This is a genomic window from Pseudoalteromonas sp. UBA6610, assembly GCF_002433295.1.
Classification (GTDB): Bacteria; Pseudomonadota; Gammaproteobacteria; order Enterobacterales; family Alteromonadaceae; genus Pseudoalteromonas; species Pseudoalteromonas atlantica.
The window spans coordinates 1-52,154 of record NZ_DJHW01000070.1 but is presented as its reverse complement, the minus strand read 5'-3'; the positions used below and the strand labels follow the sequence as shown (position 1 = coordinate 52,154).

Here is a 52,154-nt window from a genome sequence, read left to right as displayed (position 1 = left end):
GTAAATAGCCCCTAGGAAGAACCCTTTGGGCAGAGCCTGTTTGGCATTAATGCTACGTTATCGCCTATTTGTGGGGAACAACCACACTATATAGGCTCTGCCTTGCCTAAATACCAAACAGACAGCTGCAAATTTAACCTTAAAAGATCAACAGACCCTAGCATTAAGTAAGAAAGTGCTAATGAGTATAAAATTTCAGTCAAAGTAAAAGCCATTTTATTTTAAATATAAAATGGCTTTGTTAGGTTGGATTTAACGCAGGGTGAGCTGCTGGTTTATTTCTTCAAAAATACCGGCGTCGTCTATGGTTGAAGGAATTTGTAGTTCGTCGCCATCGACCAGTTGACGTAAGTTTTTGCGTAGTATTTTACCTGAACGAGTTTTTGGTAATCGCTCTACGCTTATTATTGTTTTAAGGCACGCTATAGCGCCTATTTGGTTGCGTACTGTTTGCACAAGCTCTTGCTCTACATCGGTAGGGGAGCCGGTAAAGTCGTTTTTAAGTACGATCATGGCCATCGGTAATTGACCTTTTAGTGTATCGGTAACCCCAAACACCGCGCACTCTGCAACGGCTGGGTGGGATGCGACTATTTCTTCCATTTCGCCGGTTGAAAGCCTATGGCCTGCTACGTTTATAACATCGTCTGTGCGGCCCATTATAAATAGGTAACCATCGTCATCTATGTAACCACCATCGCCGGAAAGATAATACCCCGGGTACTGAGTTAAATAACCGGTTTTAAAGCGCGCTGTGTTTTGCCAAATGGTGGGTAAGCAACCTGGCGGCAGCGGCAATTTTATAGCCACCACGCCTTGCTCGTTTGGTGCGCATTGCTCGCCTTGCATATTTAATATTTGCACATCAAACCCAGGAGTTGGCACGGTGGAGCTACCTGGTTTTGTTACTAATTCTTCTATGCCTACGGGGTTACAGGCAATGGCCCAGCCGGTTTCTGTTTGCCACCAGTGATCGAGTATTGGCAGGTTGGTTTTTTCTTTTAGCCAGTTATACGTTGGCGGGTCGAGCCGCTCTCCCGCTAAAAATAAGCGTTTTAAACTACTGGTGTTGTATTGCTTAAAGCCCTCTGCGTTAGGGTCTTCTTTTTTGATGGCTCTAAACGCAGTGGGCGCTGTAAATAATGCATTTACTTGGTATTGCTCTACTACTCGCCAAAATGCACTGGCATCAGGTGTGCGAACTGGTTTGCCTTCAAACAATACTGTTGTACAGCGATAAATTAGCGGGGCATACACTATGTAGGAGTGCCCAACGACCCAGCCTATATCTGAGGCAGCCCAAAACACCTCGCCGGGCTGCATGCCGTAAACGGTTTCCATGCTGTAGTGCATAGCAACACCATGGCCGCCGTTTTCACGCACTACGCCTTTAGGCGTACCTGTGGTGCCTGAGGTATATAAAATATAAAGAGGATCACGCCCACTTACAGGTACTGGCTCTACTGCAGTGGCTGTTTGCATTGCCTCATCCCAGTTAATATCTCTTGTGGGGATAAGCGTGGCAGCGACTTGTTCGCGCTGGTAAATAACGCAATGATCTATTTTATGATTGGCAAGATCTATGGCGTGATCAATCAGCGGTTTATATTCTATTACGCTATCTACCTCTACACCGCACGAAGCGCTCAGTATGAGTTTAGGTTTTGCATCGTCTATACGTACGGCGAGTTCATGCGCTGCAAAGCCACCAAATACCACAGAGTGTATAGCGCCTAATCGGGCGCAGGCCAGCATGCCTATTACAGCTTGGGGGATCATGGGCATATAAATAACAACGCGGTCGCCTTTACTAACGCCTAACGATTGCATTACACCGGTAAATTTAGCTACCTCTTGCTGTAACTGGTAGTAGCTATACTTCTGCTGCGTGTTGGTTACGGGGGAGTCGTAAATAAGCGCGGTTTGCTCGCCAAAACCGGCAATAACGTGTTGGTCGAGCGCTAAAAAACTGGTGTTTAGTTGGCCATCATCAAACCAATGGTAAAGGCCGTCAGTGTCTTGTGTGTAGGCGTGTTCAGGCTTTTTATACCAAGGTAAGCGCTTTGCTTGTTCAAGCCAAAATTGTGCTGGGTTTTGTTTAAAGCTTTCGTATTGTTGTTTATATGGGCCTAACATAGTGGGCTCCTAATACTAAATGTGTGTGAGAGACCTTACAAAAGGTAGGCTTTTTTTTAACCGATAGGTATTCGACTATGGTCGGCTAAAAGTTAATCAACACTTTGGGTTTTAAAATACAAAATTGACAATACAAAGCGTGTGGCTCAGCATGGCGCGCAATTAAAATAAGAGAAAATACAATATGAGTAACGTAGTAAGAGTAGGGGTTGCGGTTATTATAATGCGCCAAAACACTATTTTATTAGGTGAGCGAATAGGGTCGCATGGTGCAAATACATGGGCAACGCCTGGTGGACATTTAGAATTTGGTGAAAGTGTTGAGCAGTGCGCAATACGCGAGGTATTTGAGGAAACAGGGCTAAATGTGAGTAAAATTACCAAGCTTGATTTTACTAACGATATTTTTAGTGCTGAGAATAAACACTACATTACTTTATATGTAAAAGCCGATTACGAGGGCGGCGAGCCTGTGCTAAACGAGCCAAATAAATGTATGCAGTGGCGCTGGTGCGACATTAATAATTTACCATCGCCACTGTTTACATCACTTAAAAACTACTTAACTACAACAACGCTTACGGCTTAGTTGATGGGCTTAATACTAATTTTTTAAAGCTCACTTGGGCGTAATCACCATTTTGTTTGTCGGTGGCCCAATCGCCAGTGCCTAAACAACCTGGGTACCAAATGCCTTTAGCGCTTTTGGTGCTACATTGGTTATAAGCACCCGCTTTAAAGTAATGCCAATCGGCAGCATAGCCATTAGGGTGATCTTTTTCATCTACCTTGCCATAGGCATCTACGTTATTGCCTAAGTTAATTGCGTAGTTAACGTCTTTTTTGCCTTGGGCACTAAAGGTTAAGTACATCATGTTTTTATGCACGTTTACTGTGTAGCTAAAGTCTTCGCCAAGCGCTATGCCCGCCACACCGGGATCGTCCGAATTTTCCCAAGTGTTGCCCCACACAGGGTATGTAATGTCGGTACGGTTAGGATCTTTTTTTGGTAAGTTACGTTCGTAGTTCCAAAAAACAGATCCGGTTTTATGGCCAGGCCATTTTTTATAATAAATTTTAAGCGGCTCGTTACCCCAGCCAAAACCCAGTTTTGTATCTATTAAGGCCTGATCTTTACCTGCGTGAATTTGCCCTACCACCACAGAATAAGCGGCTTTTTTATTAGGATCGTTAGCGCGAAGTGCAACATGATCCACCTTTAGGGTGGCTTCCATTTTTCCGCCTACCGAGCCAAAGCGCTCCGATAGCGGGTGTACAGCTAGGGCAAAGTTATTCTTTGAATTTTTAGTTTTTATTTTGGTATTGGTGCCGCGGATCATTTGTCTTAGTTCACTGCGGGTATTGGTTGAATTGGCACTGGTAAGCGCTTTATTTGGCGAGGTAAATACCATATAACCTTGATCATCAAGGTAGAAAAAATCAGGGTGCGCGTAGGTTTGGATCTCTTCTACGTCTACGGTATCTATTTTTCCATCGTTATTGAGATCTACAGGTACGTTTATTTTCCATTGCGATAAATCAAATTTTGACGCAGGTACTGCGACATTACTATCAACAGGTGTACTTGTGCTGGCACAGCCCATAAATAGCAAAGGGGTAACAGCAGCCAGTGCTGTGAGTTTAAAAGTAGATGTTAGATTTTTCATTGTTGTCTCTGTGTGATGATATTAAAAATGAGCGATATTAACTTCGCTTAACTTTAATCTAACATACCAATTTAAAATATCAACATTACCAATTTTTTGTTTTCGTAGTTTTTGTAGTGCCTTTTTGGTTATACCAAAGTGGTTTTTTGTTGCTGTTGTTTTTTACGTTTTTTATTTAGGTGTTTGCGCTGCGCTTTTTTTACATGCTTAACTATCCACTTTGTCATAAGAGGCATAAGTTCTGGCGCAAAATTATGGCCCATCCCAGGGACTACTCTTAGCTTGGCTTTTTTTATAAGGCTTGCCGTTTTTTTGCCTGCACTTACGGGTATTACCACATCGTCGCTGCCGTGAATTACTAAAGTAGGCGTTTTAATTTTACGAATTAAATGTTGCCTGTCTTTACTCGCGGCCATAGCAATAAGTTGGCGTTTGTAGCCACTTGGATTATGCGCGCGCTCTACAATTTGCGTTGCATGATGGCGAAGTGCGTCTTCTGATTGAGGGTAAGCGGGGCTGCCAATAAGTTGGTTAAGTTTAATGTTGTAGTTTATTGCCTCATCACGGCTGGATGTTTTGGGCTTTAATTTGGCAAGCTTTATAAATACGCCAATGCTTTTGGCACTCAGCCTTGGCAGGCTAGAGCTTGACATTATAGTGGTTAAACTTAGCACCTTTTTTTTATGTTGAGCTGCAATTAGTTGAGCAATCATACCGCCCATAGAAGCACCTACAAAATGCGCTTTTTTTATTTTAAGCGCCGCCATAAGCGCCAATACATCGTTTGCCATATCATCAAGTAAATAGGGCGTTTGCGTGCGTATGGGCAGGCGTTTACTTAACCACGATTTAAATAAACTCGGGCTAGGGTGGTGCTCTAAATGAGTAGAAAGGCCAGTGTCGCGGTTATCAAAGCGTATAACCCTAAAGCCTTTTTTTACTAAGGTGTAGTAAAGCGAGTCCGGCCACACGGTCATTTGTGCGCCTAAACCCATAATAAGTATGATTGCGGGGGCTTTTTTATCGCCTTCGTCTTGGTAACTGAGTTTTATACCCTGAGGTGTTTTAATTGTTCGCATAGCCAACTAGCAGTGTTTGCGTTGCTAAAATTATAGACCCTGTTTATTACAACTTGTTGGCAGTAGCCGGAAACGGTAGCTGCCACTTGGTTAAAATAGCCTGATATTCACCGTTTTCTTTTAGCGTGTTAAGTGCATGGCTAATAGCGCTTGCGGTGTGTTTATCTAGGGTTTTGTTGGCACTAAAATATAATTTTGAAGGGTAGTCGGTTAAATGAATTCGCTTAGTTATTAAATTGGGATTTAGGCCTGAATGGTTTAGCTCGTTATTTAATGTAAGTGTATTGGTTAGTACAAAGTCGATGCGTTTTTTATAAAGCATTTGCCACAGTTGCTGATAGTAGCTTACAAGAACTAGGTTTTTGTCTTCGGTAAAACCGGCGTTTTTTAAATAGGTGGCACTTGAATAGCCACGTATTGTGGCCACTTGGTAAAATTTTGCGTGATTAAGGTGGGTAACTTCATCAGTACGGTTTTTTAAGCTAACTAAATAAGCATCGGCAAAGTATGACTCACCTAGCCAGGTGTATTGCCTTGCTCTAATGGGGGTTTTTAAAAGAGACAACGCAATTGCATTTGGGTTGTTTTTAAGCATTGTAAAAATACGCGCCATAGGAATTATTTCAAACTTGGCGGATAGCTTTGTGTGTTTAATGGTGGCTTTGGCTAAATCGACTAATGCGCCGTCGGGTTCGTTATTTTCATTTATAAAATGATAAGGTGGGAGATCTTCTGCTACAAAGGTAATGGTTTGTGCGTTGCACATGGCGCTATAAAGCATAAACACACAAATACTTAATACTACACGCACAAATATAACCCACATTTTTAATTATTATGCGCTCTAGTTTAAAGAGTGTTGATTAAAAGGTATACCATAAATGTTTATTTAATGTGAATAACACTGCGGTTCATTTACGTTTTAAAAATTGTGTGGGTGTGCAATGGTGCCATCGTAAAAAAGCACGATTAAACGAGCTCTGATCTTTAAAGCCTAACAGGTTAGCTAGTTCGCTAAGTGAGAGCGTACCAATTAACGTGTGGGATCGGTTTTTTCTTTCTTGTTCGAGCAATTGCGCAAAGGTTACATGTTGTTTTTTTAAATGTCGCTGTAGCGTGCGCGGTGTTACGTTTAGTGCGCTTGCAACAGCAATAAGCTGACAATTTTGTAATGTTGTTTTTGCAATAAGTAGCTGTTTAACTTTTTCTGTTAGGCACTGCTGACTTTTAAAACGCGATAGCTGCTGTTGTGAAAGCTGCTTAAATGTAGCATTTACAATGGCGTTGTCGGTTTTAAAGGCAAGGTTTAAATAACTGCTCGGAAAATTTATTTGGTTATGCGCTGCGCCGCTTATAACGGGGCATTTAAACCACGCCTCTAACTGTTGTGTGTGCCTTTTAGGCCAATTATGTATAAAGCTGATACTGCTTGGGCAAAGTGATGCGTTTATCAATTGGCGAATAACGCTTACCCACGCAGTCATGTTTCGTAATACAACCTGTTCATTACAATGAGGATGAGCATGCCAGCGCACCGTAGCGGTGTCTGCAGTTTGCAAAAACTGCGCTTTACCAATATCTGCCACTAAGCTGTCGTAATTTAACAGTGCCTTTATAGCGCTACTTAGGGTATCGCTCGATTCTATTAAATAGCCCAATATACCGTAATCTGCGGGACGAATGTGCATACCTAAAGTAAAACCAAACAGCGCATCGTTTAGCGCTTTTTGGCCATACACAAGCAGCGCATTGTAACTTTGTAAACTAATGCGGGGTGCTAATTGCTGACTATGCTGGCGACTAAATTCAGTAAACCCGATTGCCTTAAGAGCCGTACTAGAATCAATACCTTGGGTTTGCAAGTAATCTAAAATGCTTGAAAAGTAATGATCAGCCAGTGTATGCATTTGTCGTCTAAAGCTAAAAAATGGTCGTGTATGAGCAAGCTTGCCATGTTCAATTTTTATATGCTAGTTACATGAGTAATTATCTTCGCTGTAAACAATGATCTTTATATCAATAAAACAAACGCTTAATGCTGATCCTTTGCAAATAATAACCACCTTGTTGGATCATCAGCAGTTAGATCGTTTTTTTAATGCCAAGTTTGAGCTAATAAAAACAGCAAATAGCGGTGAGCTAAAAGGCGGTAAAGGTGCCATTAGGCAAGTGAAAATGGCAAATGCCACGTTTAATGAGCGTATAATAATGGCTAACCCCAGCCACATTTGCTACCAAATAGTAGGTAATCAGCCTGTGGCAAACCATCAAGGTGATATTTATTTAGTTGCTAATACAGGCGCTAAAAGTATCACTACCGAGCTTAACTATTGTATACGCTGCAAAGCGCCGTGGTGGCTGCCAAATGCTTTGCTAAAACACCTAATTAGTAAAGATATAACCCAGGCATTAAATAAACTGCAGTATTACTTTATGGCGGACAAAGTATGAACTCAGAAATTATTTTACTTGCCCTAAGCCCTGTGTTTTTAGTGTTTGTATGCTTTGAATTTGTAAAGTTTAAGCGTTATTACAATATAAAAGACAGCCTAGCAAACACCGTTTTAGCCTTGTTGCACCAAGGCGCAGATGCAATGGCACTGCTGCTACTTATGCCATTTTTTTACATGCTTTACGAGTACCGCTTATTTGATATTAAGCTAAGTGTATTAAGCATTGCTTTTGCATTTTTACTGCAAGATTTTTTGTACTATTGGTTTCATCGTGCGTCGCATCATATTCATTGGTTGTGGGCTGCGCATGTGGTGCACCACAGCTCCACTAAAATGAATTTTACCACTGCGTTTAGGCAAAGCATAATGTACCCAGTAGCCGGCATGTGGGTATTTTGGCTACCTATGATACTACTAGGCTTTGACCCTTTAACCGTATTTAGCGTAGTGGCACTTAATTTGGCATATCAATTTTTTGTGCACACGCAAATAGTGGCTAAATTAGGCTGGTTTGAAAGCGTATTTAATACGCCGTCGCACCACAGGGTTCATCATGCAATTAATAAACGCTACCTTGATAAAAACTTTGCCGGTGTGCTTATTATTTGGGATAAATTATTTGGCACCTTTGTAGAAGAAGACAAAAATCAGCCCTGTAAATACGGCATAGTAGGGCAGCTAAATAGTAATAACCCACTAATAATAACGTTTCATCAGTGGGCTCATTTATTAAAAAGTACCTATACGGCGAAAGGGTTAAAAGCTAAATGCAAAGTGCTATTTGGCTACCCAACCAGTAGCGTTAAAGTTAAATAACAGACTTAAAAGTAAAACTGCACCGCAAAACTAGCCGCAGTATTATGGCTGTGCCATTTTTCGTGCTTTATTTGGCTGCGAAGCGCTATATTACGCGACAGCGCGTAGCTCCAGGTTAGGGTAGCTTCGCTGTGGTTATTAGCATTACTATCGCTTAGCCAAAACATATTACCTGTAAGGGCTAGTTTGTGATTGTTATTTACTTGCCAAATAACGCCCGCCTCACTGCCTAATCCAACGCTGAGCTGGTTAGTAATATCTCCAGTATTTAGCTCAAACTGTCCCAAAATGTAGCCATGCACACTGTTTGGATTGCCATAAGATTTACCGTATCCACCCTTAGTAAAAAAACGGCCAGAGCGTTTGTTTGGGCTTGGTTGCCTATCAAAGCCCATTTTTATATTCCACGACCAGCTATCAAATACACGGTTATCGGGGGCAAGCGACATAGCATCAAGTAAGTAAAAGTGCTCAATATGGCTATTCCCGCTATCTGATAGGTTGGCTGATAAGTCAAAAAAGCTAATTTGTGCACCGGGTATAAAGCCTGCGGGTCTGTCTAGTAAATCATGATAAGCAAGGCGATAAGCTACATTGGTGGTGTTTTGCTGGTTATTATTTTGCACTCTTTTAGCCGTTAGCCTTGAAGAGCCATGGCCTTGCTCTGGTGACGCTTTAGGCTTTGCCGGCTTAGACAAAGGTGAAGGAACCGCATACTTACTGCGCATTAAAAGTAACTTAGTAAGACGAGGGGCTATTTCCTCACGGTTAAGTGCTTTGTCGTAAAATTCAAAATTTAACCATTCGTACGCCATTTCTAATATGGCCACAAGTTCTTGCTGCGAGTAATTACGTGTATTTAATGGCTTGCCTTGCATAAGAGCTCTGGCATCACTTAGTTGTTGATCACTTAATTGTGTTGAATAGTGGAATAACTTAGTGCCAAAGGCGGGACGATAATTTGGCGTTTGCAGTAAATTGTTATCCCTTAACACGGCAACAGTGTCTGAAGGAATAGCCTGCATATTAAATTGTGAGGTTAAGTTAAGCTCCTCATTTGCTAATTGCAGTAACGCGAGTAACTGATAGGAGCAATTTTCGTCTATAAAAAAGTAATCAAAAGTGGCGTGTTGTAGCTCCCACAAATGTAGTAACACCAGCTCAACTTGTTGCTCGGTTAAGTTGAGTTTGTATTCCCAAATATCGCGTGATTCTAAATCATTATATTCGCGTACTTTTTTATAATACGGCATAAGCGAAAACTTACCCGGATAGCTACCAATAAGGCCTTTTAATGCGTACATAGCAGCGTTATCTGAGCCATCAGGTTCTGCCGCAAAGTTTACAGCAAAGGCAATTAGCTCTTTACTACGGGTTTGATCTTTAGCATCGATGCGCAGCAAAGTGTGCCCAAACATAGAAGAAGGGCTGTTCATAAATGCAGTAGGGAATACAAGCGTAACCCCTTTAGGATTAATGACTTGTTGCCAGGCTTTAAGCTCAGCGCAATCAAGAGCAGGCCAATTGTTTTTAATTTTTGATTTTAGCCATGTGTAGCGAGCTGGAAATTGGCAGCTGTATTTTTGTTGACTGCTTTTATTGGCATTAAATGCGTTAATGGTGGCATTTAGCTCATCTACTGGGCTGGTTTTACCTGTAGGCGATAAAAAAAATTCGGCGCTATCTACTTCGCTTTTAAAGCTACCTAATGTGGTATTGCGGTAGTGGCCCAGTTTAAGCCAATAAGGGTGTGTGGCTAAGGTACTTTTTTCAATACTTTTAGCATGTGAATGCGTACTAAAAAGTATGGCTAGCAAAGTAAATAATATTTTTTTCATAATCACTAAATCATAAAAAAGCCGCTAGAGGATACTCTAGCGGCTTTATTTATACATATAAAACCGGCTAATTTAGCTGATTAAGAAAGAGTATAAGAAGCTAGTTGTGCATCGCTTGCTACAACAGCGTTTAGGTTTTCTAACACTGTTTGTGAAGTTACGTTCTCAGAAGTAAATACTGAAGAAAACTGTGCTTGAGCAAGCTTGTTGAATGCTGCTTTATCTTGTTCTGAAACGCCCCAAACCTCAGCAAGTGTTGCTAAAGTTTCGCCTTCACCTTGAGACATATCACGAGCAAGTTGCTCCATGTTGCCATCGATGAATAATGCGATTTTTTCAGAAGAAGTAACTGTACCAGTACCGTCACAACCTAAAGTACCAAATGTGATACCGAAAGTTTGGTTACCAGAAGTACCGTTAGTTGTAGCGCCTAAAATTTTAACGCCTTTACCTTGCTGACCAGCAAATAACATAGAGCCTAGGCCACAACCAATATCTTGGTCAGCCATTGCATTAGAGAAAGGAAGTAAAGAAAGTGCTGCTACTGCGATTATTTTTTTCATATTCATAAATCCATATACGATTAGTCTTTATTTAGGGTAAATAAAGATCGCGGAGGATTTTAACAGAGTTGTAGAAAAAAGGAACATAACTAGCTATGAATTTTTTCATGTTGCGTTTACTTTAAGCAATAAAATAAACAAGTTACTAACTGGTTTTAGCTTGCTTTTAAGAGCTTGGCTTTTTACTTCTTGGCGCTCCAAGTAAAATAAACATGTGGCAAATACAAATAGATAAAAACGCACTCACACCTAAGGCACCGCCATAACCATCAAGCTTTGGTACTAGGTATTCAAATAAAAACGAAAATAAAATAGATGAGCTGGCCACGGTATAAATACCAAAACGGTGTGGGGCGCTCATGCCTATAAACGTGCCGCCAAAAAACACGACTGAGTATAAGTCGGGGTTTAGGTTTAAAGCACTTAATAGTAAATAAGCAATAATAGAAAGCGAGGCCGATGCACGTATGCCATCAAAACGATTATGTTTGGCTAAGTAAAACGTTAAAAACGCACCTAATAAGGCTATAAATGGGTATTCTAAATTCATAAAACCATTCCTTTGGCCAACATAAATAAAGCCACGCTTGCAAAGGCAACACTGCCAAGCTTACCGCCAAATCCGGTAAACATATTTATGGTAAGCACATATAGACTGGCGCCAATAACAGAAATTATGGCTATTTCCCAATAACTTGTAATTAAGTGTGTAGAGCACATGCCGGCAAAACTACCTGCGTAAATAGCCGCATAGGGATGGTTTTTAAACCGAGCAGGAAAAGGAATAAACGAGCCAATTAGCCCTGTAAGCGCCGCCGAAATAACTAAAGGCAATGCAAAAGTTGTGTGCATGGCAAAGCAGGCTACAAAGCCTAAAAAGAAGGTTATAAACTTTAAAAATAAGAATTTAATCATAGCAGCGCATTTTAAACTAATCCTTTTACGCTTTCTAACTATCTCTAATAAATAAAATGTGGGTGTTAGCGTTAAATGTTATTAAGGCTACTTTTTAAGCTGGGTTGGTATTAACTATGCTTATTTGTGGCTGTTAATGTTTCATAAATTATATTTTATGTATAATAGAGGTTATTAACATACAAATTTAAAAGATTAAAGGTAATTTATGTCTAACTGTTTGCACTTGGCTATACCCGCTGGCGATTTAAAAGTAGCGAAAACGTTTTACTGTGATGTGCTTGGCTGTAAAACAGGGAACAGCGAAGAAGGGCGCTGGATAGACATAGATTTTTGGGGTAATGAGCTCACATTACACCAAAGTGAAGAGCGCTTACCCACTGTTCGCCACGATGTAGATATGGGCGCAGTGGCGGTACCGCATTTTGGTATTCATTTATCTGAAGATGAATTTAACGGTTTAAAAAAACGTATAGAAGATGCGGGGCTTGAATACCTAGATAAACCGTATCGCCGTTTTGTTGGTGATGAGTTTGAACAAGAAACCTTTTTTATTGAAGATCCAAACGGCAACGTGCTTGAAATGAAAACCATGGTAAACCCTGAGGTTTTATTTAAAAAAGCGTAAGCAATATTTATTAAAGAATAGGCCACTTTTGTAGTGGCCTTTTTTGTACCTATAGATGAAAATAATTACACCGTATGAGTGATATTTATTCACTCTACACTACGGAATTTTAAACGTAGACTAACGCGCAACTCTCATACTTTATAGTTATTTATGTTGCTGTTAAAACTCACCATTGCGCCATTACTTTTATTATTTATTCACTTTGCTCAAAAACGCTTTGGCAGTTTTGTGAGCGGTATTATTCCGGGCTTGCCTATTACATCGGGCCCTATTTCGTATTTTATTGCGCTTGAGCAAGGTAAGTTATTTGCGAGTAACTCGGCTGTGGCGTCGTTGTATGGCATGAGCGGTATAGGCTTATTTTGTTTTTGTTATGCTGCCATGCTTGCAAAATACGGGGTAGTTAAAGCGCTGTTTGCTGCATTAACACTATGGTGCGCTTTTAGTGCATTTACCTTGTTATTGCCGGTGAATATTGCCTTTGCATCGGTGCTTTCGCTCAGTACTTTATTGGTGCTTGCGCTGGCATCGAGTAAGTTAAAATTTGCGCCCGATGCCAAACCTTTTACCGCTGCGTGGGAGCTGCCGCTAAAAATGTTACTGCTCAGCTGCTTTATTATGTTAGTTACGTTTATATCGGCAAAAATAGGGGCAATGTGGAGCGGGTTACTTTCTACTTTTCCGGTAATTTTGGCGGTTATGGGCAGTATTGCGCATGCAAGTGATAAAAAATACTCGGCGTATAAGGTGCTTAACGGCGGCATTATTGGTTCGTTAGGGGGCTGTGTGTTTTTTGCTGTGATTGCACTCGCGCTTAAGTTTGAATTTGTGATTTGGCAGGTATATGCAGCGGCTGCAGTGTGCTCAACTTTATTTACCATTATTATGAGCCACTATGTTAACCGTAAACAATTTGCCAAACCGGCTACGGTTTAATAGCAATAAGCAGTATTGCTTAAATTTAGCCATCTACTAACGTGAGCGGCTTAACCTTTCGTTGTATTTTTTCATGGTACATGGCGGTGTCGCCCGCTTTTAAAATTTCATCAATGGAGTGGGGCGGTTCACTAAATACGGTAGTCCCCATACTGGCTTTAATGGCTATAGGGTCGTTGTTGTGATTTATTGTGAGCCTATTTAAGGCGGTTTTTAAATGATGAGTTTTAGGATTTACCTGCGCATTAGTATAAAAATGTGTAAGTACGACAAATTCATCACCGCCTAAGCGCCCTACAGCATCGCTGCTGCGAACACTGCTTTTTAAGCAACGGGCAACGTTGCATAAAGCGTCATCGCCTACAGCATGGCCGTAGCTGTCGTTTATTTGTTTAAAGTCGTCTAAATCTATATACATCAAACATAATACGCCGCCTTTTTTGGCGTGCATATTGATAAGCGCGGATGATTTTTTAGCCCAGCCCCTGCGGTTTAAAATACCACAAAGGGGGTCGTAGTCGGCTTCGGTTTCGGCGCGCTTTTGTGCAATTCGCATTCGGCTTATACGCTTTGAAACCGCAACAGCTAATAAAAATGATTCAACCGCAAACGCTAACACAAACCCATAACGCTGCATAAACGGGCTTTGGTTAATAAGCAGCACCCTAAAAATCATACTTACTAATACAAAGCTAAGCGCTACAAATACGAGTGTTGCCTCGCGTACACCTTTGAGGGCTTGCATGGCTGCTAAAGTAAAAATAACAGCCACAATAAACAGCGAAGAATAAGCCATAATATGCCCTGCTATTGTCCAAAATAACAGGTCGGTAACGAGCATTTTAAGTACCGCGCATAGCATTACAGTACAGGCCAATGTTTTGAGCAGCTTAGTTAATTTAGGCCAGCGTTTATTAGTCTCGAGTAACGCAAGCATAAACCACGTAGCACTTAGTACGGTTAAGCCAATGCTAAGTAGGTATAAGTTAAAAATAACGCCAGATACATGCTGCGTTACAAATAAATACAGTTGCCCTTCTTGGAGTAAAATAAAGCTGCCAATACAAAAAATGTAAATGCTGTAGAGCTTAAATACACTTTCGTTAAGTCTATGCCCCATTATTAATACATAAAAAATAAGCGTAATGCACAACCCATAAAATGAGCCCATAATCAGCGAATGTTGCTGTGCTTTTTTAAAATAAGTGTGGGTTGGCTGCCATTTAAACCGCGGTGTGTAATTAAGCTTTGATTCTAATGTTATTGTGGCTGTAAAAGCCCCCGAGTCCATTAAGTAGGCTACTTGCCCCGCTTTTAAGGGCGCTTTTATAGTGTTGTTTTGCTGCCAAGTAAAGCTATCTAACCCCGGGCGTAAAAAGCTTAGTACGCCACCATTTTTAACAGAGCAACTTATTTGGTATTGATTAACACCGCGTTGAGCAGTGAGTTCAGAAGGAGTATTTAACTTTAGCACAGAGGCAGGTGTGGGTGAGTTTAAGTGCTTTATTTTACATGTATCGGCAGCATGAGAATCAAAAGTAATAAATAACGCGAGCAAAGTAATGAAAACAAAAAAGAGCGCCCCCTTATTTTTAGGTGGGAAAAACGTCAATCTATTACCTTTATAGCTCATAAGCGGATCCAATTTTTACTACTTTTTTTATACTAGCAGAGCCGGACTATTTAGCTATTAGTTTACTGTTTAATAGCGCTTAAAAGTGCGCTATTAAACTAGCTCCTGAGGTGTTTATGCCCGCTAAGTACAAAATAGCCGCAACTTAGTTAAGTAATTAAAAACACCATGTTGATAATTTGGCAATAATATTCGTATTAATTGTTTTAAATGATGATAGTAAACTGTACTCATTGGTTACTAGCCTTATTAACAATAAAACAGGATCACACTATGAAATACTTACACTCATTATTAAGCTCTAACGCAGGCATGGCAGCACTTATTTTACGTGTACCCGTTGGTTTAATTTTAGCAGCGCACGGTGCACAAAAATTATTTGCTTGGTTTGGCGGCTACGGCCTTGAAGGCACAGGACAGTGGATGGCAAGCATTGGCCTTGAGCCTGGCTACTGGCTTGCAATGATGGCAGGCAGCGCTGAATTTTTTGGCGGCATTGCCTTAGCCATTGGTTTATTAACGCGCCCAGCGGCTGTAGTTACGGCGTTTACTATGCTGATTGCGATATTTAGCGTGCACATTAGTCATGGTTTATTTGTAGCAAACAACGGCTATGAGTTCGCACTTACTCTGTTAGTTGCCACGGCTGCACTGGCTATACAAGGGGCCGGTAGCTTATCAGTTGATAACGTAATTGCTAAAAAGTTAGCGAATAAATCGCTGCCTCAGTAGTAGTAAATAACAATTCAGTATTAAAAAATAGCGGCTAAATTAGCCGCTATTTTTGTATGGGTTAAGCGCTGTTTTATTTAGCACTAAATTTTAAAGAGTAGTTATATTGCTTTTGCTCTAGTAAATACTCTTTATGGGTACTTGGGCTCCACGAGTCATCGCCGCCAACCCCCATATGTTGATGGTCAATATGTACATGTAAGCAATCATCAGCGACTAGCTCATTGGTGTGCTTTGCTTGCGTTAACATGCTTTGTGAGTACTCGCTGGCGGCAAATAAAAACGCACCAGTCACGGTTAAATTATTAATGCTTAGTAATTGGCAATCACTACGTACGCCATTATCGGTTGGGAATATATACGGTGTATGTAGCTCATTATATTGTGCGCTGTAATGCCCTAAGCGCGCAGCCGCTTTACGATCTGGGTAGTTTTCAAATGGGCCTAAACCAAGCCAATTTACTTGTGTATCGCTTGGTTTATTAAGCGTTGTGCTTAACCCTATGCGTGGCATGGGTGGGAGAGTATCGTTTAGTTGTACATCAACATTTAAGTTAATTTCACCGGTATTATTAAGTGTATAAAGCCAAGTTGTTTTCGCTTGTACTGCGCCATTAAATTCATAACTAAATACACAGGTAATACGTATATCTAAGGTTGATTGCACGACTTCAAACGAGCGACATGTACGCTGCCACTGCCCAATACCCGCTCTTAACCAGCGTGCTTCCCATGCGTTAGGGTCTAGGTTATCTACTTCGCTTACGCCTATGTCGTTATCAAGCGGGGCGCGGTAAAAATTATCAACCAATGGGCTTTTAATAACTTGGGTTTGATTGTGCAGCCATTGCTCAATAAGGCCTGATTGGCTATTAAACACAAGTTTAAAGGTATCGCCTTCAATATTTAGCTGTGTGTTGGTTTCGCTAATATTTAGTGCGCCGTGCGTTGAGGCGTTTGCTAAAGCAGGCGAAAATGCATCAGCGCTTAAATTTTGGCTATTTATAAGCTTAAATTGCTCGGTGTTTAATACATGCTCGGCATTTGCAAAGCTTGAGTCGTTAATCAGTGCAACATCTAAATTAAGGTGATATTGCGCACCTGCTTTAAACACCGTCTTTGTATTAATAGTTAGCGTTTGCGTGCTTTGCGGAGCAATATTAATAACTTGCTCGCCTTGCTCTACACATTGGCCATTTTCTATTAACTGCCAAACCAGTTTTTCGTTATCGGTTGCTCTAAATACATAATCACTAAATACATCAACGATGTATTGGTTTTGAGTTTGCTCACGCAGTGTAAATTGTAAATGCTGCTGGCTGTATTTAGCTTCAAACAGGCTTGGGTGCGGTGTTCGGTCTGGAAATAATAAGCCGTTTATACAAAATTGGCGGTCATTTAGCTCATCACCAAAATCGCCACCGTAAGCCCAATAATGCTTGCCGTTTTTATCTGTTTTAGATAAACCTTGGTCTACCCAATCCCAAATAAAGCCGCCTTGCAAACGCGGGTACTCTCTAAATGCTTGCCAGTAATCGTCAAAGCTACCTAGGCTGTTACCCATTGCATGGGCGTACTCGCATAAAATAAGTGGACGCGTTTCACCCGGTAGGCTTAACCATTTTTTTATAGAGTATTTAGGTACGGCGTCGTCGGCAATATGGGTATCTACACGGGCATACATAGGGCAAATAATATCGGTTGCTGTGGTATTTGCGCCGCCACCTTCGTATTGCACTGGGCGCGATGGGTCAAAGCTTTTAGACCAGCCGTACATCGCATCGTGGTTGGCACCGTGCCCGCATTCGTTACCCAGTGACCAAATAATAATAGAGGCGTGGTTTTTATCGCGCTCAACCATTTGCGTATAGCGCGACAAAAATGCGCCAGCCCACTGCGGATCGCTGGCAAGCCTACCCATAGGAAACATACCGTGAGTTTCTATATTGGCTTCGTCTACTACGTATAAACCTAGCTCGTCACACAGCTCGTAAAAACGAGGGTGGTCAGGGTAGTGAGCGGTACGTACAGCATTAAAGTTATTTTGCTTCATCAGCTTAATATCTTCAATCATGTTGGTGGTACTCACCGTGTGGCCGTTTTCTGGGTGGTGTTCGTGGCGGTTAACACCGCGAATAAGTAGCGGTTTGCCGTTTAAGCAAAGCTGCCCGTTGAGCATTTCTACTTTTCTAAAGCCAATATTATAGGCTTCTACATCTACTGTATTGCCTTGCTCATCTAACAGGCTTACAACACAGCGGTATAAGGTCGGGGTTTCAGCGGTCCACTTTTTAGGGCTTTGTATATCAATTGTTTGAAATACGACATCGCTCCAACCGCCTTTTTCATCAACGCGTTTATTGTTAGTGCTTTGTATGTGTGGCTCACACAGTGCTTGTTCACCATCAAAAACCTGTACGGCTACTTGGTAGTTATTTGGCGCATCTATTGCGGTTTTTATATGTAGCGCTGCATCGCGGTAGCAAGCGTCTAAATCGGGGGTTATAAATACATCGCGTATTTGGTGTTGTGGTTTAGTAAGTAAATTAACATCGCGGAATATACCGCTTAGCCACCACATGTCTTGATCTTCTAGGTAACTGCCATCGCTCCAGCGAATAACCATAACCGCAATGCGATTAGTACCTGTAACTAACAGCTCGCTTAAATCAAATTCGCTGGGTAAGCGGCTATCTTGCGAGTAGCCCACCCATTGACCATTACACCAAAGGTGAAACGCCGAGTTTACGCCTTCAAAAATAATATGATTACGCTGCGCTAATTGCTCCGCCGTAACAGTAAACTCAGTGCGATAGCAACCTGTTGGGTTATCGCTTGGTACAAAAGGCGGATTAACTGCAAAGGGGTATTTAACATTACAATAAATAGGTTTATCAAAGCCGTGTAATTGCCAGTTAGAAGGCACAGGAATACTTTGCCAGTCGCTGGCGAGTGCCTCACTTAGTAATGACTCATCAACCGCTTCGGGCTTATCAAATAATTTAAAATCCCACAGGCCGTTTAAACTTTGTTTTTGTGATTGCGTGTTTGTACGGGCATGGTCAACGCTTTTAAAACCATTAAGTGGGCTGTGCGCTTTTACTTGATTAACTTGCACCGAAATAGGGTTTTCCCAATCACGGCGGTTAATTATGTGCTGTAGTGAGTTCATTCGTGTCCTATTGCATGTGTGGCAATTATTGTGGCTTAAATATAGCTAAAATAATGCGTTGCGGTTATGCTTAAAGCTCTCTTTTATTTATCCAAAACTATCATTTTAAATTATGCGCAACACCATTGTAGATGTACTCGATATTGGCCCAGAGTGTACAGAGCGGTTTATTGATTTAAACACGCTTTCGCAAATGCCAAGCCTTGAAATAGAGCTGGCAGGTTGCTCAAATTTATTGGGTGATTATTGTGTTGCGCGTACTAACCCGCTTGAACACACTCTGTTTTATACCTTGGCTGGCCAGGGCACGCTAAAAACCATTAATAACCAGTATGCACTGGCCGAAAATAGCTTAGCGATATTGCCTGCAAGGCAAAGTTTTGAGGTTGAAATAGCGAGTGAAAAATGGGATGTGATTTGGCTAAACCTTGCAAATGCCAAGCGCTGGCAACATTTAAATTTAGCGCAGGCTAAAGTATTAACTAATCAGCAGCTAGCGCCATTACATTTAGCGATGGAACTTTTATACAGCGAGGCAAACGCTACTTTGCGCGAAGGCGTGATGCCTATTTTAAGCCACTATTTAAACACTACGCTTCAAAGCGAGCCGCAAATAGGCGGGCAAAACAGATTAACCAGCTTGTTTTTAGAAGTAGAAGAACGCCTGCAGTTTGATTGGACAATAGAGGCTATGTGCGAACAAGTACATTACTCAGCACCGCATTTACACAGGTTATGCCAGGCACAATTTGGTAAAAGCCCAATGCAGCAGCTTATTTACTTACGTATTAAACGGGCTAAAAACTTGCTACTAAATACCCGCTGGCCGGTTGCCCATATTGCCGCTTATGTGGGGTACCCTAATATATTTAATTTTTCAAAACGGTTTAAAAAATCAGTGGGCGTGTCACCCACTGAGTTTAGAAAAATGAGCATTTAAAAAATAGCTTGGTATAAAAAGCCTGCACCAATAGCCATAGTAATAATGACAAACAAAAAGGCGGCTATCATTTGGTTTTTAAAAATTGATTTAAGCAAAATAACTTCTGTTAAGCTTGCGCCCGCGCTGCCAATTATTAATGCCATTACCGAGCCAAGCGCCATGCCTTTTTTGACCAATGCGGCACTTAGCGGAATAACGGCTTCGGCTCTAATATAAAGTGGAATACCAATAATGGCTGCAATAGGAATGGCATACCACATACCATCGCCCGCATATTTAGCAATTAGCTCGGTAGGAATAAAGCCATAAATAAACGAGCCTATTGCTACCCCTAGCATTAAGTACGGAAACACCTGTTTAAAGTCTTTAAAGGTTGCATGCCACACTTTTATCCAGCGATTAGGCTGCGCTTTTTTAGTAGGCTCTATTGCTTTAGGTTCGCCGCAGCTTGTGGTTGCACAGCTTGGCTCAACTTCTTTAGGCTCACTACAGCTTGGTTTTGCGCAGCTACTAGTAGATTCTGTGCTGTAAGCTTCTGGTTTTACATACCTTTCAAAGCCTAGCTTTTCAAGGGTATAGCCTGCTACAACCGACACCACCATAGCCACTAAAAAGTAAAATAAAGCGACCTGCCAGCCAAAGGTAATTACAAATAACCCAATGATCACCGGGTTAAGTAGCGGGCTGCCAAATAAAAATACCATCATAGGGCCAAAGCCCGCTCTCGCTCTTAATAATCCTTTTAAAAACGGAATGGTTGAGCACGAACAAAATGGTGTAATAGCCCCCAATAAAGCAGCAACAACGTAGCCCTTACCGTTTTTTGAACTTAAAATAGATTGAATTTTTTCGGGTGTTATAAATAGCTGTAAAACACCCACTAAATAACTAATAACAATAAATAAAATAGTTAACTCTGTAGCTAAAAAGGCAAACATGCCTAACGCCTCTTTTGCCATTGCTAGCATTTCATTACTCATAACGCACTCCAAAGTACACAAGGAATAACTTACGTTAAGTAAGTTATATTTCGAATTTTATGGAAGTATATTGATGAGCAACAATATCGTCAATACTTTATTTCTAGATATATAGAAATAATTTTTATACCCTTGTTTTTAAATGTTTTATTTTTTAACTTTTAAGGTAACTTGCTAATAAAGCTGTATTTAAAGATTCAAATTGTTATTATTTCTAATAATTTAGAAATTACGAGGTTGTAATGGAAATTATCGACGTTGCAAAAGCATTAAAAGAATTAGGCCATCCTACGCGTTTAACTATATATAAGCGTGTAGTTAAAGCAGGGCACACTGGAATTAGTGTTGGCAATATACAAGAAGAGCTAAGCATGGCGGGCTCTACACTTTCGCACCATATATCGGGCTTAGTTAATGCTGGGCTAATTAGCCAAAGGCGCGAAGGGCGCACGCTTTATTGCGTGGCTATGTACCAGCGCTTAGACGATGTAATTGGTTTTTTACAAAACGAATGTTGTGTAGACGAAGGGCAGTAAACTTTTATCAACGGTTTTGCGCGTTGTTTATTGACCTCAAGACGCGTGCGGGTTTAATATGCCGCTGTTCCTAGTTAGTAAAATAGGAACCTACTTTAAATTTAATTAGGTAATGGATGCGCTCAAACTACTTTTTAGTCGTGATACTTCTTGTGCTTGTACACAGCTTTATTAGCTGTGATGCTGCCGCGTATCATTTACAAGAAGAAGTCGATCATGCTTCGCACATTCAGTCTGTGGTCGATACAAACGATGAAGACGCGCAACCACCTACTGAAATTCATGCCCATCAACATTGCCACTGTGGTTACTACAGTACACTAAATCACTCTATAAACCCTGAAAAAAGCCAAGCAGCTCAGCCTGCTTGCTACAATGGTTTAAATTACCCACCAGATGTTCCGCCACCCAATTTTTATAGCTAGTTTTTAATTTTAAACACTTAGTATATAACTGCCTGCGCCTGTTCGCTACAAGGCTAGTTATGTACATATTTAGGTTGCTTAATCGCGCTTGTTTTTAAAATAGGCATAGTGATTAAGCCAACTCTGTTTGTTAAAACGGATATGCTATATGAACAAAAAACTACTTATGCTGGTGGCGCTACTGTGTGCATTACCAACATTGAGCGCTTTGGCAAAAAGCGAGCCTCAAAACGTATTAACGCTAAAGCAAGCGCTTAAAAATACCGAGCAGCAAAACTTACAGCTTAAACGCTACCCTTACCATCAAAAAATATTAACCGCGCTTAAAAGCCAAGCCGCGCTTTCACCTAACCCTGAGCTGAGCTTTGAAGCTGAAAACTTTTTAGGAACTCATGGCTCTCATGCGTTTTCGGGGGCGCAGTACACCCTGGCTTTGAGCCAGTTAATTGAGCTTGGCGATAAACGCCAAAATCGTATTAATTACGCTACTGCAAATATAAAAGCGCAAACAATTGAGTATAAAAATACTCGGTTAGCACTTTTAGCAACCACCGCTGAGCGTTATTACCAAGTGCTAAAATTTCAGGCGTTAATTGCACTAAACAGTGAGCGTAAAAACACTGTTAAGCAGGCACTCAACGCAATTGAAAAACGCGCTAAAGCCGGTGCGGTCTCAAGTGCTGATGTAACCCGCATGCGTTATGCATTAAGCCAAGTCGATTTAAATACGGCCATGCTACAAAGTGAATTTAAGCGCTCTCGCTTAGCACTCAATGAGCTTTGGCAAGAGGAGCAAGTGAGTGATTACTATGCGGGCGATTTATCACAAATAGCTGCTATTAAAAGTGAGGCAGCGTTACTTGATATGGTAAATACAGCACCAGAATTTGCACTACTACAGCAGCAATGCATGCAACAAACTGCCAACTTAGCACTGCAAAAATCAACGGGTCAAAGTGATTTAACCCTTGGAGGTGGTGTGCGATATAACCAGCAAACTGATGCCAGCTCGTTTGTGTTTTCGTTTTCAATGCCGCTGCAATTAAGTAATGCTAATGGCGGTAATATTGAGGCGGCGAAGCATCAACTTACGCTACTTAATGAGCAACAAGGGCAATTACGTATTCAGTTACGTAAGCAAATACGCACGCTCTATGCGTATTACCAAGGCAAAGCGGCGCAAGCACAGCTTTTAACACAGCAGGTTATTCCACAAGCGCAAACGCTTATAAAACAAAGTTTAAAAAGCTATCAACAAGGGCAAATATCGGTATTGCAATTACTCGATGCACAGCAAGCTTTATTTGATTCTAAACGCGCACTTATCATAACGCATAGCGAGCTATATCAAGTGCTCCTTACCCTTGAGCGTTTAACTGGCCAACCTTTAATTGAGACTCATCAATCATGAATAAAACTCTTATCGCATTATTAATTACGCAATTATTTACACTCCCATTTTTAAGTAGCATGGCTATGGCATCTGATGACAATCACGAAGAAAGTCATGGTGACAGCCACGAACAAAGCCATAAAGACGAACACACACAAAAAGGCCCGCATGGCGGCTTTTTACTAACCAATAACGCCCTTGATTTAGAGCTTAAATTAACCCAGTTTGCCGGTAATACCGAGCTGCGAATATACGGGTTTAATAACAATAAAGCCGTTGATATAAAGCAGTTGGACGTAACTATAAACGTGCAGCGTTTAAGTGAAGCGCCACAGCTTATTCGCTTTAAAGCTGAAGATGACTATTTAGTGAGTACCGTGAGCGTAAACGAGCCGCATTCTTTTAAGCTTGATGTAATGGCTCGCTATAAAGGCGCTGAAATAAATTATCATTATGAGCAAGAAGAAGGGCGCACAACGCTAAGCGAGAAAGCAATTGAACGCGCTGGTATTAAAACTGACATTGCAAAAGCAGGTAGCGTTGAGCTAACCGATACTTTATTTGGTGTTATAGCACCCACTGCGCAGAGCACCGTTGAAGTAATGGCGCCTTATACCGGGTTAGTTAACGATATTTTTGTAAGCATTGGTCAAAGCGTTAAAAAAGGCGAGAAGCTTGCCAGCATAACCAACCGTGAAACCCTACAAAATTACAACATAAAAAGCCCAATTACAGGTGTTATTACCGAGCAATATTTAAAGCGCGGCGAGCTTGCCAGTAGCGCTTTAATGGAAATAGTAAACCTTGAAACCGTATGGGTTGAGCTGTCGGCCTTTCCCGATAACATTGAAAAGCTCGCCATAGGGCAAAGCGCTACAGTGTATGACTTACATCATCATTTAAATGCCCAAGGTGAGGTGTTTTACATAGCCCCAATGATGAGTGGCGGGCATATTGCACGTGCGCGAATCGAGCTTAAAAACCCTGATGGCCATTGGCGACCTGGTATGCATGTTAATAGCGACATTAGTACTGCAAAAGTAGATGCGGCTGTACGCGTTAAAGCGATTGCTGTTCAGGAATTTAATGGCAAACCTAGCGTGTTTATTAAAAGTGGCAATGTGTTTGAAGTACGCCCTGTAAAACTTGGTGCTAAAAACAGCGAATGGGTAGAAGTGCTTGAAGGACTTTCGCCAAACAGTGAGTACGTAACTGAGAATAGTTATGTAATTAAAGCCGATATTTTAAAAAGCGGCGCAAGTCACTCTCACTAGGAGGTAGCATGATTAACTGGATAGTTTCGTTTGCGGTTAAGCGCCGCATGATGGTGCTTGCACTCACACTTTTATTTGCTGGGTTTGGCGTATACAACACACAAAATTTAGCCGTTGATGCGGTACCCGATATAACTAATGTACAAGTGCAAATAAATACCAAAGCGCCGGGCTTTACTCCGCTTGAAGCCGAACAGCGCATTACATATTTGATTGAAACTGCAATGGCGGGTATTCCTAAGCTTGATTACACCCGCTCAATTTCGCGTTATGGGCTCTCGCAAGTAACCGTTATTTTTAATGAAGGGACCGATATTTATTGGGCGCGCCAGCAAATTAGTGAGCGTATTCAAAGTATTCGTTCAGACCTACCAGCCAATATTGAACCAAACTTAGGGCCAATTGCCAGCGGGTTAGGGGAGATTTTTACTTATTCTGTGCATGCAAATAACGGTGCATTAAAAGACGATGGTACGCCATTTAATGCAGAAGATTTACGTACCCTGCAAGATTGGGTTATTCGCCCGCAGCTATTAAAAGTAAAAGGCGTTACCGAAATAAACAGCCAAGGAGGTTTTGAGCGCCAATATCAAGTAGCGCCCATGCCCGAAAAGCTATTGGCTTATAAGCTCACACTAAGTGATGTAATTACGGCGCTTAAATTAAATAATAGTAACCAAGGTGCAGGGTTTATAGAGCGTTTTGACGGGCAATATTTAGTGCGCTCACCAGGGCAATTAAAAACCTTTGATGATATAGCCAATACCGTGGTTGCTAAGCGCGATGATGCACCAGTACGCATTAAAGATGTAGCAAATGTGCGTTTAGGTAAAGAGCTCAGAACCGGCGCTGCTACTTATAACGGTAAAGAAACCGTACTCGGCACCGCCATGATGCTCATTGGTGAAAACAGCCGCGTAGTGGCAAAAGCCATGGCTGATAAACTCAAAGATGTACAGCTAAGCTTGCCTGAAGGTGTTGTGGTTGAGGCTGTTTATGACCGTACAACCCTTGTTGATAAAACCATAGACACTGTAAAAACCAACCTGTTTGAAGGTGCGGTGTTGGTGGTCGTTATTTTACTGCTACTACTGGGTAATGTAACTGGCGCATTAATTACGGCCATGGTTATTCCGCTTAGTATGTTATTTGCTATTACCGGTATGGTAGGTAATAGAGTGTCGGGTAACTTAATGAGCCTAGGCGCAATCGACTTTGGTTTAATTGTTGATGGCGCTGTAATTGTAGTTGAAAACTGTTTAAGGCAACTTGGCCTTGCGCAACATAAGCATGGCAGGCTACTTACACTAAACGAGCGTTTAAATGTGGTAACCGCCGCCACTAAAGAAGTGTTCAGCCCAGCAGTATTTGGCATTTTAATTATTATGCTGGTGTATTTGCCGCTGTTTGCATTAAGTGGTGTTGAGGGCAAAATGTTTCAGCCAATGGCATTTACCGTTGTTGCAGCACTAGTTGGCGCACTTATTTTTGCGGTTACCTTTGTACCTGCCGCCATTGCGGTATTTGTGCGAGGAAAAGTAAGTGAGAGCGAAAATACCGTGATGCGCGGAATTAAAAAAGGCTATAAACCGCTACTTGGCTTATCGCTAAAACTACCGTGGTTTATGGTTAGTATTGCGGGTGTGCTTGTAATTGCGCTTGGCTTTAAAGTTAAAAATATGGGGGCTGAATTTTTACCGCAGCTTGATGAGGGCGATATCGCTATGCATGCGCTGCGCATTACCGGCACCGGTATTGAGCAATCGGTAAAAATGCAAAAAGAGCTAGAGCAAGCCATTTTAGCTAAGCCTGAGGTGGCTAATGTATTTTCAAAAATTGGTACTCCCGATGTAGCAAACGATCCTATGCCACCTAACGTTGCCGACACCTTTTTAATGTTAAAACCGCGTGAGCAATGGCCAAATCCTGCTTTACCTAAAGAAGAACTGGTTAAGCAAATTCGCCATTTAGTTAATGAAGTACCCGGTAATAACTATGAGTTTACCCAACCAATAGAAATGCGCTTTAACGAGCTAATTGCTGGCGTGCGCGCCGATGTGGCTGTGCGTATTTATGGTGATGATTTATCAACATTGAAACAGTTCGGTGAAAAAGCCACAGCCTTGGTACAAAATATTACTGGTGCAACCGATGTACGCCTTGAGCAAATGGAAGGCCTGCCAACGCTTTCGGTAACGCCGCTTCGCGACCACATGGCGCTGTTAGGTTTAACCGTAACTGATATACAGCAAAGTGTAAGTGCTGCTATAGGTGGTGTGCAAACTGGGCTAATTTATGAAGGCGACAAACGTTTTTCGTTATTAGTGCGTTTAGATGAGCGTTGGTCGAGCGATATAACACAGCTTGCACGTTTACCTGTTGCTGTGCCAAAAAGTGCTAATCCCGACCTTGCATTTGTACCGCTTGGCGAAGTTGCAAATATTAGTATTGATAAAGGGCCTAATCAAATCAACCGCGAAAGCGGTAAGCGTAACGTTGTAGTAACTGCAAATGTAGAAGGGCGCGATTTAGCAAGCTTTGTAAGCGACGCACAAGCCGCTTTAAATTCGCAGCTTAATTTACCTAGTGGTTATTGGATTGAATATGGCGGCACGTTTGAACAGCTAGAATCGGCAAGTAAGCGGCTATCGCTGGTGGTGCCGGTTACTTTATTACTTATATTTGGACTACTTTATAGCGCGTTTAATTCGCTTCGTGATTCGTTAATTATATTTAGCGGCGTGCCACTTGCGCTTAGTGGTGGCGTACTTGCGTTGCTTTTACGTGATATGCCGCTTTCAATATCGGCAGGTGTGGGGTTTATCGCGCTTAGTGGTGTAGCGGTATTAAATGGTGTGGTTATGCTGTCGTTTATTAAACAGTTAAGAGCTGATGGGCTTAGTTTGATAGATGCAATACAAAGCGGTGCGCTTTCGCGCTTGCGACCAGTACTTATGACGGCTTTAGTGGCGAGTTTAGGGTTTATTCCTATGGCGCTAAATACAGGCACCGGCGCTGAGCTACAAAGGCCGCTGGCAACGGTTGTGGTTGGCGGAATTATTTCATCAACTCTACTGACGCTATTAATATTGCCTGCACTTTATAAATTAGTGCATGCAAAGTTTACTAGGCATAAAAAGGCTGAGCTTATTTAGTATAGTCTGCAATTTTTTTAATATAAATTATCTATCTGGTTAAATATCTTAACTAAAATAAGCACTCATTTTTTACTTTACTGTGAGCAGAGGAATAGAGTTAAAGGTACTATAGGTATGCAAAACCATCATTTTTCGGCTGATTTCCTAAAATATTAGGCCTTGAGTGAAACAGAGCTAACAAGATATGTCGTGTAGCAGTATAAAGCTATTTTAATGGCTTTTTACTGCTAACTTTTTGTTTATAAAATCGCGCATTTCATCGGTTAATACACTACTAGAAATATATTGCATACCTTTATTATGGTGTACTAAGTAGCCGTGGTTGGTTTTAATAATATGGGTTATTTCTGCCCACTTAAATGTATGGCTTTTATAATGGTTCTCGGTGCTAATAGCGTCATTGGTAAACGAAAGAGTAACCGTTGAGCCCGAAGCACGACTAAACATTTGGCGCGTAACCCACCAAGGCCTGCGGTAATAAAAGGCAACGCATTCTAATACACCCAGCATTATTAAAAATGTACCTAGGTAATGATCGTCCATAGCGTAAATACTAATTAAACCTAAGCACACCAGTAATGCCAGCAAAAAATACTTTGGCTTGGCTGCTTTACTATAAGAGTGGGACTCGTCAAAGCATTCGTAGTAGTAGGGTTTATCGAGTGTGTAAGTGGTGGTCAGTGCCATAATTGCTAATAAGTAATAGTTTTCGCTATTTTAACAAGCTAGCGTAAAAATCACACCCGTTAATGTAGGCTATGCATTTTAAGAGTTAGAAGCCGCTTTTTATTCGCGCACAAAAAAACGGCTTATTAAAAGCCGTTTTTTACGTTACCAAACAGATTAACAGTTAGTTTCTTCTGCGTTAACGCCTTCTTTTACATTTTCACATGCATCTTCAACAGAGTTTTGCACGTCAGTTACTGCTTCATCAATACGCTCACCTGCTTCTTCTGCGTGGTTGTCTTCACAACCCATCATAAAGAAACCTGCAAATACGGCGATTAGTGCTGCTTTTAAAGTTGTTGAGTTCATAATGTAATTCCTTGTATATGTTGATTGTTTAGTGTTTTAAGTATGTTAGTAGCTACCTGGGCGATTTACCGCGCAGCGCACCTGAAACTAAAGAAATCACTAAAAGTACTAAAAAGATAAAGAATATAATTTTTGCTATACCAGCTGCGGCACCTGCGATACCACCAAAACCTAACACTGCAGCGATTAAAGCAATAACTAAAAATGTAATTGTCCAGCGTAACATTGTTTTCTCCTTGGTTATCAAATTCGTTCGAAAGTAATAATGCCAGTTGCGTGCCAGAGCTTAATTTTATTAATTTTCAATATGTTATGGTTTTTTGGGCGAAGATTATAAATTTAGGATTGGTAAGTTTTACGTTTAACGATGTAACTTATTCACACTATTGTAAAGAGAGTAAAAAAATAAATATTTTTTGTGCGCTGCTTTATTATTCTTGGTAAGACCAATTTACATTTTAGCCCAAACTAATTTTTTACCTGCCGTTTAACTTACTATTTTTAATAGTTTTTAAGTTTTTTTGGGCTTAACCATATAACCTTTGCCTATAACGGTTATTTTTATCATCTATATCTAAGCTAATTTAACCCTGTATTAGCTATGTTAACTATTGTGGCTGTATGTTAGTTTAATTTTAATTGGTTTTACCAATTGACAGGTGGTGGACAAAGTTAAAAGTTTTGTTATCATTCGGTGAATAATTATTTAAATAAAGCGGTTTTTTATATCGCTATATAGTGCAGGGGGAGAAAAATGGATATAGGAGCTGTACTCACAACCGCAGGTAGCTTGATGCTTACGGGCATGGTGGGCGTGTTTGTATTTCTTTCAATATTGATTGGTGCTGTGTCATTCATGTCTAACTTGGTTGCTCGTTTTGACGAGGCTGAAGTTGCAATACCGGTTAAATCACCATCTTTAAAATCTCAAGGTGTGCCAAACGAGCACATCGCTGCTATTAGTGCTGCCATTGCTCAGTACAAATCAAATAATAAATAAGAGGCACACATGGCTAAATTAAAATTAACAGAACTTGTTTTACGCGATGCTCATCAGTCTTTACTTGCAACCCGTATGCGCTTAGATGACATGCTCCCTATTGCTAGCAAACTTGATGATGCCGGTTATTGGTCTATTGAGTCGTGGGGCGGCGCTACGTTTGACTCGTGTATTCGTTATTTAGGTGAAGACCCGTGGGAGCGTATTCGTGCCCTTAAAAAAGCAATGCCCAATACTAAACAGCAAATGCTTTTACGTGGGCAAAATTTATTGGGTTACCGCCACTATGCCGATGACGTGGTAGAAAAGTTTGTAGAGCGTGCCCACAAAAATGGTGTAGATGTATTTCGTATTTTTGACGCCATGAACGATGTACGGAACTTAGAAACGGCAATTAAAGCGGCTGTAAAAGTAGGTGCCCACGCGCAAGGTACGATTTCTTATACTGTAAGCCCTGTGCATACTCTTGATATGTGGTTAACCCTTGCAAAACAGCTAGAGGATTTAGGTTGTCACTCTATTTGTATTAAAGATATGGCAGGCTTATTAAAACCATACGATGCAGAGCAACTTATTAAAGGGCTAAAAGAAACCGTTTCTATCCCTATTGCTATGCAGTGCCATGCAACCACCGGTTTAAGTACAGCTACGTATCAAAAAGCCATTGATGCAGGCATTGATATGCTTGATACCGCTATTTCTTCAATGAGTATGACTTACGGTCATTCAGCTACAGAAACCATTGTAGCAATTGTTGAAGGTACGCCCCGCGATACCGAATTAGATTTAAACCAGCTAGAAGAAATAGCGGCTTACTTTAGAGATGTACGTAAAAAGTACGCTGCCTTTGAGGGGAGCCTTAAAGGTGTTGATGGCCGTATTTTACTCGCGCAAGTACCTGGTGGCATGTTAACCAACATGGAAAACCAACTGAAAGAGCAAGGCGCAGCAGATAAGCTAAATGAAGTATTACTTGAGATCCCACGCGTGCGTGAAGATTTAGGTTTTATTCCGCTAGTTACTCCAACATCGCAAATTGTAGGCACACAAGCAGTACTAAATGTGCTTACGGGTGAGCGTTATAAAACAATTACCAAAGAAACCGCCGGTGTTTTAAAAGGCGAGTATGGTTTAACACCAGCACCTATGAATAAAGAACTGCAAGAGCGAGTGCTTGATGGCAGCGAGGTTATTACGTGTCGCCCTGCAGATAATATAGCCCCAGAGCTTGCATCGCTTGAAGCAGAGCTGCAAAAAGAAGCGCAAGAACAAGGTTTAACACTTGCTGATGAGCAAATAGATGATGTGCTTACCTATGCATTATTCCCACAGGTTGGCCTTAAATTTATTAAAAACCGTAACAACCCAGATGCCTTTGAAGCAGTGCCAAGTGCTGATGATGCAAACGCTAAGCCTGCAGCAAAACCTGCAAGTAACAAAGGTGTTAGCGCTGAGCAATACAGCGTTAAAGTTGACGGTAAAGTTTACGATGTAGTGGTTGCGCAAGGTGGCGAGCTTAAAGAGGTAACGCTAAAAGATTCAGAGCACTTACCACAATCAGCATCGGTTGCATCAGGTGAAACACTGAATGCGCCACTGGCAGGTAATATTTTTAAAGTAAAAGTAAAAGCAGGCCAAGCCGTAAACGAAGGCGATGTGGTTGTTATTATGGAAGCGATGAAAATGGAAACCGAGGTTCGTGCAATGCACTCAGGTACTGTGGCTGAGGTCTTAGTGTCTGAAGGTGATGCTGTGACAACGGGCGATGCAATTATAGCGATGGCGTAGGAGTAGCTTTAATGGAAGGTCTTTTAAACCTTTGGCATGCTACCGGCATTGCTAACTTTACGTTTCCTGGCTTAATAATGATTGCGGTAGGGTGTTTGTTGTTGTTTTTAGCCATTGCTAAAAACTTTGAACCCCTATTACTGCTGCCGATTGGCTTTGGCGCAATACTGACCAATATTCCGGTTGCTGGGCTTTCTGACCCAGGTGGTTTGCTTTATTACGTGTATTACGTAGGTATTGATACGGGGATCTTCCCTTTATTAATTTTTATGGGAGTAGGGGCGCTAACCGATTTTAGTACGCTTATTGCCAACCCGCGTATGTTATTACTGGGTGCAGCCGCGCAGTTTGGTATTTTTGCCACCTTGTTTGGTGCCATTTTATTAAACTATGTACCTGGCTTTGAATTTAGCTTACAAGATGCCTCAGCCATTGCCATTATTGGTGGTGCCGATGGCCCTACAGCCATATTTTTAGCATCTAAGCTTGCCCCTGATTTACTAGGTGCCATTGCGGTGGCTGCTTATTCTTACATGGCGTTAGTGCCAATTATTCAGCCGCCAATTATGCGCGCATTAACTACACCTGATGAGCGTGCTATTAAAATGCCAGAGCTGCGCAAAGTATCTAAAAAAGAAAAAATAGTATTTCCTTTAATGGTACTGAGCTTAACCGCTATGTTTTTACCAGCGGCTATTCCCTTAGTAGGCATGTTCTGTTTAGGTAATTTAATGCGTGAGTCTGGTGTTGTAGATAGGCTTAGTAACAGTGCCCAAAACGAAATTATTAATATAACCACGATATTTTTAGGTTTGGCAGTGGGCTCTAAGCTAGCGGCCGATCAGTTTTTAACTGTAGAAACCATTGGTATTTTGGTGCTCGGTGCGCTGGCATTTGCTATTGGTACAGCGTCGGGTGTGTTTATGGCAAAAGGCCTTAACAAGCTTTCTAAAACACCTATTAACCCTTTAGTTGGTGCTGCGGGTGTATCGGCAGTACCGATGGCGGCGCGTGTAGTTAATAAAGTTGGGCTTGAGAATAACCCACATAACTTTTTGCTTATGCATGCTATGGGGCCAAACGTAGCTGGGGTACTAGGAAGTGCCGTAGCCGCAGGTATATTACTGGCGCTTGTTGGCTAGTATTTAGGATTTAATCCAACCGATTAGCGCAGTTTACTGCGCTTTTTTTATGCCTATAAAACTGCACGTATTAAAGTTTGTTTGCAGACGTGTTTTTGTTTACAGTGAGGGCTATGCACACTAATAAGGATAGTCATCATGCTTCACACCCCTTTGGCAAAATATTTACCTCATGTTAGTAGACTCGTTTTTGGCTGTATGGGCCTAGGCGGCGGTTGGAATAAAGACGCCATTACTAAGGCTCACTTAAAGCAAACTCACGAGTGTATTGATGCAGCCATAGCTGGCGGCATTAACTTTTTTGATCACGCCGATATTTATACCTTTGGCAAAGCCGAGCAGGTATTTGGCCAAGCACTAGCTGAGCGACCAGAGCTGCGCGAGCACATGTATATTCAATCTAAATGCGGTATACGCTTTGAAGATGATAAAGGCCCTAAGCGTTACGACTTTTCGGCCAAGTGGATTGAAGAGTCAGTTGAAGGTTCACTTAAACGTTTAAACACCGATTATCTTGATGTGCTTATGCTTCATCGCCCTGATCCGCTAATGGAAGTAGAAGAAATTGCACAAGTATTTAGCTGCCTTCAAGAAAGCGGCAAAGTACGTAATTTTGCCGTATCAAACATGCAGCAGCACCAAATGAACTTTTTACAACATGCCTTAGATATGCCTATTGTTGCTAACCAAATTGAAGCAAGTTTACAAAAACACCAATTTGTTGATGAAGGTGTTTATGCAGGTAATGCAGATGGAAAAGATCTTAACTTTACACCGGGCAGTGTAGAGTATTGCCGCCACTTTGATATTCAAATACAAAGCTGGGGAAGTTTATGCCAAGGGCTATACACAGGGGGCGATTTAACAAATGCATCGCAAGCCGATATAAATACCAGCATACTCGTAAATAAGCTTGCTGCACTTTACGATACAACGCCTGAGGCAATTGTTTTAGCTTGGTTATTACGCCACCCTGCATTAATACAGCCAATTATTGGCACAACGAACGTTGAACGTATTGCAGCGTCATGCGGTGCGCTAAATGTTACGTTAAGTCGCGAACATTGGTATGCGTTGTATGTAAGCGCCAAAGGCCATGAATTACCATAATTAAGGTTTAGGAATGAATATATTTGTTATTTTAATTTGCTTGTTTGTCGCTCTAGCGGTGCTGATACCTTTGCTTGAAAAGTACCAAGGTAAAATGGGGTTGGATGGCGCAACTAAATACAGCAAATATATTTGGCCGCTGGTTATGGTTTCTTTAGTCGTACAGCTAATTTATGTATTAATGAACTAATAAACTAATAAATTAATAAAAAACACAAAAAAGCCTTTGCAGGTTAACCCTGCAAAGGCTTTTTTAGTATCTATAACTTATACGTTACTTAAGTGCTAGCTGTAGTTCGCGATTGCGTTCAAGCTGTGCAATAAAGTTTTCGGCAATAGGTTTAAACTTAGCAAGTTCAGAGCGTGGTAATGGCTCAGACTTAGGTAACTTAACGGTTTTAGGATTACGGTGTACACCATTTACTAAAAATTCGTAGTGTAGGTGCGCGCCTGTTACACGGCCGGTAGAACCCACGGTACCAATTTTGTCACCTTGTTTAACCTTTTGGCCTGTTTTAACAAGCTTTTTGTTAAGGTGTAAGTACTTAGTTACGTACTGTGTGCCATGGCTTATAAATACGTAGTTACCATTGTACTTACTGTAACCTGCTTTAATTACTTTACCGTTACCCGAAGCTACAACCGGTGTGCCTGTACGTGCTGCGTAATCAATACCACGGTGCGCTCTTACTTGCCCTGTTACTGGGTGTAAGCGACGTGGGTTAAAGCTCGAGCTAATATACTTAAAGTTTACCGGCGCACGTAAAAATGCTTTTTTCATGCTGCGCCCTTCAGGCGTATAAAAGCTGCCGTCGGTATGGCGAATAGCCGCATAACGCTGGCCTTGGTTTATAAATTCTGCCGCAATAATTTTACCAGTGCCAATAAACTCGCCATCAACATAATGCGACTCGTAAATTAGCCCAAACTGATCGCCCTTACGAATATCGTTGGCAAAATCCACATCCCAACCAAATATATCAGCAAAGTTCATTATTTGGCGCTCGCTTAAGCCTGCAGCAATAGCTGAGGTCCAAAAGCTGCTAGAAATTTCGCCACCGGCTGTTTTGCTCAGTGTTTCTATTTCTTTGCTATCTATTGATGTGTCGTAATTACCTTCGTCATTTAAGGTAACAAACAAAGTATCTGTTTTTGAAATAACATAACGAAGTTGAGCTAAATCACCGTTTTCTGCTGTTGCAAAACTAAGTATTTCACCTGGGTGAATTTTAGTTAGTTTGCGTGTTTCAGCATTGGTGTTAATTAGCTTGTGAAGCGTTTGCGCTGAAAAGCCAGCACGCTTGAAGATAATTGCTAAATTATCGCCGTTTTTAACTTGATGATCGACTAAGTCGTATTCTGGCAGCTTTTCTGCTGCTTCTGGCGAATTTAATTCAGTTAATTTTTCGTTGTCTTCAACTTTAACTTGTAACTCGTAACGCTTACCAATTTCTAGTGCATTTGCACTATTGTCTTTGGATGCAGTCGCTTTTTCTGAAGGAAGAAAGGCTAAGCCAACAATAGCAGAAACCAAACCTAGAATAAGCAATTTGTGTTTTTTGGGAAGCGTGTTAACCACGTGAACCATAACGTGCCTTTTCTGCTGTCGTGAAAATAAAATATATATTAATGCAGGATATACGTAATAAGGTACGAATACTAGTAAATAAAGCTAAAAGCCCCGCAAATGTTAGTAAAATGACAATTTATAGTTGTTTAAGTTTATCGATTTAAACTGATTCTAAAGTGCGCTAAAATCGGCGTTTAAACACCATTTCTAATTGCCTAACACAGTGAGACTAAGCTTATTGAGTTTAGTTGCATTATTCGCATAAAAAATTGTTTTAATTAGGTAGAAATTTGTTATGTTAGCAACATAAGTGCTTTTGGTTTAAATCTGTTTTAAACCCTTATGTAGCAAGTCATCTAGTTGCCCCTTCGTTGGCAGAATTTTGGAGTAATACACAGTGGATTTACAAACCGCTCTAGCAGAGATAAAACGCGGTGCAGAAGAGATATTAATTGAAGACGAATTAGTTGAAAAACTAAAGTCGGGCAAAAAGTTAAAAATTAAAGCCGGTTTCGATCCTACCGCGCCAGACTTACATTTAGGTCACACTGTACTAATTAATAAAATGAAAACCTTTCAAGATTTAGGTCATGAGGTTATTTTCTTAATTGGTGACTTTACCGGCATGATTGGCGATCCAACAGGCAAAAATGTAACACGTAAACCACTGACCCGTGAAGATGTACTTGCCAATGCTGAGACTTATAAAGAGCAAGTTTTTAAGATTTTAGACCCAGCTAAAACCACCGTTGCGTTTAATTCTTCGTGGATGGAAAACCTCGGTGCAGCAGGCATGATCAAACTTGCAGCTAATCAAACTGTAGCGCGTATGCTAGAGCGTGACGACTTTAAAAAGCGTTACGGCAACGGACAACCTATTGCAATTCACGAATTTTTATACCCACTCGTACAAGGTTGGGATTCGGTTGCACTTGAGTCAGACGTAGAGCTTGGTGGTACTGATCAGCGCTTTAACCTTTTAATGGGCCGCGAGCTTCAAAAAGTAGAAGGCCAAAAGCCTCAAACAGTATTAATGATGCCATTACTTGAAGGTACTGACGGCGTTCAAAAAATGTCTAAGTCGCTTGGTAATTACATTGGTATTACTGATGCGCCAAACGATATGTTTGGTAAAGTAATGTCGATTAGCGACGTACTTATGTGGCGCTATTACGACTTACTAAGCAGCTTATCAATCGAAGAAATTGCAGCGCAAAAACAACGCGTAGAGCAGGGCACTAACCCGCGTGATATTAAGATTGAGCTGGCGAAAGAGTTAATTGCACGTTTTCACAGTGAAGAAGCTGCGCAAGCCGCACACGATGACTTTATCAAACGTTTTCAGAAAAAAGCGCTACCTGATGAAATCCCTGAGCTGACAATTACCATTGCAGAAGAAGGTATTTTAATTGCTAACTTACTTAAAGAAGCTAATTTAGTAGCCAGTACTTCTGAAGCAATGCGCATGATTAAGCAAGGTGCAGTAAAACTTAACGGTGAAGATAAAATCACTGATACAAAACTTGAAGTAGCAAAAGGCACGACCGCTATTTACCAAGTAGGTAAACGTAAGTTTGCCAACATTACTGTTGCCTAAGCGCAGTTAAAACTAAAAAACCAGCTTAGGCTGGTTTTTTTGTGCGCGTATTTTGGCTGCTAAAAACCACTAAATCAGCTTTAATATCTCAATACTGATAATGACTAACAGCCAAAATGCACGCGCTTGATTTAATCTATTTATGATCACAGGGACGTCTTCGGCTTTTGGGAGTCGCTCGGTTCCAATTCGCATTTTATTAAAACGCTTACCAAAATAAACCGCAGGGCCGCCTAGCTGTACGCCAATAGAGGCGGAGCACACACTTAAAATCCACCCCGTATTTGTTTGATAAAAGTGTCTGCCATAGTGCTTTATATAATGCATACTTTGTTTACTGGCTTTGCTTGCGGCAATGGTTAATGCAAGTAAGCGTACGGGGATAAATTCGATTATAAACAAAAGTAGTTTAAGCGGTTTTAAAAAGTGGCTATTAGGTGAAATATCGGTGCGCCAAGCATGCTGCATTAAAGTCAGTAGCCGATACGCTAAAGCGGCAATCGGCCCAAGTAATAAAAATATAAATATAACGGTAAAGTAATTACGGGCAGTTCGTAAAATTAAGCTTTCAATTAAGGCTTTAATAATACCTGGCGCTGAGAGCTTATTGACCTCTCGGGCAAGCAGTGGCTTTACGAGTTCACGCGCGGTAGATTTTTGGTTTTGTTTTACTAACTTTGCAACACGCAGGGCTTTTTTTTCAATCGCTTTGCTTTCTAGGCACAAATATAAAATGAGGCCCGCGAGCAGCTCAGGATAAAAGGCAAATTCAAGCAGTAACACAATAATAATAAGAATAACGCTTAAAACTAGCGCACAGGCAAGAGTGGAGGCTAAATAAAGGTAACTTTTAGGCTCACTTGGTTTATAAACTCGTTTTCCTATAGCACTAAATATAGCGGTTAATACTGTATTAGGGTGATACCAGCTTTTTAACGGGAAAAAGCGCTCAGCAATGAGCGCCACAAAAAAGGCAATAAAGTCCAAATGGTTTTGAACAATATTGCTTAGCATTTACAGCGTAACTTTTGTTAGTTTTTCCAATAGTGCAACAACCATTTTTGATGAGTTGATTGATGCAGTCTCTAAGTATTCTTCAAACGATTGCGGCGACTCTTTACCGGCAATGTCAGACATAGAGCGAATAACCACAAATGGCGTATTAAGCGCAAAACACGTTTGTGCAATAGATGCGCCTTCCATTTCTACTGCAAGCATTGTAGGAAAGTCGCTGCGTGCTTTATCAATTCGCACTGGATCACACATAAATGAATCACCCGTACAAATTAAGCCTACTAAGGTTTTTACTTCGCTAATTTGCGCAATGGTTTGCTCGGCAGCTTCAACTAGTTTTGGGTGTGCGGCAAAGCCTGCTGGCATTTGTGGAACTTGGCCGATTTCGTAGCCAAAAGCGGTTACATCTACATCGTGATGGCGTACTTCTGAAGAGATAACAACATCGCCAACACTTAAAGAGGGATCAAAGCCACCGGCAGAACCTGTGTTAATAACACAGTCAGGATTGAAGTTATCAATTAATAACGTGGTTGCAATCGTTGATGCCACTTTACCAATACCCGATTGCACAAGTGTTACTGTATTACCCGCTAATTCGCCTGTGTAAAAGGTAAACCCTGCTTTAGTTAGCACTTGTGGATTTTGCATTGCTTCACGTAAAATTTTAACTTCTGGCTCCATTGCGCCAATAATACCAACATTCATAGTGTTTGATTCCTGAGTTTGAATACGTAGATTATACGTGAAGTTAGCAATAAAAAACAAAAAAGCGAGCTGTTTTACGGCTCGCTTTAAATACTTTTAGGAGAGTATTTAATTCTATTTTAAATTTCGGCTAACGCAGTGGTTTGGGCTTTAGCCTGAGAAGGTGACAATACCGCAGGTTTACTTACACGATTACGTGTTGGACGAGCCGATTGCACCGCTGCAGGTTTGCCTAATTTAAACATAATTGCATCGCGCACCTCAGAAGGGCGGTAGCCTGATTTTACTTTCATACGAATATGTGGAATGCCAGCGGATTCTAAAGCGCCGTTTACAAACCAGTCGCGCTGCGCTTTGTGGCCATCTTTATTGGCGTTGTTAACCAAATCAACCGCAGCCACTATCGTCATTTTTTCTTTATCTACCAGCACAAAATCGAGTTGCTTATTTTTAGCTTTAGCTAAAGCTGCACGTTTTGATTTAGCAGAGAGGCCTTGCTTGCAGTCGATTACATCGATGAGTTTGACGCGGCTCACAATTTTGTATTGATCGCCTACCGCACGCTCTAAAAGATTTAAAAATGCACCCTCAACCTGTGTAAACACGGTTTGTTTGCGGGTAAAAGGATAGGGATTGCCGCCATCATCACTAAATTTTGACGCAACCACAGAGGCCCCAACCACTAATACTAAAATTGATAATAAAGCGAATTCCATACGGTAACTCCATAACAACAAATTGACACTGCTCAAGTAAAGCAATTTACGTGCCTAAAAATTGGTTGTTATGGCTAATTACCGTATGTATTTATTATTAATGCAGCAGGGCTGCTAGGCTTTGTAACCGCCCTCAATTCCTTTAACGGCAATCGCGACTGCATCATGCGCATGGAGCGATTCGTAATGGTTGATTTGTAGCCAGTAATCACTAAAGTTATCGTTTTCAAGAACCGCTTTAATTTTACGTGCAGCGTCTTCACAAAACATTAAATTTTGACCGTTAAGGCGGGCAAATTCTTGCTCATCTTCACGTTTTACTGCCGCTTGTACGGGGGTTTTTAGCTCAGCTTCTAATGTATCAATTAAATTTACTACGTCAAATTCACTAATTGTGTTGTCTAGCTTTACTTTAACGTTTGCAATTGAACGCTGGGAGTGAGGCGTTGCCACAATACCCTGCGTTGTACCTAGCCATGCTAAAACATCTTTTTGATTAAGTGTTTCTTGGTTAAACTTTTCGCTAAAAGCATTTTGAATAAGTTGACGAGCAAGTGCTGCAGAGCATGGACAGGTTGATGAATAAGTAACATCAACGCTTAGCTCGTAGCTAATTACGCTATTTTCAATAGTGCTGGTTAGGGTAATTGGGTAGTTTTTCCAACCTGCTTTACCGCTTAATAACGATTTACGACGCAGCGGTAATTCAAATTTAAACTCTATTTGGGCTTTGTCACTTAATCCTTCGTGGCTGGTGATGAAGGTATCGAGTGCTTGAGCTAAAGTTTGTGGGTTAACTTGTTGCTCTGTTGAGAGTAAATCAAGCGCTAAAAATAAACGCGACATATGAATGCCTTTAGCGTCTTCTTTATGCAAATTAACAAAGGCACGCGCTTTTGCGTTAACGGTAACGGGTGCTAAATCTTTCGATTCAAAAATAAATGGCAGTTCTATTTCGCCCATACCAACCCAGTCTAACTTACCTGTTTGTAAGGCGGGAGCCGTATCAGCTATATCGGGCATGTTGGTTTGCATGTGCGCTACTCGTTATTGGTCATAATAAAGCGCAGCATTTTACACTAAATAATTTATTGCTGAAATGATGAGTTTAACAAGTAGGCAAAAGTAAACATGAAAATTTTCTGTTTTTGTCGCACAACATGAATATAGCTAATAGAAAAATGCTAAAATCTGCTGCAAAATGCGTTTGACTATTAATAGGCACTTTTTATTTATGCCTAGTAACGAGATACACTGACCTATGACCGATTCTTCTTTGAGCCCTTGGGCTCGAGTACTTTCTAGTTTAATAACTCGCTTTGGCGAGTTAAAAACCGCGGCAATGTGCTACGCGCTTTTATTAGGCGTGTCGCTTATATTGTCGAGTATGTTTTATTATGTGGCACTGGGTGAGGTTAATTTAGTTGATATTTTAGCTGTGGTATTTTTTACTGCGGTTGTATCTCCCTTTATGATCAGTATTTTACTCAACTCGATTAGACAATTAGATGCCTCATACGCTTATTTAGACAGCGCCACAAAACAAGAAAAGCTGTTAAATCAAACATTAAAAGATAATATCAACCGCCTCAACATTGAAATAGATGAGCGAAAAATGGCCTTTCATGCCAAGCATCGCGCCATTGAAGAGCTTCGCCGCGAAATAGCAGAGCGTAAAAAAACACAACAAGAACTTGCTCAGCAAGGCATGCTCCTTCGCTCTATTGTCGACTCTTCCCCCGATTTATTTTATTACCGAGATAACAACGGCGTGTTTGCCGGCTGTAATAAAATGTTTGAAGAGGTTATGGGCAAAACCAGCGCTGAACTAATTGGTAAAACAGTGGAGCAGATTTTCCCTAGCTACTTTTTAGCAGAAGTACTCAGAACCGATAAACAAGTCGAGCAAACGCATCAAGCGCTGACAATTGATGTTGAATATATGGTTAATGGTGAAAACCGTTGGTTTGAGCTGCGTAAATTACCGTTTATAAACGATCAAGGTGACTACATAGGTTTGCTTGCATTTGGCCGTGATATAACCAGCCGTAAAGAAGCAGCACAAGCGCTTGAAACAGCCTATAAGGATAAAGGTAAGTTTATAGCAACGCTTAGTCATGAGCTGCGCACGCCATTAAATGGCATTGTAGGTTTAACCCGCATGCTGCTTGATACAGAGCTTAATAAGCAGCAACGCAGTTGGTGTAATACGGTGTTTTCGAGCGCTGAAACCTTAGGTAATATTTTTAACGATATTATAGATTTAGATAAAATAGACCGAGAGCAGTTAGATATAGCAACCGACTCTATTAACGTTTCAGACTTTATTAACGATGTAGTGAACTTTGCCGGCTTAATTGCTGAACAAAAAGAGCTTGAATTTTCAATTGAGCGAAATGGCACATTAGATGTTTACGCACTCCTAGACCCAACGCGTTTACGCCAAGTGGTATGGAACTTAATTAATAATGCCGTTAAGTTTACCCAGCATGGCGAGGTAAAACTCACATGTAGCCGAGAAGAGCGTAACGATGGACCGTGGCTTGAACTTAAAATATCAGACACAGGGCAGGGGATCCCAGAGGATCAACTCTCGCGCATATTTGATATGTACTACAAAGCCCCAGATTTAAGCGGTAAAAACGCGATTGGCTCAGGCATTGGTTTAGCCGTAACCAAAGCGTTGGTCAGTGCAATGAAAGGCACTATTTCGGTAACCAGTGCAGAAGGTGAAGGCAGCTGCTTTACAGTACACATACCGCTTAGCTTATGTGTAGCGCCTACCGAACAAAGCTATGCAGGTAGAGGTTTATATATTTTACTTGTAGAGGATGTGCCATTAAATGCTGAAATTGCGACTAACCTGTTAGAGCAGCGCGGCCATGAAGTGATTTGGGCCGAAACAGGTGAAGATGCACTCTCGTTTGTAGAAACCGAAGACGAGCTAGATTTAGTACTACTTGATATGCAACTGCCCGATATAAATGGTGATGAGGTGGCAAGACAAATACGTGCCGATAGCCATTTTGATAAATTACCTATCGTTGCGCTTACAGCGAATGTACGTAGCGCCGAAGAAGACTTAGAAGGCATTTCGGTGCAAGGGGCGCTTGCTAAACCGATTAATACAATAAAGCTTGATAAAATGCTGGCTGATTTGTTTGATATTCAACAAAGTGAATCTGACAAGCCGCTGCTAACGGTAAGTAAAGAAGCGCTTGAGGGTATTAATGCAGGTGTGCTTGATGTTGAAACCATTGAAGACTTTGTAAACTCTATGGGGCTTGAAGTATTTAAGCGCAGCAGTGGTTTATTTGAAAAACTAAACCCGCAATATCAGCAAGAGCTGCAAAGCGCGTTAAATGAAAACGACAGGGAAGAGTACAAATCGGTGGCGCATAAGCTTAAAGGTGCTGCGGGCTCTGTAGGATTAAACGACGTACAGTTACATGCTAAAAAGATGGAACACGGTGCGCTTGATGAATCAGATGAAGTACTAAAAGAATGGTTAGATACATTGGCAGATAAAATAAATGAAGGACAAATTGCCCTTCATTCGTTTTTACAATTATTAGAGTAAGCGGTTTACTCTAATTAAGCGTCGATTTTACCAATAAAGCGGTAACCTTCACCATGGATGGTGCTGATTAGCTCAGAAGTAGAATTATCACTTTCGAAGTGCTTACGAATACGACGAATCGTTACATCTACTGTACGGTCATTAGCGCGAAGCTCACGGCCAGTCATATGCTTAATAAGTTGCTCACGGCTAAAAATACGCCCTGGAGAATCAAGCATTAAACGCAGCGCTCTGTATTCACCTTTAGGTAAACGCTTAGCATCACCATTTGGTGACGTTAAACAACGGCTGTTTTCGTCAAGTTCCCAACCGTTAAATGTAATTACACCGTTGGTTTCTAGCACTGACTCTTCGCCGCCTAGCGCTGTACGGGTAATTAAGTTGCGAGCGCGTATAGTCAATTCACGAGGGTTAAAAGGTTTAGTGATGTAATCATCAGCACCAATTTCTAAACCTAAAATACGGTCTACATCGTTATCACGGCCGGTTAAAAAGATTAAACCGACTTTACGTTTTTGGCGTAATTCACGTGCTAATATTAGCCCGTTTTTACCCGGTAGGTTGATGTCCATAACTACAAGATTGACGTCATCATTATTTGTAAGCTTGTCATGCATATCATCGCCATCAATGGCTTCAATAACTTTGTAACCTTCAGCTTCAAATAAACTCACGAGGTTTAGTCGAGTTACGTCTTCATCCTCTACGATTAGAATGACTGGCGTTTGCATTATTAATTAACCTTTTTGGAATATTTTATTTACAAAAAATCGAATCTTAACTAAATAATTCGATTACTAGAGATTATAGGATTATACCCAAATGTTAACAAGAAAAAACAAGTTGGATAAAAATAAAACAGTAGGGGTGTTCCAAACTAACCAAAAGGCATTGTGCAAAAACTACTGTTTAATGATATATAACGGATGCAGCTTTTTGAATTATGAAAACGAAGCCATTTCCTTTAATAATTGATACATCCACCAATCGCTTAAAGGTACTAAAAATAATCGCGCAAATTCAAAACGGAATTATATCATTTTATAACCTTTCATCAATGTATGTGATACTGCAAAAGCAATAAAGTTCAGAAATTGTATCGCTTAATTATTAGATCAAGTTAAATAATTAAACATGAAATATCACATGCTCTCTCTATAAGGTCATTAAATGGTAATTCAAGTAAAAAGCGTAAATAAATACTCTTTTTTTAAACACTGTTTATGGAATTGTAATAACAAAGCGTACGCCGGGTTTTGCATCTAGGTCATACAGTATATGCCCACCTAGTGCTTGGGTTACTAAGTTGTACACTAAGTGCATGCCTAAACCACTTGCCCCTTGGCCTCGCTTAGAGGTTACAAATGGGTCAAATATCCTGTTTTTGACGTTTTTATCAACGCCTTGGCCGTTATCTGTGTAGATTATTTTTATTTGTGGGCCTGTTATTTCTATATCAAACTTAATTTCGTTATTTTCGCTATTGCTAAAACCATGAATGGCAGAGTTTAAAATAAGCTGTTGGAAAATTTGTTGTAATGGCTCAGATTTACTTTCAATGGTTAAATCACTCGGACAATTAATCACTACGTTAGGCTTTGACTTTATTAACTCTGATTGAATCGACATTAACACATCAGATATTAACCTATGGATGTTTACATGGGTTTTAATCCCGTCATCTTGAATTACAGCTACCTTTTTAAAGTTAGAGATAAGGTCGGCCGCACGATTTAGGTTTCTATAAATTAAATCAAGGTTTTCGATACCTTCGTCAATAAAGCGTTTTAATTGGTTAGAAGTAAGAGACTTATTATCAAAACTAAGCTGAATATCGGCAAGTTTATCGCGCAGCAAGGTTGAGCCAGTAATACCTAGGCCAATTGGGGTGTTAACCTCATGGGCTACGCCGGCTACCATTTGCCCTAATGAGGCCATTTTTTCGTTTTCTACTATTTGTTCTTGGTATTGATGCATTCGCTCAAGGGTAGAAAGCAGCTCTTGGTTTGCTTCGCGCAGGGCTATTGTTCTTTGGCTTACCTTTTCTTCTAAGCTCTGGTTGAGCTGTTTGATCTCTAGTTTGTCTTTTTCATGACGTTCTATTTGCTTACGGGTGCGAGTAAGCATGATATTTAAGCTGTTTGATAAGGCTGTAACCTCTTTTACGCTGGTGCTGGGTGCGCGTACGTCATAATTATGATTTTTTGATACGTCTTGTAGCAATACACTTAAGTGTTCAATAGGGTTAGCGATACTTTTTTGTGTTTTTATCGCTATAAAGTACACAAAAAACAAAATAAACAGAGTAAGGAAAATATCTATAATAATTTTTTGTTTTATAAATTCATCTAGGCTTTCTAAGCTACCACGCATGTAAACGTAACCCACCACCTGCTCGTTATTAAGCACAGGTGTTATTAGCTCAATGTAGTTGTTGGTCACTCTTGGCTCGTTAAGCTCTTTAATGCTGTCTACGCGCAGCGGAACAGGTGGGGTTTTTTTAGCATTAAAGCTAATAAAAAATACAGGTTTACTCGATGTTTTCTCTATTGCGTAAATATGAATGTTTTTAACAAGGGGAATTTTATCAAACGACTTTAGGCGTTTTTCTTCTGTTTTTCTGTCGTCTTTTACCAATGAATCTGCGGCATCAAAAGCAACAATATCGGAAAGGATCACGAGCTTGTTTATGATCAGTTCCTTTTGTTCTTTTACACTCATATAAGTGGAAATTGAAACCGATAAAGTTAAACAAATCGCAGTGATAAGCATGATGGTGTTGATCAGCGCTTTTCGAATACTTTTTTGATGTACTTTTTTTGGCATTATTGCTGCATCGCCTAAGCATGAATATTTATATTTAGAACTTTAGTTTAGCAAAAACCATAGAAAGTGAAGGGAAATAGTGAAATTAATTCTGATATTTATTCGAAAGTTAGGCTAAGTATTAATTACACTTAGCCTAATTAAGTATAATTAGTTAGCTACTGTAAACGGCAAATTTGTTATTTTTGTACACAGTGTGGAAGCTACCAAACTGCGCCTCTAAAATTGGCGGGTATTTTAAAAAGCTATTAGCCACTATGCTTAGCTTTCCTACCTTGGTTAAGTGCTGCTTAGCATTTGATAAAAATGCTTCTGCAATTGTGTAGTCGGTCGCTATGCCAGTATGAAAAGGCGGGTTACTAACTATTAAATCAAACTTGCCGCTAATACTTTTTAAGCCATCACTTAAAATGGTACCGCCTTTAATATTATTAAGCTTTAATGTTTGCTCAGTAGCATAAGTTGCAAGTGCGCTCACATCGCTGCAAGTAAAAGTCAGTGCTGGGTTTTTAATACCTAAAAAAGTGGCTATTAAGCCCGCACCACAGCCAAAATCCAGTACATTACCTTGTTTAGTGGTCGGGGCATTTTCTAGTAGCATTTTTGTGCCAGCATCTAAAGCGCCGTGGTTAAATACACCCGGAACACTGATAGCATCAAACTCTACTCCTGCTACATTTACTCTAAACGTTTTATGGTAGCGGCTAATCTCAAAGGTTGGGTTGTTCTCTAGTTGCTCAAATGAAAACAAAATACAATGCTTAGCAGAGTCAATTTTATTACTGTACTGCGCTTTGCCCGCGAGCTGCTTTTCTATCGATTTAACGCCACTTTTATTTTCGCCTACCACAAGTAGCTGTGCTTTTTCGTTAATAACGGCGCGAATATTATCAAGTGCCATTAATACTTCAGGCTTTGATTTTGGGTAGTAAAGAATGACTAAATCGTAATCGTTGGCGGCCATTTCATGGTTAACACACACGTTTATGCCATTTATTTTTTTAGCAAATTCCCCATTAGCATGGTTATAACTAAATGCGGTGATGGCACTTTGAGGATTTAACTGCTTTAGCTCTGCTAAAAAGCCATCTTGAACAAAGTTGACCACCAAGATAGATTTTCCCACTAGTTCTTCGCTATTACGAAGTAACAGTAAACTTGGGTTGGTTAATACGCTCATAAATGGCTTTGCCTTACAAATTATTGATTAGTAAATTAGTGTAATTATTTTGTGCGCTCAAACATTAAGTCCCATACGCCGTGACCTAAACGGTGGCCGCGCTGTTCAAACTTAGTTAGCGGGCGCGAATCAGGGCGAGGCACGTAGTCGTTGGTAGATGACTGATTTTTATAGCCTGGCGCTGCTTGCATAACTTCTAGCATGTGCTCGGCGTAGTTTTCCCAGTCAGTAGCCATATGAAAAACACCGCCAATTTTTAATTTTGTACGCAGTTTTTCAGCAAATTCTGTTTGCACTATACGGCGTTTATGATGACGCTTTTTATGCCATGGATCAGGGAAGAATAACTGCAGCGTTGTTAAGCTTTCATCTGCAAGGCAGTCAGCGAGTACTTCTACCGCATCGTGTTCAAATACACGTAAATTAGTAACACCGGCCTCATCTGCATCCATTAAACATGCGCCAACGCCTGGGCGATGTACTTCAATACCAATAAAGTTTAGGTGCGGTGCATTTTTCGCCATTTCAACTAATGACTTGCCCATACCAAAACCAATTTCTAATACTACATCATTGTTATTGCCAAATACTTGAGCTAAGTCGAGTAGGCCGTTTTTATGCTCAAGCCCCATAGTTGGCCAGCATTTTTCAATTGCGGCAGCTTGGCCTTTAGTTAAGCGGCCTTCGCGTTTTACAAAACTGCGAATTGTGCGGATATATTTACCTTCTTGCTTAGCTTGCTCAAGGTTGTTGTTACTTGATTCACTCATATTATTGGCCTGACAAAAACAATGTGTTTAAAAATGGTTGCGTATTATCCCTGACCACGCAGCTAATCACAAGTATTAGCGTGTTATAGCGCCTTCATAGCTTGATCTTTTTATTAACTGCAATAGACTGAGCCGCTATTGAGCATGAGTAAAAGTAGTATATGTTGGATTTAAATAAACAGCAGTCAGACAAATTTGCTAACCAAGTAGTTCAGTGGTATCACCTTCATGGGCGTAAAACACTGCCTTGGCAACTAGGTAAAACACCTTATAAAGTGTGGGTGTCAGAAGTAATGTTACAGCAAACGCAAGTTGTTACGGTTATTCCATACTTTGAAAAGTTTATGGCAAGCTTCCCAGATATCATTGCTTTAGCAAATGCAGATGAAGATTTAGTGCTGCATCATTGGACTGGCTTAGGTTACTACGCACGGGCACGTAACTTACATAAAACGGCCAAAATAGTGCGAGATAAATACCAAGGTAAATTTCCTACTACACTCGAAGAAGTCATGGATTTACCCGGAATAGGGCGCTCTACCGCTGGTGCGGTATTATCGCTGTCGCTTGGCCAGCACCACCCTATTTTAGATGGTAATGTTAAGCGAGTGCTTGCCCGTTATTTTATGGTTGAAGGGTGGTATGGGGTAAAAAAAGTAGAAAACCAACTTTGGCATTTGTCTACCCAGTTAACCCCTAAAAACAATGTGACTGAGTTTAACCAAGCCATGATGGACTTGGGCGCCAGCCTTTGCTCTCGTAGTCGCTTTGATTGCCAAGCGTGCCCACTTAATAGCGATTGTGGTGCGTTTAATGCCGGTAAGGTTAAAGAGTTTCCTCATTCTAAACCTAAAAAAGCGGTGCCTAAAAAGAGTTGTCACCAATTAATTATTCAGCATGACGAGAAAGTTTTAATGGCAAAACGCCCAAGTAGCGGTATTTGGGGCGGTCTGTTTGGCTTTTTTGAGTTTAACGAATACAGCGAAATGGTGTTATTTTTAAATCAGCAAGGCTTAAAAACCGAGCTGGAAGAGTTAACGCCTTTTACTCATGTGTTTTCGCATTTTGAGCTGACAATAAATCCACATGTGCTTAATATTAATAACGTACCGGATGTAGTAAACGATAAACAACTTGTGTGGTACCCACTCGATCAATCTATAGAGGTGGGTTTAGCCGCACCGACTAAAAAGTTGGTTAAACAAATGAGCCCAATAGGTTAAACTATTAGCATTTAGCGCTTAAGAGAGTCAATTATGGCACGTACAGTATTTTGTCAAAAGTTACAAAAAGAAGCCGAAGGGCTTGGATTTCAGTTATACCCTGGTGAACTAGGCGAGAAAATTTTTAATAATATTTCTAAAGAAGCATGGGGCCAGTGGCAGCATAAGCAAACTATGCTAATTAACGAAAAGCATTTAAATATGATGGACCCAGAGCACCGTACGTTTTTAGAAGAGCAAATGGTTGGCTTTTTGTTTGAAGACAAAGACGTAGAAATTGAAGGTTATCGACCTCCTGAAAAGTAATTTTTAGGCATAAAAAAAAGGGCTATATAGCCCTTTTTTTATAGCTATATTTTATAGCGTTTCTTCATCAGTATTCGCTGAGCGCACTTGCTCTTTTAAAAACTGCGCAGCTTTAGAATATTCAATTTCAAGGGTATCTCTTTGCGCTATTAGCTCATCAGTATCAAGCTCTGCATTTCGACATTTCTCTTCAAACTCTTCTGCACATTGCGCAACGGCCTCTGCACCAATAGTTTTAGAGATAGCCTTGAGCTGATGACAAGCACTGCTTATCTCGTCTCTGTCATTAACCATAACGCCGGAATTAATACTTTTAATTAGGCTTTGGCTTTGCTCTAAAAACATTTTGAAAAAGCGTAATTGTTTGGCTTCGTCGCCGTTTACATAAGTAGATACCGCGTCCATATTAATAGGCATGGCAGGTTTTTGATGAATGACAACAGTTTGGTCTTTATTATGCTTATCATACCAGCGCTTTAAGGTATCTTCTAAGGCATTAAGCTCTATAGGCTTAGTAATAAAGTCATTAATACCTACCGCCAGGCAACGCTCTTTTTCACCTTTGAGCGCATTGGCAGTAACCGCAATAATATAGGGCTGAGCGTCTATAGAGTCTAACAACTCGGCTTCATCACGAATTTTTTCAACCATATCGTAACCTGACATTTTTGGCATATGTAAGTCGGTTAATATGAGCGAGTAATTGTTTTGACGCCACATATCTAAACCTTCTTCACCGTTATTTGCTACTTCAACGCCATAGCCTAGTATATGCAGTTGGTCGGTTAAAACTTGCTGGTTTAGTAGGTTATCTTCTACTAATAAAATGAGTTTATTGGCATCGCGTGCTTGTTCAACATTTAAATAATTGTTGAGTGTTTTTGTTTTTTTAATTTGTTTAGGTTGATGCAAGCCTGCTGCTACCAATATCGACATCATAAAGTTAGATTTACACAGCGGTGAGGCATTAATATAAAATACATTTTTATGGTTTATAGCGGCTTCATCAAGCTTACTTAATACCACTACTTGTTGATTATTATCTTCAAGTGAGTAAATAAGACGACGCAGTAAAGAGTTAACTTTTTCCATATCATCTATGCCATCGACAACCCATATAATGTCGTGCTGCTCTTGTTGAGCTTCTATTTCTTGCTGGTTGTGCACGTAGGTAATTTTAGCGCCCATAAACGATAAATAGCGGTACATTGCTTTTTCGCGCTCTAAATGATTGCTCACTACCACTACATGTTTGCCATTGAGCGCATTTTTATGTGCGTACTTAATTTTTCCTGAGGTACCAAATGGAAGCTCAACGGTAAATTCGCTACCAATGCCTGCATGGCTAGTTACATTAATAGTACCGAGCATAAGCTCGGTTAAACTTTTACAAATAGAAAGCCCTAAACCAGTGCCGCCGTATTCACGGGTAATTGAGTTTTCGGCTTGCACAAACGGGTTAAATATTTCTCGCAGTTGCGCTTGGGTCATGCCCTTGCCGTTATCGGTTACGCAAAAACGCAGCGTAAAATGATCTGCCGTATTATGGGCCACTTCTACCGATATTTTTACGTGCCCTTGGCGTTTATCATCAGTACTGGTGAACTTAATTGCATTACTACAAAGGTTATACAGTACTTGGCGAACCCGTATTGTATCGCCAGTTAAATTAGTTGGAATATCTGGCGCAATAGATAGCTCTAAATCTAATTTGCGCTTTTTAGCAACAGATGAAAGCACGCGAGCCACTTCTTCAATCGTATCAGTAACTGAAAAAGGCGTAGGGTCAATATTTAGCTTACCCGCTTCAATTTTAGAGAAGTCTAAAATATCATCCAAAATACTTAATAGTGAAAACGCTGACTCACGGATAATAGTACTTAAACGATGCTGCGCGCCGTCAAGCTCTGTTTGTCTTAATAAATCTATAGTGCCAATAACGCCGTTCATAGGGGTGCGAATTTCATGGCTCATAGTGGCTAAAAAGGTCGTTTTAGTTTCGCTAGCGCGTTGTGCTTTTAATGTCGCTTGCTCTAATGCAATTGTTCTTTGTTGTACTTCGCTCTCAAGGCCTGTTTGTAATTTTTGAAGCTCTTTTTGCGCAGCCTCTTTTTCAGACATTACCGAGTTAACTTTATCTAGCAGCAAGTTAATGTTTTTAGCCACGCCAGATAAGCCTAGGTCTAGTTTTTCACTTACTTTACTGTCGTAATTGCCATTTTCGGTAATCGCTTGAAGTTCTTCATTTAACAAATGACTACTTTTACGTAAGCGAGTATTTATATAGGTATTAAATAGTAGGGCTAATGCAAATAAGGCGAACACGCTTACAATTGCAATAATATAGGCTATTACTTGCGAGTCTTGCTGCGTTAAAGGCGGTGCTGGTAACTGCTGTTTTATTATTAGCTCACCAATAGGCTGGTCGTTCAAAAGCAATATATGGTGCAATATACCTTGCTCAGTTAAATGCTCATTTACTTTTTTAGACTCGATAGCGGGTTTAGTGCTGCTATATACAAGTTGGGTTTCTGAGGTGGCATTAAAGCGATAGAGCGTATATTCAAACTCATCATCTAATACTGAGGTAAGCTCAAGTAGCTGGCGAACCTTGCCTTGCCCATACATAGTAAGTGCATCTACCATTGGTAAATCAAGTTGTTGTGCTAGCTGCGTAATACTTACTTTTTGTTTGGCTGCTGGTGCAGGTTGTGTGTTTTGCGAATAAAACGCAAAGGCAACAATAGCAAGCGCTGTTACTGCAATATTAATTATTAAAAAAAGCGGCAGTAAGCCTTTCACCGGCGAAGAGAATTTACTCTGCATTGATTGTTCCCATTGGTATTTGTTTGTACGATAAGCCCTTATCGTATTTTCACAGTAATCGTATCATTTACGTAAAATAATTCACTACGTTTTTAGTCTGGTTTAATTGATTAAATTAAGGTTTTTTGTGAGTTTTTGTTGGATAAATAAACATTAGTCTATAAAAACTCGCTTTGTTGTGTGAAAACCGTTCAAACAGTTATAAAGAGTAAAAAAAAAGTTGACTTGTAAGGGCAAAACTCGTTTAATACGCCGCACGCCCAGATGGCTCAGTCGATAGCGCTGAGTGGGAATTGCATTAAAAATCATTTATGATTTTTAATTAGCACTGTTAAAGTGCCTCGATAGCTCAGTTGGTAGAGCAGAGGATTGAAAATCCTCGTGTCCCTGGTTCGATTCCGGGTCGAGGCACCACTATTAAAGTAGTGGTGTTTAATCAATAGTTTAAACGTTATTACGCGTGCCTTAGCACACAGTTTAGTG

46 protein-coding genes and 1 tRNA gene are annotated in these 52,154 nt (G+C 40.6%); 22 read left to right on the top strand and 25 right to left on the bottom strand.

What is annotated here, in order from left to right; translation table 11 throughout:
- Positions 1-252 precede the first annotated feature (252 nt).
- Complete coding sequence (locus B4F91_RS09885) at positions 253-2,136, bottom strand: AMP-binding protein (RefSeq protein ID WP_288635697.1); 1,884 nt, start codon at positions 2,134-2,136, stop codon at positions 253-255.
- Positions 2,137-2,320: 184 nt separating this feature from the next.
- Here B4F91_RS09885 and B4F91_RS09880 point away from each other — a divergent pair, with 184 nt between their 5' ends.
- Positions 2,321-2,725: a nucleotide triphosphate diphosphatase NUDT15 gene (locus tag B4F91_RS09880; RefSeq protein WP_029772935.1), complete on the top strand. Its 405-nt coding sequence runs from the start codon at positions 2,321-2,323 to the stop codon at positions 2,723-2,725.
- Here B4F91_RS09880 and B4F91_RS09875 read toward each other — a convergent pair.
- From B4F91_RS09875 to B4F91_RS09860, 4 genes are all read right to left on the bottom strand, one after another.
- The gene (locus tag B4F91_RS09875) at positions 2,715-3,803 is read right to left on the bottom strand and encodes a polysaccharide lyase family 7 protein (RefSeq protein WP_029772936.1); all 1,089 of its coding nucleotides are present in this window, start codon (positions 3,801-3,803) and stop codon (positions 2,715-2,717) included. The genes B4F91_RS09880 and B4F91_RS09875 overlap by 11 nt on opposite strands.
- Positions 3,804-3,931: 128 nt before the next feature.
- Positions 3,932-4,882 (bottom strand): alpha/beta fold hydrolase, encoded by a 951-nt coding sequence (locus B4F91_RS09870; protein ID WP_273612016.1) that lies wholly within the window; start codon positions 4,880-4,882, stop codon positions 3,932-3,934.
- Between the two features lie 46 nt (positions 4,883-4,928).
- Complete coding sequence (locus B4F91_RS09865) at positions 4,929-5,699, bottom strand: substrate-binding periplasmic protein (RefSeq protein WP_286938855.1); 771 nt, start codon at positions 5,697-5,699, stop codon at positions 4,929-4,931.
- 94 nt (positions 5,700-5,793) lie between these two features.
- Positions 5,794-6,789, bottom strand: coding sequence for an AraC family transcriptional regulator (locus tag B4F91_RS09860; RefSeq protein WP_286938851.1), 996 nt, complete (start codon positions 6,787-6,789; stop codon positions 5,794-5,796).
- 97 nt (positions 6,790-6,886) lie between these two features.
- On the opposite strand from B4F91_RS09860, the gene B4F91_RS09855 reads away from it, so the two are divergent.
- Both B4F91_RS09855 and B4F91_RS09850 read left to right on the top strand, forming a co-directional pair.
- Positions 6,887-7,333: an SRPBCC family protein gene (locus tag B4F91_RS09855; RefSeq protein ID WP_096042252.1), complete on the top strand. Its 447-nt coding sequence runs from the start codon at positions 6,887-6,889 to the stop codon at positions 7,331-7,333.
- Positions 7,330-8,151, top strand: a complete 822-nt coding sequence (locus B4F91_RS09850; protein ID WP_096042251.1) for a sterol desaturase family protein — start codon at positions 7,330-7,332, stop codon at positions 8,149-8,151. Before B4F91_RS09855 ends, B4F91_RS09850 begins: the two co-directional genes overlap by 4 nt.
- A 5-nt stretch (positions 8,152-8,156) precedes the next feature.
- Here B4F91_RS09850 and B4F91_RS09845 read toward each other — a convergent pair whose 3' ends face one another.
- From B4F91_RS09845 to B4F91_RS09830, 4 genes are all read right to left on the bottom strand, one after another.
- The gene (locus tag B4F91_RS09845; RefSeq protein ID WP_096042250.1) at positions 8,157-9,989 is read right to left on the bottom strand and encodes a DUF4105 domain-containing protein; all 1,833 of its coding nucleotides are present in this window, start codon (positions 9,987-9,989) and stop codon (positions 8,157-8,159) included.
- An 80-nt stretch (positions 9,990-10,069) separates the two neighbouring features.
- Positions 10,070-10,552 (bottom strand): DUF3015 domain-containing protein, encoded by a 483-nt coding sequence (locus tag B4F91_RS09840; RefSeq protein ID WP_024033216.1) that lies wholly within the window; start codon positions 10,550-10,552, stop codon positions 10,070-10,072.
- A 166-nt stretch (positions 10,553-10,718) separates the two neighbouring features.
- Positions 10,719-11,102, bottom strand: a complete 384-nt coding sequence (locus tag B4F91_RS09835) for a hypothetical protein (protein ID WP_024033215.1) — start codon at positions 11,100-11,102, stop codon at positions 10,719-10,721.
- Entirely contained in the window at positions 11,099-11,404 is a 306-nt protein-coding gene (locus tag B4F91_RS09830; protein WP_036963831.1) for a hypothetical protein, read from the bottom strand. Before B4F91_RS09830 ends, B4F91_RS09835 begins: the two co-directional genes overlap by 4 nt.
- Before the next feature lie 271 nt (positions 11,405-11,675).
- On the opposite strand from B4F91_RS09830, the gene B4F91_RS09825 reads away from it, so the two are divergent.
- Both B4F91_RS09825 and B4F91_RS09820 read left to right on the top strand, forming a co-directional pair.
- Complete coding sequence (locus tag B4F91_RS09825; protein ID WP_096042249.1) at positions 11,676-12,095, top strand: VOC family protein; 420 nt, start codon at positions 11,676-11,678, stop codon at positions 12,093-12,095.
- 153 nt (positions 12,096-12,248) lie between these two features.
- Entirely contained in the window at positions 12,249-13,034 is a 786-nt protein-coding gene (locus B4F91_RS09820) for a hypothetical protein (RefSeq protein ID WP_257125130.1), read from the top strand.
- A gap of 25 nt (positions 13,035-13,059) precedes the next feature.
- Here the strand turns inward: B4F91_RS09820 and B4F91_RS09815 are convergent, their stop codons facing one another.
- Positions 13,060-14,646, bottom strand: a complete 1,587-nt coding sequence (locus B4F91_RS09815; protein ID WP_257125129.1) for a sensor domain-containing diguanylate cyclase — start codon at positions 14,644-14,646, stop codon at positions 13,060-13,062.
- Between the two features lie 294 nt (positions 14,647-14,940).
- Between B4F91_RS09815 and B4F91_RS09810 the strand changes: the two genes are divergently transcribed.
- On the top strand, positions 14,941-15,399 hold the full coding sequence (locus B4F91_RS09810; RefSeq protein ID WP_004586061.1) for a DoxX family protein: 459 nt from the start codon (positions 14,941-14,943) through the stop codon (positions 15,397-15,399).
- 73 nt (positions 15,400-15,472) lie between these two features.
- Here B4F91_RS09810 and B4F91_RS09805 read toward each other — a convergent pair whose 3' ends face one another.
- A complete protein-coding gene (locus B4F91_RS09805) occupies positions 15,473-18,571 on the bottom strand; it encodes a beta-galactosidase (RefSeq protein WP_288635692.1) in 3,099 nt (1,032 codons plus the stop codon).
- A gap of 112 nt (positions 18,572-18,683) precedes the next feature.
- Here B4F91_RS09805 and B4F91_RS09800 point away from each other — a divergent pair, with 112 nt between their 5' ends.
- Complete coding sequence (locus tag B4F91_RS09800; protein ID WP_286938797.1) at positions 18,684-19,511, top strand: AraC family transcriptional regulator; 828 nt, start codon at positions 18,684-18,686, stop codon at positions 19,509-19,511.
- Here B4F91_RS09800 and B4F91_RS09795 read toward each other — a convergent pair.
- A complete protein-coding gene (locus B4F91_RS09795; RefSeq protein WP_286938796.1) occupies positions 19,508-20,494 on the bottom strand; it encodes a permease in 987 nt (328 codons plus the stop codon). The genes B4F91_RS09800 and B4F91_RS09795 overlap by 4 nt on opposite strands.
- Positions 20,495-20,736: 242 nt before the next feature.
- On the opposite strand from B4F91_RS09795, the gene B4F91_RS09790 reads away from it, so the two are divergent.
- From B4F91_RS09790 to B4F91_RS09770, 5 genes are all read left to right on the top strand, one after another.
- Positions 20,737-21,030 (top strand): ArsR/SmtB family transcription factor, encoded by a 294-nt coding sequence (locus tag B4F91_RS09790; protein ID WP_024033207.1) that lies wholly within the window; start codon positions 20,737-20,739, stop codon positions 21,028-21,030.
- A 116-nt stretch (positions 21,031-21,146) separates the two neighbouring features.
- Positions 21,147-21,455 (top strand): hypothetical protein, encoded by a 309-nt coding sequence (locus tag B4F91_RS09785; protein ID WP_286938794.1) that lies wholly within the window; start codon positions 21,147-21,149, stop codon positions 21,453-21,455.
- 148 nt (positions 21,456-21,603) lie between these two features.
- The gene (locus tag B4F91_RS09780) at positions 21,604-22,866 is read left to right on the top strand and encodes a TolC family protein (protein ID WP_286938792.1); all 1,263 of its coding nucleotides are present in this window, start codon (positions 21,604-21,606) and stop codon (positions 22,864-22,866) included.
- Positions 22,863-24,122, top strand: coding sequence for an efflux RND transporter periplasmic adaptor subunit (locus tag B4F91_RS09775; RefSeq protein WP_286938791.1), 1,260 nt, complete (start codon positions 22,863-22,865; stop codon positions 24,120-24,122). Before B4F91_RS09780 ends, B4F91_RS09775 begins: the two co-directional genes overlap by 4 nt.
- 8 nt (positions 24,123-24,130) lie before the next feature.
- On the top strand, positions 24,131-27,277 hold the full coding sequence (locus tag B4F91_RS09770) for an efflux RND transporter permease subunit (RefSeq protein WP_286938790.1): 3,147 nt from the start codon (positions 24,131-24,133) through the stop codon (positions 27,275-27,277).
- A gap of 213 nt (positions 27,278-27,490) precedes the next feature.
- Here B4F91_RS09770 and B4F91_RS09765 read toward each other — a convergent pair whose 3' ends face one another.
- The 3 genes from B4F91_RS09765 to B4F91_RS09755 all read right to left on the bottom strand — a co-directional run bounded on the left by B4F91_RS09765 (position 27,491) and on the right by B4F91_RS09755 (position 28,541).
- A complete protein-coding gene (locus B4F91_RS09765; RefSeq protein ID WP_096042241.1) occupies positions 27,491-27,967 on the bottom strand; it encodes a YcxB family protein in 477 nt (158 codons plus the stop codon).
- 156 nt (positions 27,968-28,123) lie between these two features.
- Positions 28,124-28,315 carry a hypothetical protein gene (locus tag B4F91_RS09760; RefSeq protein WP_004587517.1) on the bottom strand — a complete coding sequence of 64 codons (192 nt, stop codon included), beginning with the start codon at positions 28,313-28,315 and terminating at the stop codon, positions 28,124-28,126.
- A 52-nt stretch (positions 28,316-28,367) separates the two neighbouring features.
- Positions 28,368-28,541: a DUF1328 domain-containing protein gene (locus tag B4F91_RS09755; protein WP_002961939.1), complete on the bottom strand. Its 174-nt coding sequence runs from the start codon at positions 28,539-28,541 to the stop codon at positions 28,368-28,370.
- Positions 28,542-29,069: 528 nt separating this feature from the next.
- On the opposite strand from B4F91_RS09755, the gene B4F91_RS09750 reads away from it, so the two are divergent.
- From B4F91_RS09750 to B4F91_RS09730, 5 genes are all read left to right on the top strand, one after another.
- Complete coding sequence (locus B4F91_RS09750) at positions 29,070-29,315, top strand: OadG family protein (RefSeq protein WP_096042240.1); 246 nt, start codon at positions 29,070-29,072, stop codon at positions 29,313-29,315.
- A gap of 9 nt (positions 29,316-29,324) precedes the next feature.
- Entirely contained in the window at positions 29,325-31,103 is a 1,779-nt protein-coding gene (oadA, locus tag B4F91_RS09745) for a sodium-extruding oxaloacetate decarboxylase subunit alpha (protein WP_248463345.1), read from the top strand.
- An 11-nt stretch (positions 31,104-31,114) separates the two neighbouring features.
- Positions 31,115-32,245, top strand: a complete 1,131-nt coding sequence (locus B4F91_RS09740) for a sodium ion-translocating decarboxylase subunit beta (RefSeq protein ID WP_286938789.1) — start codon at positions 31,115-31,117, stop codon at positions 32,243-32,245.
- A gap of 138 nt (positions 32,246-32,383) precedes the next feature.
- The gene (locus tag B4F91_RS09735; protein WP_004587521.1) at positions 32,384-33,355 is read left to right on the top strand and encodes an aldo/keto reductase; all 972 of its coding nucleotides are present in this window, start codon (positions 32,384-32,386) and stop codon (positions 33,353-33,355) included.
- 13 nt (positions 33,356-33,368) lie between these two features.
- Positions 33,369-33,545, top strand: coding sequence for a hypothetical protein (locus tag B4F91_RS09730; RefSeq protein ID WP_004587522.1), 177 nt, complete (start codon positions 33,369-33,371; stop codon positions 33,543-33,545).
- Positions 33,546-33,629: 84 nt separating this feature from the next.
- On the opposite strand, the gene B4F91_RS09725 is transcribed toward B4F91_RS09730, so the two are convergent.
- Complete coding sequence (locus B4F91_RS09725) at positions 33,630-34,943, bottom strand: peptidoglycan DD-metalloendopeptidase family protein (protein ID WP_004587523.1); 1,314 nt, start codon at positions 34,941-34,943, stop codon at positions 33,630-33,632.
- 379 nt (positions 34,944-35,322) lie between these two features.
- Between B4F91_RS09725 and tyrS the strand changes: the two genes are divergently transcribed.
- Positions 35,323-36,522 (top strand): tyrosine--tRNA ligase, encoded by a 1,200-nt coding sequence (gene tyrS / locus B4F91_RS09720; RefSeq protein WP_055254812.1) that lies wholly within the window; start codon positions 35,323-35,325, stop codon positions 36,520-36,522.
- A 69-nt stretch (positions 36,523-36,591) separates the two neighbouring features.
- Here tyrS and B4F91_RS09715 read toward each other — a convergent pair whose 3' ends face one another.
- The 4 genes from B4F91_RS09715 to folE2 all read right to left on the bottom strand — a co-directional run bounded on the left by B4F91_RS09715 (position 36,592) and on the right by folE2 (position 39,995).
- The gene (locus B4F91_RS09715; protein ID WP_054983847.1) at positions 36,592-37,536 is read right to left on the bottom strand and encodes a cobalamin biosynthesis protein CobD/CbiB; all 945 of its coding nucleotides are present in this window, start codon (positions 37,534-37,536) and stop codon (positions 36,592-36,594) included.
- Positions 37,537-38,244, bottom strand: a complete 708-nt coding sequence (gene mtnN, locus B4F91_RS09710; RefSeq protein ID WP_004587526.1) for a 5'-methylthioadenosine/S-adenosylhomocysteine nucleosidase — start codon at positions 38,242-38,244, stop codon at positions 37,537-37,539.
- A 119-nt stretch (positions 38,245-38,363) separates the two neighbouring features.
- Complete coding sequence (locus B4F91_RS09705) at positions 38,364-38,960, bottom strand: DUF2726 domain-containing protein (protein ID WP_024031608.1); 597 nt, start codon at positions 38,958-38,960, stop codon at positions 38,364-38,366.
- A 114-nt stretch (positions 38,961-39,074) separates the two neighbouring features.
- The gene (gene folE2 / locus B4F91_RS09700) at positions 39,075-39,995 is read right to left on the bottom strand and encodes a GTP cyclohydrolase FolE2 (RefSeq protein WP_273611723.1); all 921 of its coding nucleotides are present in this window, start codon (positions 39,993-39,995) and stop codon (positions 39,075-39,077) included.
- Positions 39,996-40,221: 226 nt separating this feature from the next.
- Between folE2 and arcB the strand changes: the two genes are divergently transcribed.
- Positions 40,222-42,540, top strand: coding sequence for an aerobic respiration two-component sensor histidine kinase ArcB (gene arcB, locus B4F91_RS09695; RefSeq protein ID WP_286938788.1), 2,319 nt, complete (start codon positions 40,222-40,224; stop codon positions 42,538-42,540).
- 14 nt (positions 42,541-42,554) lie between these two features.
- Here the strand turns inward: arcB and arcA are convergent, their stop codons facing one another.
- The 4 genes from arcA to trmB all read right to left on the bottom strand — a co-directional run bounded on the left by arcA (position 42,555) and on the right by trmB (position 47,316).
- Positions 42,555-43,271, bottom strand: coding sequence for a two-component system response regulator ArcA (gene arcA / locus B4F91_RS09690; protein WP_004587530.1), 717 nt, complete (start codon positions 43,269-43,271; stop codon positions 42,555-42,557).
- Positions 43,272-43,761: 490 nt separating this feature from the next.
- Positions 43,762-45,366: a HAMP domain-containing sensor histidine kinase gene (locus tag B4F91_RS09685; RefSeq protein WP_054983844.1), complete on the bottom strand. Its 1,605-nt coding sequence runs from the start codon at positions 45,364-45,366 to the stop codon at positions 43,762-43,764.
- A 154-nt stretch (positions 45,367-45,520) separates the two neighbouring features.
- Complete coding sequence (locus B4F91_RS09680) at positions 45,521-46,546, bottom strand: methyltransferase (RefSeq protein WP_054983843.1); 1,026 nt, start codon at positions 46,544-46,546, stop codon at positions 45,521-45,523.
- 44 nt (positions 46,547-46,590) lie between these two features.
- On the bottom strand, positions 46,591-47,316 hold the full coding sequence (trmB, locus tag B4F91_RS09675; protein ID WP_024031613.1) for a tRNA (guanosine(46)-N7)-methyltransferase TrmB: 726 nt from the start codon (positions 47,314-47,316) through the stop codon (positions 46,591-46,593).
- 161 nt (positions 47,317-47,477) lie between these two features.
- Here trmB and mutY point away from each other — a divergent pair, with 161 nt between their 5' ends.
- Positions 47,478-48,539: an A/G-specific adenine glycosylase gene (gene mutY / locus B4F91_RS09670; protein ID WP_286938152.1), complete on the top strand. Its 1,062-nt coding sequence runs from the start codon at positions 47,478-47,480 to the stop codon at positions 48,537-48,539.
- Positions 48,540-48,572: 33 nt separating this feature from the next.
- On the top strand, positions 48,573-48,845 hold the full coding sequence (locus B4F91_RS09665; RefSeq protein ID WP_004587535.1) for an oxidative damage protection protein: 273 nt from the start codon (positions 48,573-48,575) through the stop codon (positions 48,843-48,845).
- A 51-nt stretch (positions 48,846-48,896) separates the two neighbouring features.
- Here B4F91_RS09665 and B4F91_RS09660 read toward each other — a convergent pair whose 3' ends face one another.
- A complete protein-coding gene (locus B4F91_RS09660; RefSeq protein ID WP_286938149.1) occupies positions 48,897-51,671 on the bottom strand; it encodes a hybrid sensor histidine kinase/response regulator in 2,775 nt (924 codons plus the stop codon).
- 338 nt (positions 51,672-52,009) lie between these two features.
- On the opposite strand from B4F91_RS09660, the gene B4F91_RS09655 reads away from it, so the two are divergent.
- Positions 52,010-52,085: transfer RNA gene (locus tag B4F91_RS09655), tRNA-Phe, on the top strand.
- Positions 52,086-52,154 lie beyond the last annotated feature (69 nt).

Excerpts from the sequence above, each read along its gene's own strand:
- B4F91_RS09795 (WP_286938796.1), bottom strand. The coding sequence starts at position 20,494 with ATGAGTAATGAAATGCTAGCAATGGCAAAAGAGGCGTTAGGCATGTTT.
- B4F91_RS09845 (WP_096042250.1), bottom strand. The coding sequence starts at position 9,989 with ATGAAAAAAATATTATTTACTTTGCTAGCCATACTTTTTAGTACGCAT.
- trmB (WP_024031613.1), bottom strand. The coding sequence starts at position 47,316 with ATGAGTGAATCAAGTAACAACAACCTTGAGCAAGCTAAGCAAGAAGGT.
- B4F91_RS09850 (WP_096042251.1), top strand. The coding sequence starts at position 7,330 with ATGAACTCAGAAATTATTTTACTTGCCCTAAGCCCTGTGTTTTTAGTG.
- B4F91_RS09840 (WP_024033216.1), bottom strand. The coding sequence starts at position 10,552 with ATGAAAAAAATAATCGCAGTAGCAGCACTTTCTTTACTTCCTTTCTCT.
- B4F91_RS09805 (WP_288635692.1), bottom strand. The coding sequence starts at position 18,571 with ATGAACTCACTACAGCACATAATTAACCGCCGTGATTGGGAAAACCCT.
- B4F91_RS09785 (WP_286938794.1), top strand. The coding sequence starts at position 21,147 with ATGCGCTCAAACTACTTTTTAGTCGTGATACTTCTTGTGCTTGTACAC.
- arcA (WP_004587530.1), bottom strand. The coding sequence starts at position 43,271 with ATGCAAACGCCAGTCATTCTAATCGTAGAGGATGAAGACGTAACTCGA.
- B4F91_RS09680 (WP_054983843.1), bottom strand. The coding sequence starts at position 46,546 with ATGAGCGTATTAACCAACCCAAGTTTACTGTTACTTCGTAATAGCGAA.
- B4F91_RS09760 (WP_004587517.1), bottom strand. The coding sequence starts at position 28,315 with ATGAACTCAACAACTTTAAAAGCAGCACTAATCGCCGTATTTGCAGGT.
- B4F91_RS09660 (WP_286938149.1), bottom strand. The coding sequence starts at position 51,671 with ATGCAGAGTAAATTCTCTTCGCCGGTGAAAGGCTTACTGCCGCTTTTT.
- B4F91_RS09735 (WP_004587521.1), top strand. The coding sequence starts at position 32,384 with ATGCTTCACACCCCTTTGGCAAAATATTTACCTCATGTTAGTAGACTC.
- B4F91_RS09855 (WP_096042252.1), top strand. The coding sequence starts at position 6,887 with ATGATCTTTATATCAATAAAACAAACGCTTAATGCTGATCCTTTGCAA.
- B4F91_RS09685 (WP_054983844.1), bottom strand. The coding sequence starts at position 45,366 with ATGCCAAAAAAAGTACATCAAAAAAGTATTCGAAAAGCGCTGATCAAC.
- B4F91_RS09755 (WP_002961939.1), bottom strand. The coding sequence starts at position 28,541 with ATGTTACGCTGGACAATTACATTTTTAGTTATTGCTTTAATCGCTGCA.
- B4F91_RS09830 (WP_036963831.1), bottom strand. The coding sequence starts at position 11,404 with ATGCACACAACTTTTGCATTGCCTTTAGTTATTTCGGCGGCGCTTACA.
- B4F91_RS09820 (WP_257125130.1), top strand. The coding sequence starts at position 12,249 with ATGTTGCTGTTAAAACTCACCATTGCGCCATTACTTTTATTATTTATT.
- mutY (WP_286938152.1), top strand. The coding sequence starts at position 47,478 with ATGTTGGATTTAAATAAACAGCAGTCAGACAAATTTGCTAACCAAGTA.
- B4F91_RS09885 (WP_288635697.1), bottom strand. The coding sequence starts at position 2,136 with ATGTTAGGCCCATATAAACAACAATACGAAAGCTTTAAACAAAACCCA.
- B4F91_RS09870 (WP_273612016.1), bottom strand. The coding sequence starts at position 4,882 with ATGCGAACAATTAAAACACCTCAGGGTATAAAACTCAGTTACCAAGAC.
- B4F91_RS09860 (WP_286938851.1), bottom strand. The coding sequence starts at position 6,789 with ATGCATACACTGGCTGATCATTACTTTTCAAGCATTTTAGATTACTTG.
- oadA (WP_248463345.1), top strand. The coding sequence starts at position 29,325 with ATGGCTAAATTAAAATTAACAGAACTTGTTTTACGCGATGCTCATCAG.
- mtnN (WP_004587526.1), bottom strand. The coding sequence starts at position 38,244 with ATGAATGTTGGTATTATTGGCGCAATGGAGCCAGAAGTTAAAATTTTA.
- B4F91_RS09770 (WP_286938790.1), top strand. The coding sequence starts at position 24,131 with ATGATTAACTGGATAGTTTCGTTTGCGGTTAAGCGCCGCATGATGGTG.
- B4F91_RS09740 (WP_286938789.1), top strand. The coding sequence starts at position 31,115 with ATGGAAGGTCTTTTAAACCTTTGGCATGCTACCGGCATTGCTAACTTT.
- B4F91_RS09810 (WP_004586061.1), top strand. The coding sequence starts at position 14,941 with ATGAAATACTTACACTCATTATTAAGCTCTAACGCAGGCATGGCAGCA.
- arcB (WP_286938788.1), top strand. The coding sequence starts at position 40,222 with ATGACCGATTCTTCTTTGAGCCCTTGGGCTCGAGTACTTTCTAGTTTA.
- B4F91_RS09765 (WP_096042241.1), bottom strand. The coding sequence starts at position 27,967 with ATGGCACTGACCACCACTTACACACTCGATAAACCCTACTACTACGAA.
- folE2 (WP_273611723.1), bottom strand. The coding sequence starts at position 39,995 with ATGCAAACCAACATGCCCGATATAGCTGATACGGCTCCCGCCTTACAA.
- B4F91_RS09725 (WP_004587523.1), bottom strand. The coding sequence starts at position 34,943 with ATGGTTCACGTGGTTAACACGCTTCCCAAAAAACACAAATTGCTTATT.
- B4F91_RS09875 (WP_029772936.1), bottom strand. The coding sequence starts at position 3,803 with ATGAAAAATCTAACATCTACTTTTAAACTCACAGCACTGGCTGCTGTT.
- B4F91_RS09880 (WP_029772935.1), top strand. The coding sequence starts at position 2,321 with ATGAGTAACGTAGTAAGAGTAGGGGTTGCGGTTATTATAATGCGCCAA.
- B4F91_RS09705 (WP_024031608.1), bottom strand. The coding sequence starts at position 38,960 with ATGGAATTCGCTTTATTATCAATTTTAGTATTAGTGGTTGGGGCCTCT.
- B4F91_RS09825 (WP_096042249.1), top strand. The coding sequence starts at position 11,676 with ATGTCTAACTGTTTGCACTTGGCTATACCCGCTGGCGATTTAAAAGTA.
- B4F91_RS09775 (WP_286938791.1), top strand. The coding sequence starts at position 22,863 with ATGAATAAAACTCTTATCGCATTATTAATTACGCAATTATTTACACTC.
- B4F91_RS09780 (WP_286938792.1), top strand. The coding sequence starts at position 21,604 with ATGAACAAAAAACTACTTATGCTGGTGGCGCTACTGTGTGCATTACCA.
- B4F91_RS09750 (WP_096042240.1), top strand. The coding sequence starts at position 29,070 with ATGGATATAGGAGCTGTACTCACAACCGCAGGTAGCTTGATGCTTACG.
- B4F91_RS09790 (WP_024033207.1), top strand. The coding sequence starts at position 20,737 with ATGGAAATTATCGACGTTGCAAAAGCATTAAAAGAATTAGGCCATCCT.
- B4F91_RS09730 (WP_004587522.1), top strand. The coding sequence starts at position 33,369 with ATGAATATATTTGTTATTTTAATTTGCTTGTTTGTCGCTCTAGCGGTG.
- B4F91_RS09665 (WP_004587535.1), top strand. The coding sequence starts at position 48,573 with ATGGCACGTACAGTATTTTGTCAAAAGTTACAAAAAGAAGCCGAAGGG.
- B4F91_RS09835 (WP_024033215.1), bottom strand. The coding sequence starts at position 11,102 with ATGAATTTAGAATACCCATTTATAGCCTTATTAGGTGCGTTTTTAACG.
- B4F91_RS09800 (WP_286938797.1), top strand. The coding sequence starts at position 18,684 with ATGCGCAACACCATTGTAGATGTACTCGATATTGGCCCAGAGTGTACA.
- B4F91_RS09715 (WP_054983847.1), bottom strand. The coding sequence starts at position 37,536 with ATGCTAAGCAATATTGTTCAAAACCATTTGGACTTTATTGCCTTTTTT.